Source organism: Microcoleus sp. CAWBG58, from assembly GCF_020883045.1.
In the GTDB taxonomy this organism is placed as follows: Bacteria; Cyanobacteriota; Cyanobacteriia; order Cyanobacteriales; family Microcoleaceae; genus Microcoleus.
Window position 1 is genome coordinate 57,672 of sequence record NZ_JAHRFA010000005.1, and the last position, 57,671, is coordinate 115,342.

At 43.9% G+C, this 57,671-nt stretch carries 52 protein-coding genes and 1 tRNA gene (1 of these 53 only partly in view); 28 read left to right on the top strand and 25 right to left on the bottom strand.

What is annotated here, in order from left to right; all coding sequences use genetic code 11:
* Positions 1-171: 171 nt before the first annotated feature.
* Positions 172-1,587, bottom strand: a complete 1,416-nt coding sequence (locus QZ918_RS03030) for an MBOAT family O-acyltransferase (RefSeq protein ID WP_293330887.1) — start codon at positions 1,585-1,587, stop codon at positions 172-174.
* A gap of 826 nt (positions 1,588-2,413) precedes the next feature.
* Here QZ918_RS03030 and QZ918_RS33230 point away from each other — a divergent pair.
* Positions 2,414-5,335, top strand: a complete 2,922-nt coding sequence (locus tag QZ918_RS33230) for an ATP-dependent Clp protease ATP-binding subunit (protein ID WP_293330890.1) — start codon at positions 2,414-2,416, stop codon at positions 5,333-5,335.
* Between the two features lie 459 nt (positions 5,336-5,794).
* Positions 5,795-6,037 carry a DUF433 domain-containing protein gene (locus QZ918_RS03040; RefSeq protein WP_293330893.1) on the top strand — a complete coding sequence of 81 codons (243 nt, stop codon included), beginning with the start codon at positions 5,795-5,797 and terminating at the stop codon, positions 6,035-6,037.
* Between the two features lie 98 nt (positions 6,038-6,135).
* Here the strand turns inward: QZ918_RS03040 and QZ918_RS03045 are convergent, their stop codons facing one another.
* A complete protein-coding gene (locus tag QZ918_RS03045; protein WP_293330896.1) occupies positions 6,136-6,363 on the bottom strand; it encodes a photosystem II protein, Psb35-related in 228 nt (75 codons plus the stop codon).
* Positions 6,364-6,822: 459 nt separating this feature from the next.
* Between QZ918_RS03045 and treS the strand changes: the two genes are divergently transcribed.
* Positions 6,823-10,212 (top strand): maltose alpha-D-glucosyltransferase, encoded by a 3,390-nt coding sequence (gene treS / locus QZ918_RS03050; RefSeq protein WP_293330899.1) that lies wholly within the window; start codon positions 6,823-6,825, stop codon positions 10,210-10,212.
* Between the two features lie 186 nt (positions 10,213-10,398).
* Here the strand turns inward: treS and QZ918_RS03055 are convergent, their stop codons facing one another.
* Together QZ918_RS03055 and QZ918_RS03060 are read right to left on the bottom strand one after the other, a co-directional pair.
* Positions 10,399-10,719 (bottom strand): 2Fe-2S iron-sulfur cluster-binding protein, encoded by a 321-nt coding sequence (locus tag QZ918_RS03055; protein WP_293157012.1) that lies wholly within the window; start codon positions 10,717-10,719, stop codon positions 10,399-10,401.
* A 189-nt stretch (positions 10,720-10,908) separates the two neighbouring features.
* A complete protein-coding gene (locus QZ918_RS03060; RefSeq protein WP_293330902.1) occupies positions 10,909-11,556 on the bottom strand; it encodes an RNA polymerase sigma factor in 648 nt (215 codons plus the stop codon).
* A 222-nt stretch (positions 11,557-11,778) separates the two neighbouring features.
* Between QZ918_RS03060 and QZ918_RS03065 the strand changes: the two genes are divergently transcribed.
* Positions 11,779-12,507: a DUF5131 family protein gene (locus tag QZ918_RS03065; protein WP_293211638.1), complete on the top strand. Its 729-nt coding sequence runs from the start codon at positions 11,779-11,781 to the stop codon at positions 12,505-12,507.
* A gap of 64 nt (positions 12,508-12,571) precedes the next feature.
* Here QZ918_RS03065 and tcmP read toward each other — a convergent pair whose 3' ends face one another.
* The 4 genes from tcmP to QZ918_RS03085 all read right to left on the bottom strand — a co-directional run bounded on the left by tcmP (position 12,572) and on the right by QZ918_RS03085 (position 18,888).
* A complete protein-coding gene (gene tcmP, locus QZ918_RS03070) occupies positions 12,572-13,861 on the bottom strand; it encodes a three-Cys-motif partner protein TcmP (RefSeq protein ID WP_293330905.1) in 1,290 nt (429 codons plus the stop codon).
* 87 nt (positions 13,862-13,948) lie between these two features.
* On the bottom strand, positions 13,949-17,626 hold the full coding sequence (locus QZ918_RS03075; protein ID WP_293330908.1) for a hydantoinase B/oxoprolinase family protein: 3,678 nt from the start codon (positions 17,624-17,626) through the stop codon (positions 13,949-13,951).
* A gap of 187 nt (positions 17,627-17,813) precedes the next feature.
* Positions 17,814-17,960 carry a hypothetical protein gene (locus QZ918_RS03080; RefSeq protein ID WP_293330911.1) on the bottom strand — a complete coding sequence of 49 codons (147 nt, stop codon included), beginning with the start codon at positions 17,958-17,960 and terminating at the stop codon, positions 17,814-17,816.
* A 7-nt stretch (positions 17,961-17,967) separates the two neighbouring features.
* Complete coding sequence (locus tag QZ918_RS03085) at positions 17,968-18,888, bottom strand: M20/M25/M40 family metallo-hydrolase (RefSeq protein WP_367275202.1); 921 nt, start codon at positions 18,886-18,888, stop codon at positions 17,968-17,970.
* A 22-nt stretch (positions 18,889-18,910) separates the two neighbouring features.
* Here QZ918_RS03085 and QZ918_RS03090 point away from each other — a divergent pair, with 22 nt between their 5' ends.
* Together QZ918_RS03090 and QZ918_RS03095 are read left to right on the top strand one after the other, a co-directional pair.
* Entirely contained in the window at positions 18,911-20,077 is a 1,167-nt protein-coding gene (locus QZ918_RS03090) for an AAA family ATPase (RefSeq protein WP_293331090.1), read from the top strand.
* Position 20,078: 1 nt separating this feature from the next.
* Positions 20,079-20,771, top strand: a complete 693-nt coding sequence (locus QZ918_RS03095; protein ID WP_293330913.1) for a phage tail protein — start codon at positions 20,079-20,081, stop codon at positions 20,769-20,771.
* A gap of 120 nt (positions 20,772-20,891) precedes the next feature.
* On the opposite strand, the gene QZ918_RS03100 is transcribed toward QZ918_RS03095, so the two are convergent.
* Positions 20,892-21,962, bottom strand: coding sequence for a DMT family transporter (locus QZ918_RS03100; protein WP_293330916.1), 1,071 nt, complete (start codon positions 21,960-21,962; stop codon positions 20,892-20,894).
* A 474-nt stretch (positions 21,963-22,436) separates the two neighbouring features.
* On the opposite strand from QZ918_RS03100, the gene sppA (QZ918_RS03105) reads away from it, so the two are divergent.
* From sppA (QZ918_RS03105) to QZ918_RS03115, 3 genes are all read left to right on the top strand, one after another.
* Positions 22,437-23,255, top strand: a complete 819-nt coding sequence (gene sppA, locus QZ918_RS03105; RefSeq protein WP_293330919.1) for a signal peptide peptidase SppA — start codon at positions 22,437-22,439, stop codon at positions 23,253-23,255.
* Between the two features lie 225 nt (positions 23,256-23,480).
* Positions 23,481-23,888, top strand: coding sequence for a chorismate mutase (aroH, locus tag QZ918_RS03110; protein WP_293330922.1), 408 nt, complete (start codon positions 23,481-23,483; stop codon positions 23,886-23,888).
* 230 nt (positions 23,889-24,118) lie between these two features.
* Entirely contained in the window at positions 24,119-24,502 is a 384-nt protein-coding gene (locus QZ918_RS03115) for a DUF433 domain-containing protein (RefSeq protein ID WP_293330925.1), read from the top strand.
* Between the two features lie 215 nt (positions 24,503-24,717).
* Here QZ918_RS03115 and crtR read toward each other — a convergent pair whose 3' ends face one another.
* On the bottom strand, positions 24,718-25,608 hold the full coding sequence (gene crtR / locus QZ918_RS03120; protein WP_293330928.1) for a beta-carotene hydroxylase: 891 nt from the start codon (positions 25,606-25,608) through the stop codon (positions 24,718-24,720).
* Positions 25,550-25,963 (bottom strand): hypothetical protein, encoded by a 414-nt coding sequence (locus QZ918_RS03125; RefSeq protein ID WP_293330931.1) that lies wholly within the window; start codon positions 25,961-25,963, stop codon positions 25,550-25,552. Before QZ918_RS03125 ends, crtR begins: the two co-directional genes overlap by 59 nt.
* Before the next feature lie 74 nt (positions 25,964-26,037).
* Between QZ918_RS03125 and pyk the strand changes: the two genes are divergently transcribed.
* Together pyk and QZ918_RS03135 are read left to right on the top strand one after the other, a co-directional pair.
* Positions 26,038-27,825, top strand: coding sequence for a pyruvate kinase (pyk, locus tag QZ918_RS03130; protein ID WP_293330934.1), 1,788 nt, complete (start codon positions 26,038-26,040; stop codon positions 27,823-27,825).
* 92 nt (positions 27,826-27,917) lie between these two features.
* Positions 27,918-27,989: transfer RNA gene (locus QZ918_RS03135), tRNA-Thr, on the top strand.
* Between the two features lie 150 nt (positions 27,990-28,139).
* On the opposite strand, the gene QZ918_RS03140 is transcribed toward QZ918_RS03135, so the two are convergent.
* From QZ918_RS03140 to QZ918_RS03175, 8 genes are all read right to left on the bottom strand, one after another.
* Complete coding sequence (locus QZ918_RS03140; RefSeq protein ID WP_293330937.1) at positions 28,140-28,679, bottom strand: hypothetical protein; 540 nt, start codon at positions 28,677-28,679, stop codon at positions 28,140-28,142.
* 1 nt (position 28,680) lies between these two features.
* A complete protein-coding gene (locus QZ918_RS03145; RefSeq protein WP_293330940.1) occupies positions 28,681-29,457 on the bottom strand; it encodes a hypothetical protein in 777 nt (258 codons plus the stop codon).
* Positions 29,458-29,464: 7 nt separating this feature from the next.
* Complete coding sequence (locus QZ918_RS03150; RefSeq protein ID WP_293330943.1) at positions 29,465-30,271, bottom strand: TIGR04255 family protein; 807 nt, start codon at positions 30,269-30,271, stop codon at positions 29,465-29,467.
* Positions 30,272-30,741: 470 nt separating this feature from the next.
* The gene (locus tag QZ918_RS03155) at positions 30,742-31,800 is read right to left on the bottom strand and encodes a potassium channel family protein (protein WP_293330946.1); all 1,059 of its coding nucleotides are present in this window, start codon (positions 31,798-31,800) and stop codon (positions 30,742-30,744) included.
* Between the two features lie 93 nt (positions 31,801-31,893).
* Positions 31,894-34,677, bottom strand: a complete 2,784-nt coding sequence (locus tag QZ918_RS03160) for an AAA-like domain-containing protein (protein WP_293330949.1) — start codon at positions 34,675-34,677, stop codon at positions 31,894-31,896.
* 19 nt (positions 34,678-34,696) lie between these two features.
* Positions 34,697-35,227, bottom strand: coding sequence for a type IV pilin-like G/H family protein (locus QZ918_RS03165; RefSeq protein WP_293149345.1), 531 nt, complete (start codon positions 35,225-35,227; stop codon positions 34,697-34,699).
* A 218-nt stretch (positions 35,228-35,445) separates the two neighbouring features.
* Positions 35,446-36,006, bottom strand: coding sequence for an SPFH domain-containing protein (locus QZ918_RS03170; protein WP_293149343.1), 561 nt, complete (start codon positions 36,004-36,006; stop codon positions 35,446-35,448).
* A 247-nt stretch (positions 36,007-36,253) separates the two neighbouring features.
* Positions 36,254-36,796, bottom strand: a complete 543-nt coding sequence (locus QZ918_RS03175; RefSeq protein WP_293330952.1) for an NfeD family protein — start codon at positions 36,794-36,796, stop codon at positions 36,254-36,256.
* A gap of 174 nt (positions 36,797-36,970) precedes the next feature.
* Here QZ918_RS03175 and QZ918_RS03180 point away from each other — a divergent pair, with 174 nt between their 5' ends.
* The 8 genes from QZ918_RS03180 (at position 36,971) to QZ918_RS03215 (ending at position 44,063) form a co-directional block, all read left to right on the top strand.
* A complete protein-coding gene (locus QZ918_RS03180; RefSeq protein ID WP_293330955.1) occupies positions 36,971-38,755 on the top strand; it encodes an AAA-like domain-containing protein in 1,785 nt (594 codons plus the stop codon).
* 519 nt (positions 38,756-39,274) lie between these two features.
* On the top strand, positions 39,275-39,871 hold the full coding sequence (locus QZ918_RS03185) for a hypothetical protein (RefSeq protein WP_293330958.1): 597 nt from the start codon (positions 39,275-39,277) through the stop codon (positions 39,869-39,871).
* A gap of 61 nt (positions 39,872-39,932) precedes the next feature.
* The gene (locus tag QZ918_RS03190) at positions 39,933-40,535 is read left to right on the top strand and encodes a type IV pilin-like G/H family protein (protein WP_293330961.1); all 603 of its coding nucleotides are present in this window, start codon (positions 39,933-39,935) and stop codon (positions 40,533-40,535) included.
* A 103-nt stretch (positions 40,536-40,638) separates the two neighbouring features.
* Positions 40,639-41,331, top strand: a complete 693-nt coding sequence (locus QZ918_RS03195) for a hypothetical protein (RefSeq protein ID WP_293330964.1) — start codon at positions 40,639-40,641, stop codon at positions 41,329-41,331.
* Between the two features lie 44 nt (positions 41,332-41,375).
* Complete coding sequence (locus QZ918_RS03200; RefSeq protein ID WP_293330967.1) at positions 41,376-42,236, top strand: type IV pilin-like G/H family protein; 861 nt, start codon at positions 41,376-41,378, stop codon at positions 42,234-42,236.
* A 23-nt stretch (positions 42,237-42,259) separates the two neighbouring features.
* Entirely contained in the window at positions 42,260-43,033 is a 774-nt protein-coding gene (locus tag QZ918_RS03205) for a sterol desaturase family protein (protein WP_293330970.1), read from the top strand.
* A gap of 158 nt (positions 43,034-43,191) precedes the next feature.
* Complete coding sequence (locus QZ918_RS03210) at positions 43,192-43,791, top strand: rhodanese-like domain-containing protein (protein WP_293330973.1); 600 nt, start codon at positions 43,192-43,194, stop codon at positions 43,789-43,791.
* A gap of 113 nt (positions 43,792-43,904) precedes the next feature.
* On the top strand, positions 43,905-44,063 hold the full coding sequence (locus QZ918_RS03215; protein ID WP_293149327.1) for a hypothetical protein: 159 nt from the start codon (positions 43,905-43,907) through the stop codon (positions 44,061-44,063).
* Here the strand turns inward: QZ918_RS03215 and QZ918_RS03220 are convergent.
* Complete coding sequence (locus QZ918_RS03220) at positions 44,060-44,428, bottom strand: Lin0512 family protein (protein ID WP_293149325.1); 369 nt, start codon at positions 44,426-44,428, stop codon at positions 44,060-44,062. The two genes, QZ918_RS03215 and QZ918_RS03220, sit on opposite strands and share 4 nt — an antisense overlap.
* 374 nt (positions 44,429-44,802) lie before the next feature.
* Between QZ918_RS03220 and QZ918_RS03225 the strand changes: the two genes are divergently transcribed.
* A complete protein-coding gene (locus QZ918_RS03225; protein WP_293330976.1) occupies positions 44,803-45,717 on the top strand; it encodes a branched-chain amino acid transaminase in 915 nt (304 codons plus the stop codon).
* A 239-nt stretch (positions 45,718-45,956) separates the two neighbouring features.
* Here the strand turns inward: QZ918_RS03225 and fghA are convergent, their stop codons facing one another.
* Together fghA and QZ918_RS03235 are read right to left on the bottom strand one after the other, a co-directional pair.
* Positions 45,957-46,835: an S-formylglutathione hydrolase gene (fghA, locus tag QZ918_RS03230; RefSeq protein WP_293330979.1), complete on the bottom strand. Its 879-nt coding sequence runs from the start codon at positions 46,833-46,835 to the stop codon at positions 45,957-45,959.
* 84 nt (positions 46,836-46,919) lie between these two features.
* A complete protein-coding gene (locus QZ918_RS03235) occupies positions 46,920-48,029 on the bottom strand; it encodes an S-(hydroxymethyl)glutathione dehydrogenase/class III alcohol dehydrogenase (protein WP_293330982.1) in 1,110 nt (369 codons plus the stop codon).
* Between the two features lie 78 nt (positions 48,030-48,107).
* Here QZ918_RS03235 and QZ918_RS03240 point away from each other — a divergent pair, with 78 nt between their 5' ends.
* The 5 genes from QZ918_RS03240 (at position 48,108) to QZ918_RS03260 (ending at position 52,336) form a co-directional block, all read left to right on the top strand.
* On the top strand, positions 48,108-48,791 hold the full coding sequence (locus QZ918_RS03240; RefSeq protein WP_293330985.1) for an SDR family oxidoreductase: 684 nt from the start codon (positions 48,108-48,110) through the stop codon (positions 48,789-48,791).
* Positions 48,792-48,936: 145 nt separating this feature from the next.
* Positions 48,937-49,986: a type 2 isopentenyl-diphosphate Delta-isomerase gene (gene fni / locus QZ918_RS03245; protein ID WP_293330988.1), complete on the top strand. Its 1,050-nt coding sequence runs from the start codon at positions 48,937-48,939 to the stop codon at positions 49,984-49,986.
* Positions 49,987-50,132: 146 nt separating this feature from the next.
* Positions 50,133-50,315: a hypothetical protein gene (locus QZ918_RS03250; RefSeq protein ID WP_293149313.1), complete on the top strand. Its 183-nt coding sequence runs from the start codon at positions 50,133-50,135 to the stop codon at positions 50,313-50,315.
* Between the two features lie 8 nt (positions 50,316-50,323).
* Positions 50,324-52,144: a signal peptide peptidase SppA gene (sppA, locus tag QZ918_RS03255; RefSeq protein ID WP_293330991.1), complete on the top strand. Its 1,821-nt coding sequence runs from the start codon at positions 50,324-50,326 to the stop codon at positions 52,142-52,144.
* 30 nt (positions 52,145-52,174) lie between these two features.
* Complete coding sequence (locus tag QZ918_RS03260; RefSeq protein ID WP_293330994.1) at positions 52,175-52,336, top strand: hypothetical protein; 162 nt, start codon at positions 52,175-52,177, stop codon at positions 52,334-52,336.
* Positions 52,337-52,414: 78 nt separating this feature from the next.
* On the opposite strand, the gene QZ918_RS03265 is transcribed toward QZ918_RS03260, so the two are convergent.
* On the bottom strand, positions 52,415-52,684 hold the full coding sequence (locus QZ918_RS03265) for a GlsB/YeaQ/YmgE family stress response membrane protein (RefSeq protein ID WP_293330997.1): 270 nt from the start codon (positions 52,682-52,684) through the stop codon (positions 52,415-52,417).
* Positions 52,685-53,146: 462 nt separating this feature from the next.
* Between QZ918_RS03265 and QZ918_RS03270 the strand changes: the two genes are divergently transcribed.
* Positions 53,147-54,334: a TPR domain-containing glycosyltransferase gene (locus QZ918_RS03270; RefSeq protein ID WP_293331000.1), complete on the top strand. Its 1,188-nt coding sequence runs from the start codon at positions 53,147-53,149 to the stop codon at positions 54,332-54,334.
* Between the two features lie 472 nt (positions 54,335-54,806).
* Positions 54,807-55,412 carry a calcium-binding protein gene (locus QZ918_RS03275; protein ID WP_293331003.1) on the top strand — a complete coding sequence of 202 codons (606 nt, stop codon included), beginning with the start codon at positions 54,807-54,809 and terminating at the stop codon, positions 55,410-55,412.
* A 109-nt stretch (positions 55,413-55,521) separates the two neighbouring features.
* Here the strand turns inward: QZ918_RS03275 and QZ918_RS03280 are convergent, their stop codons facing one another.
* The gene (locus QZ918_RS03280) at positions 55,522-56,235 is read right to left on the bottom strand and encodes a carbonic anhydrase (protein WP_293331006.1); all 714 of its coding nucleotides are present in this window, start codon (positions 56,233-56,235) and stop codon (positions 55,522-55,524) included.
* A 216-nt stretch (positions 56,236-56,451) separates the two neighbouring features.
* Here QZ918_RS03280 and QZ918_RS03285 point away from each other — a divergent pair, with 216 nt between their 5' ends.
* On the top strand, positions 56,452-57,267 hold the full coding sequence (locus tag QZ918_RS03285) for an MOSC domain-containing protein (protein ID WP_293331009.1): 816 nt from the start codon (positions 56,452-56,454) through the stop codon (positions 57,265-57,267).
* Positions 57,268-57,381: 114 nt separating this feature from the next.
* On the opposite strand, the gene QZ918_RS03290 is transcribed toward QZ918_RS03285, so the two are convergent.
* On the bottom strand, positions 57,382-57,671 hold the final stretch of the coding sequence (locus QZ918_RS03290) for an adenylate/guanylate cyclase domain-containing protein (protein WP_293331012.1). Its footprint extends 1,324 nt past the window's final position; the window shows 290 of its 1,614 coding nt (coding positions 1,325-1,614); its start codon lies beyond the right edge, outside the window; it ends in the stop codon at positions 57,382-57,384.

Sequence of the window (57,671 nt, forward strand, 5' to 3'; positions counted from 1 at the left end):
TTGTTATTTGTCATCATAAAGGAAGGAGAAAGAACGTAATAAGATAAAAAAAGTCTTTTTTGTGCTTTATATATAGCAGTTCTCAAAAAAGCCAGGTATGCCCTATTCCCTATTCCCTATTCCCTATTCCCTATTCCCATGAGTGAGAACTCGAAAGGCTATACTTGTTTGTTAGAAGTTAAAGTAAATAAAAGGCGGGACGGTACTGGGGCCTAACATTAAGATAGCATACACGAGCAGGGAAACTAAGACAACCCGAAAGAATAGGTTTTTTAATGACAATATTGTTTGCAATACTTGCGAAATGCGATCGCCCCACAGGTTGATTGCGCCAATGACTGCAATTACTAGATACAATTGCCAAAAGTTGAATTGAACAGTTGCAGCGGAAAAACGAAAAATCCCTTGGAAAAACCTCATTGCAGTTTCCCAGTTGGGCGTGCCGAAAAATACCCAGCTACAGGTAACAAAGGTAAAGGTTAACAACCAATTGCAAAATTTGGCAAATCTCGGAAAGGCATAGTCTAATTTGAAATGGATAGCTTGGGGAATATCTTTAGATAGATGGTTGACAATCAGTCCTAAACCGTGGATTGCTCCCCAGAAAATAAAGTTTAATCCTGCACCGTGCCAAAATCCGCCGATCGCCATTGTTATCAGTAAATTTACGTACTTCCGCAATTTGCCGTATTTATTACCACCTAAGGGAAAGTAAAGGTAATCCCTCAACCACTCGGAAAGACTGATGTGCCACCTTTTCCAAAATTCTTGCAAGCTGAGCGATCGGTATGGCATATTGAAATTGGCGATCGGTTTGAAACCCAGCAAGCAAGAGATACCGTTAGCTAAATCTGAGTAGCCGCTGAAATCTACGTAAATCAAACAAGAATAGGAAATTGCCGCCAGGATTAAATCTATGCTGCTGTACTGCTGGGGGACTTTGAATGGTAGTTGAGTGAAATTAAACAAAAAGCTCGCTAAAGTATATTTTTTAAAGAGTCCCGACAAAATCAAAACGATAACTTCTTCGATTTTATAGTCATATTTATTTGGTGAATTTAGCTGCGTATAAAATTCGTGAGGGCGGGAGATTGGGCCGGAGGCAATTTGGGGAAAGTAGGTAATGTAGGTGGCGTAGTCTATAAATTTAGGACAGGGAATTTTTTGTTGGTAGCAGTCGATTAAATGAGAAATTATTCTAAATGTGTAGAATGATATGCCAACGGGGGCGATTATTTGTAATATTTGAAAATTGGCGGGAATTTTGAGCTGGTTTAGTATCTCAAATAATGAGGTTACAAAGAAGTTGCAATATTTGAAAATGCCGAGATTGACAATGTTGACAACTATGCCGAAGATAAAGGCAAGTTTTGGCTGTTTGCTGCGATCGACTGCTCGGAGAATGATATAATTGTAGACTGTACTTAACATCAGGAGTCCGAGAAAGTCTAAGCTCCAGAAAGAATAAAATAATAAACTGGAAATTAGCAAGACAATTTTATACAAATTGACCTTGGGCTTTAAGGAGAGGATGGCGCTAAAAATAATTAGGAAAAATACTAAAAATTGGTAAGTAGGAAATAGCATAGATGTCAATAAAGTAAAAATTTTAGTACATCAATAAAGAGGTTTGTAGTGAGGACTTTAGTCCGCAGAAATTGATGCGGACTAAAGTCCTCACTACGAACGAAGACATAATCTGGAAATTAGCAAGACAATTTTATACAAATTGACCTTGGGCTTTAAGGAGAGGATGGCGCTAAAAATAATTAGGAAAAATACTAAAAATTGGTAAGTAGGAAATAGCATAGATGTCAATAAAGTAAAAATTTTAGTACATCAATAAAGAGGTTTGTAGTGAGGACTTTAGTCCGCAGAAATTGATGCGGACTAAAGTCCTCACTACGAACGAAGACATAATCTGGAAATTAGCAAGACAATTTTATACAAATTGACCTTGGGCTTTAAGGAGAGGATGGCGCTAAAAATAATTAGGAAAAATACTAAAAATTGGTAAGTAGGAAATAGCATAGATGTCAATAAAGTCTAATTTTTATCAATTCAATAAAAAGGTTGGTAGTGAGGACTTTAGTCCGCAAAAATTGATGCGGACTAAAGTCCTCACTACGAACGAAGACATAATTATGAGGTGGCAGCGCTGTGTCCGTACAGTATTATAGGTAATGGATAACCTGTATATTTTCATAAGTTCGATCCCCCGATCCGGTCGTACTACACAAATTTTTGCGGTGGATTGCGGGCTGTAAGCTTGTACAAGCAGTCAATTGTGTTGCAACTTCCGCGCTCGTTAACCGCACTCATAGATTCATAATCGTGTTTAAAGATTAAGATAGTTGTGAGACCATATATTAACGGATAACAACAGGAATCCCCTTGATTGCGAGGAACGAACGTGCAGCCAACAGACCCTAGCAAATTTACAGATGAAGCCTGGGAAGCCATAGTCAAATCCCAGGATGTAGCCCGCCGCTTTGCCAATCAGCAGCTAGAGGTTGAACATTTAGCGATCGCCATTCTAGAACAGCAAGCCCTAGCAAACAGCATTCTCAGCAAGGCCGGAGTCGATGTCCCCCGCTTGGCGCAGCAGTTAGATGCTTTTGCTAAACGACAGCCGAGAGTTGCCAATGCTGACCAACTATACCTCGGTCGCGGTTTAGAAGTGATGTTAGATGCTGCTGAGTCTGCCAGACAGGCTTGGCAAGATAATTTTATCGCCGTTGAACATTTATTAATAGGCTTGCTAGAAGATGAACGAGTTGGTAGGCGATTGCTGACTAGGGGCGACGGGCCGCCGGGCCGCCCCGGATACGATCGCAAACCGGCGCCCGGTACGATCGATCGCGCGAAACTCGAAGAAGCAATCAAATTAATTCGCGCTACTACCAAAGTCAAAGATCAAAAACAAAGCCAAAACCAAAGCCAAAGTCAAAACCAAAATTCTGACGCCAACTCCGACGCCCTCAGCAAATACGGGCGCGATTTGACAGAAGCTGCAAAAGCAGGCAAACTCGACCCAGTAATCGGCCGCGACGAGGAAATTCGCCGGGTAGTGCAAGTTCTTTCCCGCCGCCAGAAAAACAATCCGGTGTTAATTGGCGATCCCGGAGTCGGAAAAACTGCGATCGCCGAAGGTTTGGCCCAGCGCATTGTCAACGGCGATGTACCGGAATCTTTGAAAAATCGCCAACTATTCAGCCTCGATATGGGCAGTTTAATTGCTGGGGCAAAATTCCGGGGCGAATTTGAAGAACGGTTGCGATCGGTATTGCGAGAAGTTATCGATTCCGACGGGCAAATTGTCCTATTTATTGATGAATTGCACACGGTTGTGGGAACTGGTGGCGGCGGTAGTTCCGGTTCGGGAATGGATGCGGGAAATTTGTTGAAACCGATGTTAGCCCGAGGTGAATTGCGCTGTATCGGCGCTACAACTCTCGATGAATTCCGCAAGAATATTGAAAAAGATCCGGCACTGGAACGCCGCTTTCAACAAGTATTTGTCGGCGAACCGACTGTGGAAGATACTGTTTCAATTTTACGCGGATTGAAAGACCGTTACGAACGCCACCACGGGGTAAAAATTACCGATTCGGCGTTGGTAGCTGCTGCTACTTTGTCTTTTCGCTATATTTCCGATCGCTTTTTGCCGGATAAGGCGATCGACCTTGTAGACGAAGCGGCCGCCCATTTGAAAATGGAGATTACCTCCAAACCCGTGGAATTGGAAGGGATCGACCGCCGGGTGATGCAGTTGGAAATGGAAAAATTGTCGATCGAAGGTGAGGGAAAAGGTTCTCCCACCGCCACCATCAGCCCCCGCATCGAACGCATCAAAGCTGAGATTGACATTTTAAAAACCAAGCAAGAAAAACTATCTTCGCAGTGGTTGGGCGAAAAGCAGTTGTTGGATGCAATCAATAAATTGAAAGCCGAAGAAGACCAACTGCGAGTCCAAATCGAACAGGCAGAAAGAGCTTACGATCTGAATAAAGCGGCGCAGTTGAAATACGGTAAATTGGAGACTGCAGTGCGCGATCGCGAAGCCAAGGAAGCCGAACTTTTGAAACAGCAAGCTCAAGGTTCTTCGCTGCTGCGGGAAAAAGTTACCGAGGGCGATATTGCCGAAATTGTGGCGAAATGGACGGGAATTCCGGTCAATCGATTGTTAGAATCGGAACGCCAAAAATTGCTGCAATTGGAAAGCCATTTGCACAAGAAAGTTATCGGTCAAGAAGAGGCTGTAACGGCGGTTGCTGCCGCGATTCGGCGGGCGCGGGCGGGTATGAAAGATCCCGGTAGACCGATCGGCTCTTTCTTGTTCATGGGCCCCACAGGCGTCGGTAAAACCGAGTTGGCGCGGGCGTTGGCGGAGTTTTTGTTTGATAGCGATGATGCGATTATCCGCATCGATATGTCGGAATATATGGAGAAGCACAGCGTCTCCCGGTTAGTCGGAGCTCCCCCCGGATACGTCGGTTACGACGAAGGCGGACAACTTTCCGAAGCAGTGCGGAGACATCCTTATTCAGTGGTGCTGTTTGACGAAGTGGAAAAAGCGCACCCGGATGTATTTAACATTTTGCTGCAAGTGTTGGATGATGGCAGAATTACCGATTCTCAAGGCCGAGTGGTTGACTTTAAGAATACCGTTATTATAATGACCAGCAATATCGGCAGCGACCACATTTTAGAAGTGTTTGCTAAAAAAGGAAAAACCACCAAAAAACCCGCAAGTCGCAAGCAGGAACCAAAGGAGGTGTCAATTCCCAAGACTGATTATAAAGTTGCTGATGATGGTACTGTCGAGGTGTCAGCCCAGCGAGTCGATATCTCAGACAAGAGTGAAAAAGACAACAGTGAAAGTGAAGATTTACCGACTCAAGAACGGGAGACAGATCAAGAGTACGAACAAATGTTAAAACGGGTGATGACTGCTTTGCGATCGCACTTTCGGCCAGAATTTCTCAATCGAGTGGACGAGATCATTTTGTTCCACACTTTGAGCAAGACGGAACTGCGGCAAATTGTCAGCATTCAAGTCAAGCGAATCGAGCGGCTGTTGGCGGAACAAAAAATCACTTTGGAACTGTCCGATGCTGCGAAAAACCACATTACAGATGTTGGTTACGATCCAGTTTACGGCGCTCGTCCCCTGAAACGCGCCATCCAGCGGGAGTTGGAAAACCCGCTAGCTAACAAGATCCTCGAAAATGCGTTCATCGAAGGCGATACAATTGCGATCGACTGCGTAAATAACCATTTGCAGTTTCGCAAAAAAGACCCTCTCCCCGCGCTGGTAGGTAACAGTTTGTAGTTACATTTAGGAACAGGCTTTCTGGCCATTGGTGTTAACTTAACTTCCAAGGTACTCAGAGGCTGCTGTTTGGCGATTAAGACCAGATCCCCCCTAACCCCCCTTAGCAAGGGGGGGACAAGAATCTTCTCTTGCGTCAACCTCTACTCCCCTTTTTAAAAGTCTTCTCAAAGTCCCCCGACCTAAGGGGGATTTAGGGGGATCTAGCCTAGTCTATAAACGAGAGATACAACAGCTTTCTGGCTTAAGGGATAAGAATCTTCTCTTGCGTCAACCTCTACTCCCCTTTTTAAAAGTATTCTCAAAGTCCCCCGACCTAAGGGGGATTTAGGGGGATCTGGCCTAGTCTATAAACGAAAGATACAAAAGTTTTCTGGGTTAAGTTGACACCAATAACTTTCTGGCTTGTTCCACCAAAAAAATCTTCTTGTTTCCCAGAAAGCCTGGTAATTTAAAATTATGAAACAACCAAGTAGAATCACGCTAAATCCAGAAGTAATGGGTGGAAAACCCTGCATTCGCGGCTTGCGAGTCACTGTTGGCACAATAGTCGGACTGATGGCATCGGCACACTCACCGTCAGGCATTTTGCAGGCTTATCCCTACCTGGAAGAAGCAGATATATATGAAGCGCTTGCTTATGCAGCGTGGCGAGTTGAAGAAGTTGAAATTCCTCTCAAAATAGCGTTATTAAAAAATTAAAAACAGGCTTTCTGGCCTGTTCCACAAAAATTAATCTGCTTGTGGAACAGGCCAGAAAGCCTGTTATTCAAAATAGTTAAGCCTGCTGCTTAATATTACTAATTGCCCATCGTGCGGCTGGTGTAAGCATCCATGCTGTAGGCGGGAACGCGAACAGTGTAATCGATTTCTGTTCCAGTCACCGATTTTGCCAGTTGTTCAAAAGATTCATTGCTCCAATTGCGATCGTGAATGGGCTTAGACTGTTCTCCCAAAAAATATGCTTGAGTGCCAATTAAAGATGCTGCGACCCAACCGACGACCAAAAGAGCGATTACAATAGTCATTTTTGCTATTTCCTTAAACTTTTGTTGCTTTATGTAAATAAATGTAACAAAAGTTTACAAACAGCGTCAAGGCAGTGTATTGTCGTGCCAACCGTCCGGTAGGTAGTAAAAACCGTCCCTCCGACGGCTGCCGGAGAGGGTTCGAGGGGGAGAGAGGACACGGGGAAAGGATTTATATATAAGTATGTAGGGCGTGCACCGCCAAGCACGGGTCTGTAATACGGCGATCGAGATCCGAATTGTGAACTGTATCCGCAATAACAAATAAGATTGTTGATTTTATTTAGTTAAGATTTTATAAGTTTTGCGTTCATAAATTACGATTAAAACTCTACCACTGGCATGACGAATCGCGATAGAATTATGCGTTATGATTTATCAGTTTGGATTTTTCACTAACAAATCCAAATTACAAAATCCAAATTACAAAATCCAAATTACCATTCTCCCATAAAAATTATGCCAAACTCAATGTTAAATAACGATCCCTTGTGGTTCAAAGACGCCATCATTTACGAAGTACCAATTCGCGCTTTTGCAGACAGCAATGCCGACGGCATCGGCGACTTTCGGGGACTCACAGAAAAACTGGATTACCTGCAAAACTTGGGAGTAACAGCAATTTGGGTACTGCCATTTTTTCCCTCGCCGCTCCGAGACGACGGCTACGATACATCTCACTATACCACCGTCAACCCGATTTACGGTACATTAAACGACTTTAAAGAGCTTTTAGAAGCAGCGCACCAGCGCGGAATTCGAGTTATTATTGAGTTAATTGTCAACCACACTTCCGACCAGCACGCATGGTTTCAGCGAGCGCGGCGCGCCCCGAAAGGCAGTAATGAAAGAGATTTTTATGTGTGGAGCGATACGCCGGAAAAATATCAAGATGCTCGGATTATTTTTCAAGATTTTGAAACTTCTAATTGGGCTTGGGATGGGGTAGCAAAAGCTTATTACTGGCACCGTTTTTATTCTCACCAACCAGATTTAAATTACGACAATCCCGCCGTCCGCCAAGCCATCTTAGATGTGGTAGATTTTTGGTTGGAACTGGGAGTAGATGGACTGCGAATGGATGCCGTGCCTTATCTGTACGAGCGCGAAGGTACTAACTGCGAAAACCTGCCAGAAACTCATATATTCCTCAAGCATTTGCGAAAACACGTGGATGAGAAATTCCCGAACCGGATGCTGCTAGCTGAGGCGAATCAGTGGCCGGAGGATGCGGTTGAATATTACGCGGGTGGCGATGAATGTCATATGAACTTTCATTTCCCGCTGATGCCGCGTTTATTTATGGCTTTGCACATGGAAGATAGCTTCCCAATTAGCGATATTCTCCAGCAAACTCCGCAGATTCCTAATAATTGTCAGTGGGCATTGTTTTTGCGGAATCACGATGAATTGACGCTGGAAATGGTGAGCGATGAAGACCGAGATTATATGTATCGGGTTTACGCTCAAGATACTCAGGCGAGAATTAATTTGGGTATCCGCCGCCGCTTGGCTCCGCTGATGGGCAATAACCGCCGCCGCATTGAGTTGATGAATGCTTTGCTGCTGTCTCTTCCTGGTACGCCGGTGCTTTACTACGGCGATGAGATTGGGATGGGTGATAATATCTATTTGGGCGATCGCAACGGGGTGAGAACTCCGATGCAGTGGAGTAGCGATCGCAATGCCGGTTTCAGCCGCGCTAACCCGCAGCGACTGTACGCGCCGCCAATTGTTGACCCTGAATATCACTACGAATCTGTTAACATCGAAGCGCAGCGGGCGAATCCAAGTTCGCTCTGGTGGTGGATGAAACGCTTGATTGCTGTGCGCCAGCGCTTCCAAGCATTCGGCCGCGGCACTTGCGAGTTTCTGTACCCAGAAAACCGCAAAGTTTTAGCTTTTGTGCGTACTTATCAAGACGAACACATCCTCGTAGTCGCTAATTTGTCGCGCTTCGTGCAGACGGCAGAATTAGACCTTTCTCCGTTTAAAGGTGCTGTGCCGGTGGAGATTTTCGGGCGCGCTGAGTTTCCACCTGTTGGCGAATCACCTTACTTTTTGAGTTTGAGTCCTCACACATTTTACTGGTTTACTCTTACTCCTAAACCCGAAGAATTTTCGCTGCACGGTTTTAAGACAAACTTGCCTAGTTTGGCGGTAATCGGCAATTGGAAAACCGCTTTTGTAACAAGTCAATTAAGCGAGATGCTACTCTCTCTTTTACCAAACTATTTACGCAGCAATCGGTGGTTCATTGGGGCAGATAGAACGATTCAATCGTTGGAAATTAGTGAAATTGTTCCTATAGAATGTCAGAATAGTGCGGGGGAAGAATCTACAGTTTACATTCTGTTTTTGCTGTTGAATTATACAGAAGGTATGCCGGAAACTTACGTTTTGCCTGTAGGTTGGGAAGAAATTAAAGGCGATGCGGACGATCGCGCGATCGCGCGCCTGCACTTCCCTGAAAACAACGAAGTCGGGGTGCTATTTGATGCTGCTGGGGACAAAGGCCTGCTGACCGCGCTCCTGAGGGCGATCGGCAATTCTCGCAGTTACCAAGGTACAGCAGGTCAACTCCTAGGAATTGCCGATAAGATATTCAACTCAGACCAAGATTTATCGCAGCTAGAACCTCACCTGTTCAAAAAAGAACAAAGCAATACATCCGCAGCTTACGGCGATCGCTACGTGCTAAAAATATTGCGAAAAGTTGAAGAAGGAATTAACCCCGAATTAGAAATCGGACGCTTTTTAACCGATCGCAACCCAATCCAACACTACGCTCCAATTGCTGGAGCCTTGGAATATCACACAGCCGAAAAACAAGTAATTACAGTCGGAATACTACAAAAACTAATCCCCGATAGCAGAGATGCTTGGTCTTATACATTAGACACGCTGCGCGACTATTTTGAGCAAGTAATGACAGTAGAAGCCAAGCATTTAGGCGATAATTTATCTACAGCCCCCGAAAACTATTTACCCAGCGCTTTGACCGGACAAATGCGACAGTCAAACTCGCTAGTAGTGGATTTATCTCTAGAAATTCCCGCCTTAGCTCGCGAACTAATCGGCTCTTACTTAGCATCAGCCGAACTTTTAGGTCAGCGGACAGCGGAACTTCACCTCGCTTTAGCTTCAGACACAGAAAATCCGGCTTTTGCTCCAGAAAACTTCACCTCATTTTACCAGCGTTCGATCTACCAACACATGAGAAATATGGCAGGAAGAACTTTGCTGCTGCTGAAAAAGCGAATGTCAAAACTGCCGCCAGAAGCGCATAAACTAGCACAAAATCTCCTCAACCGCGAAGAGTTACTCATGGAACGTTTCAAGTCTATTTTGAACTTGAGAATCACGGCGGATCGAATTCGCTGTCACGGGGACTTCCATTTCGGACAAGTTCTTTATACAGGTAAAGACTTCGTAATTATTGATTTCGGAGGAGAACGGAATCGACCGTTAAGCGAGCGGCGGATGAAAAGATCGCCCCTGCGAGATGTGGCGGGAATGCTACAATCTTTCAATTATGCTGTTACTTTGGCACTGCGAAATGAAGTTGAAAGCGGTATGATCCGCCCTGAAAATCTTCCGGAGATGCAGCAGTGGGCGAACGTTTGGCACCGCTGGGTCAGCCTCACTTTTCTTAACAGCTATTTGGTAACAGCAGCCGATGCCAGTTTCTTGCCCAAATCGATACCGGAACTACAAGTTTTGCTGGATGCTTACATTTTGGAAAAAGGGGTTGCTGAGCTAGCCTACGAACTCAATTACCGCTTGGATTGGGCGGAAATTCCGCTGAAGCGGATTGTGGAATTGTTGAATGTCAATCGCAAGCCGTAGTTGATTTTTAAGTAGTAAGTAGGGTGCTTGTGGCGCACCTTACATTAACTCGTTTCCTCAAAGGTTTGTAGTGAGGACTTCAGTCCTTCTTATTGCGGACTGAAGTCCTCACTACAAACCAATCTTATTTGTCAGCTTTGTGGAATCGCTAGCGAGACTCTGGCAATATATAATACGCATCTGGCATTACTTAAAATAGAGAGCTGCTTCATATAAAACTTTTTCTTGATGAGTTAACAAAGTGCAGTCAGAAAGCGGGTAAGCGACACAGGTAACAGCGTAGCCAGCTTGCAATTCTGAGGGCTTCAAAAACTTTTGTTCGCTTTGGTCGATTTCACCGCTAAGTAGTTTGGCAACGCAAGCAGAACACTCTCCTTGCTTGCATCCATTCGGCAAGCGGATGCCGGCATCTTCTGCCATATCTAGGATATACTGGTCGTCCGGTACTGCGATCGTGCGATCGAGCGATCGCTCCTCATTCACCAGCCGAACTTGATAAACTGCCATTTTTTCCTCTGGACTAAAGTTGTAGGGTGCGTCAGACGCATTTCTAGGGTGATGATTCAAATTCTTGGATCTGACGCACCCTACTTATTATGTTAGTTGTAGGGTGCGTCAGACGCATTTCTCGGGTGATGATTCAAAGTCTTCGATCTGACGCACCCTACTAATTCTAGTAGACTAACTTTTGTATATCTAGACAAGTGCTTCTTGATAATCTAGATTTTCATCCAGATAAATAGCGCGAATATCCTGCGGCAAATTTGACTCTAAAGTTTGATATCCTTTTTGCAGCAAAGCCTTAACTTGAGCGGGTGAAATAGCTTCACCTTCAGCTTGCAAATAAGCTGCAATTCGAGTTTCGCTCCAGCGGAAAGTCTGGGCCATCAACACAACTAAACGGGGGAGTGGCGCCAACAATTCTAAGGCTTGTCTGACGTAACACCAGAGGGGAGGCGAAGCGGATTGCAAAGAGTAGTGAATCGACTCAACTGGGGGTAATTCGGCTTGATTGATGCAAACAGCGGTGACATTAATCAGCCAATTTTGGAGACTGAGATTGTCGCTATCCGGAGCTTGGGTTTCGCGGCGCAAATCGAGGCCTCGGAGCTCGTGATAGATGTGTTGCCAGGTGTGGGCGAACAGGTAATCGCCTTGTACGGGCGATCGCACGGAATGGCGGATCAGGGAGTGTACAATTTGACCGTAGCGGCAAAAAATCGCCGTGAAGAAGCGACCCTGATCGGGATGGTTTTGAAACAGGGTCAATAATTCCTGATCGCTGTGATGGAACAGGGATGTGACCACAGGGTGGTTGAGTTCGGAAAAAACAGGTGCTTGCACAATTGTTCTGTATAAGGTTTTAGGTATCAATGCTGTTGCAGCCCGATTCTACACTACGATCTACATTTGATGCAACTGCTGAAAAACTGTTTATATTTAAGTCAATTAATTATATAATGGAGTTGTAGGTGATGCTGCATTAATATCAATTGATACATATAAACTCTATGTATCCAGCGCACCTAAAAATATAATTAGTTATTTCAAGGATCGAGTGTTTGTATGTCTAGCATTAATACTGGTATAGAATGGTGCGATCGCACGTGGAATCCAACAACTGGCTGCGACAAAGTCAGTCCCGGCTGCACCCATTGTTATGCAGAAGCATTAACAAAAAGGTTTCACACTAATTTTCCTAACGGGTTTACTTTAACGGAATACCCAAAACGTTTGAACGAACCTAAGACTTGGCGAAAGCCTAGTCGCATTTTTGTTAACTCAATGAGCGATTTGTTCCACGAAGATGTTTCTATTGAGTTTCTGAAACAAGTTTTTGAGGTAATGCGTGAAACTCCTCACCACATTTATCAAATTCTTACGAAACGACACAAACGTTTACTAGAGTTAGCGCCTGAACTTGATTGGTCTGATAATATTTGGATGGGGGTGTCTGTTGAAAATCAAAACTATGTTAACAGGATTGATTGTTTGCGACAAGTACCTGCAAAGGTCAGATTTCTATCATGCGAACCACTTTTAGGGCCTTTGCAACTCGATCTAAGGGATATTCACTGGGTAATAGTTGGGGGAGAGTCGGGGCAAAAATACCGTCCAATGCAGGAAGAATGGGCGCAAAGTATTCGGGATCAATGTCAGGATGCTGGAGTCGCATTTTTCTTTAAGCAATGGGGAGGTAGAACACCTAAAGCTGCTGGGAGATTATTGGATGAGAAAATTTGGGATGAGATGCCAGAAGCATGGAAGAAACATCAAAAAAGATGGCTCAAATAACTACCCTTAATCCCTGTTGAGTAAAAAAAATAAATTTTCTTACAGATACTGTTGGATATTCGTATCATTTTTTAAGCCTAAAGTGGCTTTTTAATGTGTAAGGCTTTTTCTGCTTAGAAGGATTTTTGATTTCTATCAGTTGTTCTGTGTACAACCAATCTAAAACATCATTGTTGTAATGAGTTCGCTTTAAACGTCCTATGTCATTCATTTCTAATATTAGATGAGTAATTGCATCCTCAAAAGATATCCAATCATTAAGCTTGCCCAAACTTTTGATAGCTTGAGTTTTTATTTCAGCTAATCTTTTCTGCTGATCTGAATTCCATTCTTTTTCTAAGAATTTTTTAATTCCTGTGTGACTGTCCTTGAAAAATAGCAATCTTTCCTCCTCCCAAACGAAATCGTTCAAGAAACTTCCAAAAGCTTTTTTGGGGTGATTGCTACCTACTACAATACTATATTTTGGTCTGGGATCACTGTAGCTTTCTTTAATTTCAAAACTGGTTGCTCCTCTAAACCCTGCTTCTCTTTTCATTCTTTCCTTAAAATATTCCAGTGCCCATTTTTCAAATTGTTGAGGTTGATCTTTAAGTTCTAGCCACTTTGGTTTCCAATCTTGGTCTGAATTGACACCTAGGAGTTTAGTCAAGTTTTTGATATAAGTTTCAGCAGTTTTTTTCTCTTTTATGCTATCATATGCGGTTTTATGATGCCCCGCATGGCGAGCTACTGCACTGTTGTGAAATAGTATAAATAGCTCTCCTTTATTCTGACGGACATAATTTCCTATTTCATATATATGTTCAAAAGTAACTCCTTTGACAGCAAAAGTGTCAAGAAAAAATAAAGTAGGATAGCTGTTCAAATCATTCATCACCTCTGGAAAAGCCACCTCAAATTTTTGATTTTCATAAACTTTATAAAACAAATCTTTGCCGATATCTCGACAGTTTTCTTGAAGCTGTTGATTAGACGCCGCTTCAGCCTCTACAAAAAAGCATCTTAAGTTTACTCGTTTTTCTTGACCAAAAAGGTTAGCACATTTTAGAGCTATTAAGGGTGAACCATCTGTATTTTCAAAGTTATGTTGATACTTTGTCCAAAAATTAGAATTATTTACAAAATCTTCAATTCCAATTCCTTCTTTATATTTCCCGGTACCGGCAAAACCATCAACATAGTTGATATGATCGGATTGATAGTTTCCATCACCTCCAAGATTATAGCAAAATGCTTGTAGGTATTTAAGCAGTATCCGATGTTTAGATGCTGACCAGTCTCGTTTGCGTTCAAAAAAGTTTTCTGAATTTTCTGGTTCTTCTGAAAATAGAGATAATTGCTTTCCTTCCATTTTTTATATCCCTAGGTAAAATGCTATAATGAACATTAATGTAGCATAAAAGTTACGAGATGAAAAGAGTTAGAGCAAAGTTATGTTTTACTCGGACACTCCAAACCCCCCACCTCCGGGGGTTTCGATCGCAAAAACATCACCGCGATCCATCTCAACACTCGCGGTACTTCCCAATTCCTCCACATTTCCATCAAATCTTTCAACATAATTTCGCCCAACTTTCCCGGCTTCACCTCCTTGCAAACCGCAGGGAGAAATCACCCGCCGCCCCGATAAAATTCCCGCCGTCATCGCTTCCAGAAACCGCATCCGCCGCACTGTTCCATTTCCGCCGCGATGATTTCCATTTCCCCCGCTATTTTCGCGGATTGCAAAACTTTCTAACAACACCGGAAACCGCCATTCCAACACTTCTGGATCGGTTAAACGCGAATTAGTCATGTGAGTTTGCACCGCATCTGTGCCGTCGAAATTTGCACCAGCACCCGAACCGCCGCAGATTGTTTCATAATATTGATAGCGGTTATTTCCAAATGTGAAATTATTCATGGTGCCCTGAGAAGCTGCGATCGCACTTAGCGCACAATACAAAGCATCCGTAATATTCTGCGATGTCTCGACATTTCCCGCCACCACCGCCGCCGGATAGCGCGGATTCAGCATACAGCCAGCGGGATTGATGATTTCGAGAGGCTTCAAACAACCCGCATTCAGAGGGATATCGTCATCTACCAAAGTGCGGAAAACATACAACACAGCCGCTTTACACACCGCAGCGGGAGCATTAAAATTGTTAAATTGTTGGGAAGAAGTGCCAGTGAAATCGATTTTCGCACTGCGCGCCGACTTGTTAATTGTAATAGCTACCTTGATTTCTCCGCCGCTATCCATCGGATAAGTAAATTCGCCATCACTCAAAACCTCAATTACTCGGCGCACAGATTCTTCAGCATTATCTTGCACAAAACCCATATAAGCTTGTACTGTTTCCAAGCCGTAATGTTCTACCATCTTGACAAGTTCTGCTAAACCGCGATTGTTAGCTGCAATTTGGGCTTGCAAATCTGCGATATTTTGTGCGACATTGCGAACCGGAAAATCCCCGGCTGTCAGAATTTGTAGTAATTCTTGTTCTCGAAATTTGCCTTCGCTAACTAATTGAAAATTGTCAAATAATACGCCTTCTTCAGTTACAATTATACTGTTGGGAGGCATGGAACCGGGAGTGATGCCACCGATGTCGGCGTGGTGTCCCCGCGACGCCACATAAAATAAAGGAAGCGAGGAATTATGATTAAATACTGGAGTAATTACGGTGATATCTGGTAAGTGCGTGCCGCCATTGTAGGGATTGTTAGAAACATAAACATCGCCCGGTTTAATTTCATGAGCTTGGGCTAAGATTAAAGCTGCAACACTTTCGCTCATGGAACCGAGATGCACGGGAATGTGCGGTGCGTTGGCAACTAATTGCCCGTTTCCATCGAAGATTGCACAGGAAAAGTCGAGGCGTTCTTTGATGTTGACTGAGGAACTTGTATTTTGTAAAGTCACTCCCATTTGTTCGGCGATCGCGCGAAACAAGTTATTAAAAATTTCTAGTAAAACTGGATCTGATTTAACCGCAGATGAATGGGTTTTAACTGCATTCATCGGCGCGGATATGCGGTTCAAAATTAAGTCATTGTTTTCGGTAATTTCGCCTTCCCAACCCGGTTCTATGATATTAGTTCCAGTTGCTTCGACAATCATCGCCGGGCCCGTAATGCAATCGCCCGATCGCAAATCGTCTCTTTGATAAACAGGCGTTTCCCGCCACCCGCCAGCAAGATACATTTGCACTGTGGAAATTGGTGGCACAGGCAAGATGCCCGTGCCACCAGATGGGGAACTTGTAGAATTATCCAGTACATCCATGGTTTGTACAACTTCCACCGAAACTGCTTCTACAATTAGCGCTTTTTCCGGCATAATAAAACTGTAACGCTGTCGGTGCAATGATTCAAATTCAGCCTGCATTGCCTCAAGACTTTCAGCAAAATTAACAGCCAAAACCGAATCACTTCCCTGATATTTTAAATGCAGCTTGCGAATAACTAAAACCTCTGCTTCCTCTTCCTCTGCGCCCTCTGCGCCTCTGCGGTTCAATTCCCCCTTTCCCTCCGCTTCCAACTGCACTAAAATCTGACTTAACTGAGACAATAATTCTGGATTCAAAAGTTGCTCGATCGCCCTTTCGCGCATAGCCCGCACATCAGCCAAACCCATACCGTAGGCGGATAATACCCCCGCGTAGGGATGAATGAACACCCGTTTCATGCCCAAACAATCGGCGATCGCACAAGCGTGTTGGCCGCCCGCACCCCCAAAGCAGCACAAGGTATACTCCGAAACGTCATAACCGCGCTGAAGCGAGATTTTTTTGACCGCATTAGCCATCTTTTCCACCGCGATCGCCAAAAAACCCTCGGCCACCTGTTCCGGTGTCCTCTCGCCCCCAATTTCCCCTGCTAACTGCGTAAATTTTTGCTTGACTGCGTCAGGCGCGATCGGCAAATCTCCCGTCAATCCAAACACTTTCGGGAAAAAATCCGGTTGAATTTTGCCCAACATCACATTACAATCAGTCACCGTCAAAGGGCCGCCCTTCCGATAGCAAGCAGGGCCTGGATTTGCGCCCGCAGACTCCGGCCCGACGCGGTAGCGCGCGCCGTCAAAAAACACGATCGAACCGCCACCGGCTGCTACAGTGTGAATTGCCATCACGGGCGATCGCAATCTTACCCCGGCAATTTCTGTCTCGAATTCGCGTTCGTATTCACCGTTAAAATGGGCAACATCTGTCGAAGTTCCGCCCATATCAAAGGTGATGATTTTGTCAAAACCAGCCTTTTTACTCGTTTGAACCGCACCGACAATTCCCCCAGCCGGGCCGGATAAAATACTGTTTTTTCCTTGAAATTGGGCGGCGTCTACTAAGCCACCATTCGACTGCATGAACATTAATTGGGGGAATGGGGAATGGGGAATGGGGAATGGGGAGGACGAGGTAGGGGATAATTGGCTGGTTATTTGTTCGACATAGCGGCGTAAAATTGGAGATAAATAAGCATCGACAACCGCAGTATCTCCCCGATAAATTAGTTTCATTAAAGGGCTGACTTCGTGAGATAGTGATATTTGAGTAAAACCAATTTCTCTGGCTATTTGAGCAACTTGTTTTTCGTGTGCCGAATAGCGGTAGCCGTGCATAAAGACGATCGCACAACTGCGAATTCCGTCATCGTAGGCTTGCTGCAAAGCCGGAATAAAGTCATGATTGACAGCAATTAACTCTTCACCTCGGGCGCTGTAACGTTCTGCAACCTCAATAACGCGATCGTACAACATCTCGGGCAGCAGAATGTGGCGGGCGAAAATATTCGGGCGATTTTGATAGCCAATTCTCAGCGCGTCGCCAAAACCTTTAGTAATTAACAGAATAGTGCGATCGCCCTTACGTTCCAGTAAAGCATTTGTCGCCACCGTCGTACCCATTTTAATCGCTGCAATCTGATCCGCCGGTATCGATTCCCCCGCCCCAATCCCCAAAATATCGCGAATTCCTTGTACTGCTGCGTCAGTGTAGCGATCGGGATTTTCCGACAGCAGCTTGTGAATAACTAACCTACCGTCAGGCTTTTGGGCAACAATATCAGTAAAAGTGCCACCGCGATCGATCCAAAATTGCCACGAAGTGCGATCGGGAAAATCAGCATTCATATCTTTTTCCTAAATCTTGTTATTTGAATAAATCAAAAGTATTCAACCAAATCATCTAAAAGTCAATTCATAAAAATCACAACTTCAGATTCATAAAAATCAGATATTTTGCTCCCTCTCCTTCTTCTTTCTTCCTTCGCACCCTAGCGCTAACGCGCGGCTTCGCCTAAAGCGTCTTCGCGGTTCGTTAAAAACCAGTTTTTGCACCAATGTCAACCGGCGGGGATTTTGGGTGGGTGGGGGCGGGTTTATTTAACCTGTCTGTATCATTTAAGCCTGTTGGTGAACCCGCCCCTACAGCTAATTGAAAATGGTACAAAATCTCAGTTAACATAAAATTGCTATAAATCTCGAATAGCCTCAACCAGACCCCCACAAACACCCGCCAAAAAATCCAAATCCAAAGTCTCAATTTTATCGCTTGCTTGATGATAGTGCGGATTGCGCATATTAGCAGTATCCGTCACCATAATCGCCGGATAATCATTATCCCAAAAAGGAGCGTGATCGCTGCGGCGAGTATCGGGAACAACTAAACCTCGATTCGGCACGGGAAGCCACTCGCACAACTGACCGGATTTGCGAATTTTACGACTCAACTTAATCATATCTCGAACCGTCCGCAAATTGCCAATTAAAGCAATAAAATTCCCACAATTAGGATAAAAATATTTCAAACCCGCCGGATAGCTTTGAGAGTTGGGATTGGAATTGCAATAACCCAACATTTCCAAGGAAATCATCAACCGAATAGACTGTTGCTGTTGCTTTAATTTAGCTGCATGGTGCTTGCTTCCAAAACAGCCGTATTCTTCCATATCGAAAGCGACTAATTGCACCGGATATTTGAGGGGACGCGATGCAAACTCTGCCGCCAATTCCAGCAAAACAGCAACACCCGTAGCATTATCATCAGCCCCATCCGTACCGGGCACAGTATCGTAATGAGCACCTATAATAATCGGCAAATTTTCTTGCTTCCCCCCCTTAGCAAGGGGTGATTCTTCTTGCTTCCCCCCCTTGCTAAGGGGGGGATTGAGGGGGGGTAAATCCAAGATAAAATTGTAATGAATTCCCCCGCGCACCGCAAAATCGTCGGTTTCTACAGTGCCCCACTGTCCCAACTGTTCGCGAATGTATTGCTGCACATAGAAGTACCCTGCGGATGCCAAGTAAGGATTGCGATCGCGTACAATTTGAATTAGGTGGCCGTGCAGGCGTTCTTTTAGATCCATTTGCGATCGGAGATACAATGAGTACATTCAGATTATAGGAGATGAAATGATGATTAAAGAAATCAGAATCAAAAATTATAAGTCTATTCAAAAGCTGAAGCTAGAATTAGGACGAGTCACCGTACTGATTGGCGAAAATGGCTGCGGTAAGAGCAATATCTTGGAGGCGATCGCCCTGGCTTCGGCGGCTGCTAGTGATAAACTGGATAACGAGTTTCTTGCTGCACGGGGGATTCGGGTGACAGAACCTCGATTTATGCGATCGGCTTTTGAAAAAGATAATCTTACTAAAGATATCAGCATTGAATTAAGACAGAATGATCGAGAACAATTTAGTTGTATTTTACAAAATGATAATTCTCCCTATTCTCAGTGGATTAGTAAAAACTTTTTTGGTAATTCTGAAACTTCCGTAAAGAATGCTGTCATGCTGATTCTTCAAAAACATGGGGGAATAGACAAATTTACATCTGTCTTAGAAGAAAAAACAGAGTTGTCAGAACAAGAATGGTTGAGTTTCAAAAAAGATGCCGAATCATTCATTCCAATACTTGATTTAAATCAATTTATCATTTACTCTCCTGAAAACCAAGCATTGCGAACTTTTGAAAAAGAAGGGCAAATTCAACCGTTAGGCATTAATGGTGAAGGTTTGTTTAAACTTATAAATATTTTGAATGCAGATAACCAAGATAAACTCAATCAAATCAAAAAAAAGCTGCGATTGATAGATTGGTTTAAAGATTTTGAAATTCCTCAAAATCTATCAGCGATGCAAACTTCTCTCCAAATCACAGATAGGTACTTAGATACAGATTTAAGTTACTTTGACCAAAGAAGCTCGAATGAAGGATTTTTGTTTTTACTTTTTTACTTTACCTTGTTCATCAGCGAACTCACACCTAAATTCTTTGCAATTGATAACATTGACGCTTCTCTTAACCCCAGATTATGCCGCCGATTAATCGAAGAATTAGTGGAACTAGCAAAAAAGAATGATAAACAAGTCATCTTTACAACTCACAACCCAGCAGTTTTGGATGGTTTGGATTTAGATGATGATGAACAGCGGCTGTTTGTAATTTCCCGCAACCAATTAGGTTATACTAAAGCTAGACGTATTCTCAACCCCAAACCTTTGGATGGACAAGAACCTGTAGATTTATCAGAGGCATTTTTGAGAGGCTATATCGGCGGACTTCCTAAGAATTTTTAATATGATTATTTTTGGATTAATTACAGAGGGACTTACTGACCAAATTGTAATTGAGAATATTTTAGCTGGATTTTTTAATAGTCCCAATATAGAGGTAGAACCTCTTCAGCCAAAAATAAATAAAGACAATCAGAATAAGTCACAATTCGGCGGTTGGACTCTAGTGTTTGATTATTGTCATTCAAAAAAGTTTCAAGAATCATTTCGTTTTTTTGACTATATCATTATTCAAATAGATACTGATGTTTTGGTGGATTCAGAAAATTCTAATTATAATATTCCCAGTCGAGATGACAATGGTGATGAGTTGACTCCCCAGCAGTTGATAGAAAAAGTTATTGAAAAATTTAGACAAGTTATAGGTGAGGATTTTTACGATAAATATCAACAGAAAATCCTGTTTGCAATTTCTGTACATTCTATTGAGTGTTGGTTGCTCCCACTGTATTATACAGATAAGAAGAAAGCAAAAATCAAAAACTGTCTCAAGACGTTAAATAATGAGCTTTCCAAGAAACACAGGTTTACAATTGACAAGAATGCTAAAAATCCTGAATATTATCGAGAGATTGCCAAACAATATGCCAATCATAAATTTTTGATGCAGCATTATCAAGACAATCCCAGTCTAAAAACTTTTATAGAAGAGATTGAGAGTAGAAATATTCAAATTGTTGAAGAGGATGAGTGGTAACTATCTAGATTTTCATATCGTAGAATAGAAAATGATTTAAAAGTTAACAAATTCTGCCCATAGGAATTATCAATCGCATAAAATATAGAAGACGACACTGCCGTTTCGCTACCCAACTCCCTAAACTTCCGACTCCAATTCTGTAGCCCGAACTTGCACGGGAAATTCAACTGTATTTAAGTCCGACGACTCTAATAACTGCACTTCCTCTTCAGAATTGGCTGCACCATTCCGGCTTTTTCCCAATTTCTCGGCCAAAGTATCCCGCTGGTTAATCAAATAAATACTCACCAAAGTCAGCCCGACTCCCATCGATTGCAGCGGATTCAATACTTCGCCCAACAACAAATTCCCGAACAGCAAAGCAAAAATCGGAGTTAGAAACGTCAGAGAACTTAAACTCGTCAAACTGCCGCTTGATGCAAAGTAAAAGAATAAACCATAGGCGATCGCACTTCCGAACACTGTAGAATACCCTAAAGCCATCCAACCCGACAAATCGATATTCACAAACTGCCCCGACTCAGTAGCCGCCGAAATCGCCAACAACGGCAAACCGCCTAAAATCATGTGCCAGCCCGTCGCCACCACCGGATCGACATAACGGCAAACCCAGCGCACCAAAACCGTACCCACAGCCATCGACAAAGCCGCCAACAGCATCAACCATTCCCCGCCCTGAAACACACTTTCGATACCCGCAGAAACCTGCACATTTTCAGGATGAAACAGCCCCAAAATAAAGCCATCCGGCAACCCAATCAAACTGATGCCGATAACGCCAATTACCAATCCCAACCAGCCCCAAAAACCAATTTTTTCTTGAAACAGCCACAAACACAAAATCGCCACGGCTAGCGGTTGAGAATCAATCATCACTGAACCCAAACCCGCACCGGTTCTCGCCAAACCTTCGGCTAAAAAGCCTTGAAACAAAGTGCCGTCAACTAATGCAAACAGCGAAATCCACAGCCAAGCTTTCCAACCCTGCGGCTGCTGTTTTCCCATTAAAGCCGCCGCCAGCAACACCAACACGCCCGCAGGTACTAAACGCACGACTGCCACAAACAGCGGTGTCGTGTGCGGCATCACCCCTTTCATCGCTACCATCGCGGTTCCCCACAGGAAAAACGGCGCAATGAGCAACAGGGGGGCAAAGGGCAGTTTAGAATCGGTAAGTTTTAGCTGCATGGCGGAGGCTCCAAATAATTGATGAGAGTGGCGCTCTCGGGAATGATGTAGATTTGTTAAGCAATTTTTACAATTATATATCGAAGGTGGGTTAAGTGCGATCGCGCGGCCAGAAACCGGGTTTTTCACCCAGATATTTGCCTCAAACCCTGAATATCTGCAAAAAACCCGGTTTCTTGAGTCTCATCGCGCGGCCAGAAACCGGGTTTTTCACCCAGATATTTGCCTCAAACCCTGAATATCTGCAAAAAACCCGGTTTCTTGAGTGTCTTCCCTCTTCCCTCGGACTTCTTCCCTCGGACTTCTTCCCTCGGACTTCTTCCTGATGACTGACATCCGTTACATCCGTTACATCCGCTACATAATCCGTTGCCGAACTTCCCTCTTCCTTCTTCCTTCTTCCCTCTTCCTTCTTCCTTCAGATAAGGCACACTAGAAGTAAGATACAAAATTTCACATTGCCCGAAACTGCCCATGATTTGGCCATTCAAGCCCCGCTATCGCAAACAAATCGCCCGCATCGAAGTCACCGGAGGTATTGCCGGAGAAACCCGCAAACGATTTCTAGAAGCGCTCAAAACCGTTGAAGAGCGCAAATTTCCCGCCTTACTGCTGCGGATAGACAGCCCCGGCGGTACAGTCGGCGATTCCCAAGAAATTTACAGCGCCCTCAAGCGTTTGGGCGAAAAAATCAAAATAGTCGCTAGTTTTGGCAATATTTCAGCTTCCGGCGGAGTTTACATCGGCATGGGAGCTCAACATATTGTTGCCAATCCCGGTACAATTACCGGCAGCATTGGCGTGATTATCCGGGGTAACAATCTAGAAGGGCTGCTAGAAAAAGTCGGCGTTTCTTTTCAAGTGATTAAATCCGGGCCTTATAAAGATATCTTGGCATTCGATCGACAATTGACCGAGCCGGAACAGCAAATTCTGCAAGATTTGATCGACAGCAGCTACCAGCAATTTGTCGAAACCGTTGCCGAAGCCCGGAAACTCGACGTTGAAAACGTCAAAACTTTTGCCGACGGTCGCGTTTTTACCGGCCAGCAAGCCTTAGAATTGGGTTTGGTCGATCGACTCGGAACCGAAGAGGACGCTCGCCGCTGGACTGCCGAACTCGCAGGCCTCGATCCCGAAAAAACCGAATGCTGCACTCTAGAAAAACAAAAACCTTTCCTAAATCGCGTCTTGGGGAGTAGTCTGGATACATCCGGGCTTTCGGCTTACAAGAATTTGCTGGAATTCGAGCTGTCTACTAGCGGTTTACCGTTGTGGCTGTATCGCCCGTGATTAAATAGTCATTAGTCCTTAGTCATTAGTCATTAGTCCTTAGTCCTTAGTCCTTAGTCAGCACTCAGCAGTCAGCATTCAGCAGTCAGCATTCAGCAAATAACAACTAAAGATTGCCGATCGCAAATATATCGCAGCTAATAGCTCACAACAAACTAATAACTAATGACCAATGACTGATGACTAATGACCAATGACCAATGACTAATGACTTAATCATAAAAAATGGAGAATATTTGCGTGGATTGGCAAGTGCGGGCGATTCGCGGGGCAACAACTGCCAGCGATAATTCGGTAGAAGCAATTCGAGAAGCGGTGAGAGAACTGTTAGATGAATTAGAAACAAGAAATAATTTAGATCCGGAATTAATAATTAGTGTTACGTTTTCTGTTACCCGCGATTTGGATGCTGTCTTTCCGGCTGCGATCGCCCGCGAACGCTCCCGGTGGTGCAATGTTCCTTTATTGGACGTGCAGCAAATGCACGTCAAGGGTGCTTTAGAACGCTGCATCCGCTTTTTAATTCACATCAATTGGCCCGCACACCGCGAAATTTATCATCCCTATTTGCGCGGAGCTCAAAATTTGCGGCCCGATTGGAATTTAGCCGTTGCGGTTGCTGCAGAAAAATAAGAAAATCACTTTTTGATTCATTCAAGAGTAAACCCACCATGGCTGGTGGGTTTATTTTTAACTGAGTTATATCAAATCCGTTAACATCGTCCTGTATTTATCTCTCTCTTCCCTTTCTCTGTGTTCTCTGTGTTCTCTGCGGTTAAATCATTTCGATCCAACCGGAAACGATATTAGAAGAGGCAAATCTTTTGTGCCCTCCTTAGTAGAGGAGTAGAGGAGAATGTTTTATGAACAGAACAAATCTATTATCTCGGATTTCGACCGATCCGAATATATGTTTTGGCAAGCCCAGTATACGGGGACATCGCATCAGGGTTTCCCTGATTTTAGATTGCCTAGCTAGCGGAGCAACTATCGAATCAATTATTCAGCAGTATCCAAGTATAGAGCGAGATGATATTCTGGCTTGTATTGCCTACGGTGCTGAGGTAATCGATCAAAATAGCGAACATCAACATTTAGCAAGTCTCAAGCCAGATCGAGTGATTTATGCCGACTTTTCAGAAATGGCAAATGATACAGAATATCAAGCAGAAGCTTTGGTAATTTGTCAAGAATTTGAGGCGGTTGAGAGTAATTTGGGTCATGGCAGTTGCGATCGGCTGATTTGAAATAGGCTTCTCCAGCCGATATAGCGGTTATCAGAAAGATTCGCGGACGTTGTTGGGATGCGAGCCCTCTGAGTTTACTGGTTTTGCAAACTGTCTGTTATACCTCATCTTTTTGAGAAAGGCTATATATTTATTTTAGCTTACCTTTTCTGGTGGGGATTGGCTTAGATAAAAAACATAAAAAAACCGGCTTCTCGAAGAAACCGGATTTTTTGTCAATCAGTGGCTTTCTTGTGATGCAGCCTAATCCCTAAAAAGATGTCATATATAAAACTCCAAAAGTCCTTTTTACCTTCCAATATTCCCAGACTTTGAGGAGAACCCTTTTCATCTAACAGCGGCTTCACAGCTTCGTAGGCTGGCTTGTAATTGTACCAAGGAATTGAAGGCCACAAGTGATGGATCAAATGATAGTTCTGTCCCAAAATTAAAATATTCAGAATTGGACTAGGATATACTCTGGCATTTTTCCAGCGATCGCGCTCGTGAAACGGACGGTGCGGCAAATAATCAAAAAATAACCCCAAGGCTAATCCCACTACCAAAGCAGGAGAAAACCAAAAGTTCAGCACATAACCTAAATGGTCGTATTGAATTGAGAGATAAACCACTCCGATCACAAACAAACGGCTGAAAAACCATTCCCAAAGTTCGTATTTCCGCCACAGTTTGCGCTTAAAGAAGAAAATCTCGTGGTAAAAAAACCTCGCAGCAATTAACCACAGAGGCCCACCAGTAGAAACGTAATGGTCTGGATCGTTATCTGGGTCATTAACGTGGGCGTGATGCTGCATATGTACCCGCGTAAATACCGGGAAAGCAAAGCCCAACATCAGCGCGCTACCGTGTCCCAAAATAGCGTTAATTGTACGATCGCGGTGCGCCGCATAGTGAGACGCATCGTGAATCACGGTTCCAGCCATGTGCAACGCCAGCACGTTCAGGGAAAAACAACACCAATCCGGCCAGTCTCCGTACCAGTAACCCACAAAGGAAATCGCGATCGTCGCTAATGCACTCAAAAACAACAGCAGCGTCGGATTGAAGTCACCCGGAGGACTCAGAAACTCTTTCGGCACTGTCAGCGGCCGTCCTGCCTCCGACATCTTTGTTAACACTCCTTAATATTTCACACTTGCGTAGTATAAGATACAAGTCTGCCAATAGTAAAGTTTCGTGAAAAAACACAGTGCGATCGCCAGACACGATCCTCTGCATAACAAGCCAAGTATTGCTGCTGTGAAACGATCCCAATCCTCGATTAGCCACATAGCAAAGCAGCCAATTCAAATAAATGGGTATATCTGTATTTATGTCAACCCACAAAGCGGAAATAATTTCACAAAAGCCGATCGCACAGAAAAGATTATCGATCGGTAATAAACTCAGATATTCTAGAGAATGGTCAATTCCCGCTGTTTTGACCGTCGAGAAATTTTTAAGAATTAAGACGTGCGTCATTGCTTGTAGTAGTGAATAGCAAAAACTTAGCCGAAATTTAAACACTAAATCCTCCAGCCACCCCATCTCAATTCATGCAACCGCCAAAAGCCCTACGCCGAACAAAAATCGTCGCCACCATTGGCCCAGCTACTTCCGATCCGCAAGTCCTGCGAAACCTCATAGAAGCCGGTGCCACAACTTTGCGCCTCAACTTTTCCCACGGCACAGAAGAAGACCACCAGCGCAGCATTCGCTTAATCAGACAAACGTCCTTTGAACTCAACCAGCCAGTCGCCATCCTCCAAGACCTTCAAGGCCCGAAAATTCGTTTGGGGCGCTTTGAAACAGGCTCTATCGTTGTCAAAAATGGCGATCCTTTCATTCTCACAAGCCGTCCGGTACCAGGCACCGAACTCATTTCCTCCGTCACCTACGAACCCCTAGCAGACGAAGTTCCAGAAGGAGCGATGATTCTGCTAGACGACGGTAAAGTCGAAATGGTCGTTGAAAAAGTAGACCGCAATTCCCGTGAATTGTACTGTCGCGTTGTCGTTGGCGGCCCGCTTTCCAACAATAAAGGCGTGAATTTTCCGGGAGTTTACCTGTCAATTAAAGCGCTGACCGATAAAGACCGCAAAGATTTAATGTTCGGCCTCGACCAAGGCGTCGATTGGGTAGCCCTCAGCTTCGTGCGGAATCCCCAGGATATGCTCGAAATTAAAGAACTGATTGCCAGTGCGGGCAAGCAAGTACCGGTGATTGCTAAGATCGAAAAGCACGAGGCGATCGAACAAATGGAACAAATTCTCGCCCTTTGCAACGGCGTGATGGTCGCCCGGGGCGATTTGGGCGTGGAACTGCCCGCCGAAGACGTGCCGATTTTGCAAAAGCGCTTGATTGCGACTTCCAACCGCATGGGGATTCCGGTGATTACCGCTACCCAGATGCTCGACAGCATGGTCAGCAATCCCCGTCCTACCCGCGCCGAGATTTCCGACGTAGCCAACGCCATTCTCGACGGAACCGATGCGGTAATGCTTTCCAATGAAACCGCTGTCGGCAAATTTGCAGTCGAAGCGGTGGCGACGATGGCGAGAATTGCCGTCCGCATCGAGAGGGAAGGAATTAGGGGCAATATTAGAAATGTAGAAGATGTTGGTCGATCGATCACCAACGGCATCAGCCAAGCAGTCAGCCAAATCTCCGAACAGTTAAACGCAGCGGCCATCATGACGCTGACCAAAACCGGCGCTACAGCCCGCAACGTCTCGAAGTTCCGACCCAAAACACCGATTTTGGCCGTTACTCCCCACGTAGACGTAGCCCGACAACTGCAATTAGTATGGGGAGTCAAACCATTACTGGTGCTGGATTTGCCCTCAACAGGCCAGACATTTCAATCTGCCATTAATGTCGCTCAAGAAAAAGAGTTCCTGTGCGACGGAGATTTAGTAGTGATGACTGCCGGTACTCAGCAAGGGGTTGCCGGCTCGACGGATTTGATCAAAATTGAAGTAGTGACAGCAGTTTTAGGTAAAGGTACCGGTGTCGGTTTGGGAGCAGTGAGCGGCATGGCCAGAGTTGCTCGTACTGCTGCGGATGTAGCCAATTTCCACGCAGGAGACATTTTAGTAGTAGAACGCACCAGCGCCGAGTTTGTGGAGATGATTCGCAAAGCAGCCGGTGTGGTAACGGAGGAGGAAAGTTTGACTTCTCACGCGGCGATTATCGGCTTGCGTTTGGGCGTGCCGGTGATGGTGGGCGTAGAGAATGCCATGCGGGTAATTCGGGACGGCACGATGCTGACGCTGGATATGCAGCGTGGCTTGGTTTATTCCGGTGCCCGAGGTGGCTCACCAGACGGAGAACTTGCCGTTTAACAAGTTATGAGTTTTGGGTTGTGGAGTTTTTCATGAAATTCTACAGCTCATTGCTTTTTTGTTGAATTTGTGCTATAATTCATAATCGTCTTGCCGATGTAGCTCAGTGGTAGAGTAATCGATTCGTAATCGATCGGTCGCGGGTTCAAATCCCGCCATCGGCTTTGGGTTTTGTAAAGTGTCAAATTATTTGTCTGAATTGACAGATTGTTCTCCATCTTGAAAAATTAATATTATCACTTTGCGAGGGTTGAGCGTGAATGGATAAAGTGCGATCGCATGGTGATTAGCTTTCACTTTTATGGAGATATCTATCAGTCGTTAATTTCAAAAAAATCCTTAGATGCAAGTTCTGCTAACTTGGCACGTAAATCCTTGCGAATATTCTTCTTTTGCCTGTTAGTTAATTCATGAGGGGCTGATTCCTCGTCAAGCCCTGTGATACCAGAATGACCTTCAGCACCAGGGGAATAATCTCTAATACGCTTGCCATCGATTTCCTGAAACAGGTAAACCCAGATAACATTTAACAGGTTAGGATAGAGGTTTTCCCCAGAGTTAGCTTGAATTTGACAGATTTCATTAACTTTAAGGCGAAGAACTAATCTCCGAGGCGAGTTTGCCCCTAGGAATCTATAAGCTTGTTCAGGTGTTGTAAGAGAGTCAACCCAAACACTTAGGTGAGGTGGAACTGAGTTTTTATCGTTAGTTGACAGAGAAAATTCATCTTCCAATTGAATGGCTAAGATATTAGCCTTTTCTGTAAAATCTTTAGGTAGTCGAGCAAGTCGAAGGACGCAGTAAGCATCTGCGACTGGGGTTAAATTAGGTCCAGCCGAGTTCTTTTTAAACAACTTACTCAATAAAAAATGAAGCTTTTTCCAAGATATCAGTCGAAAAACCCTGTTCAAGTGTAGTATCTTCTCCCCAAACCTCTCCAGTCTTTCTATTACGATAGAAAAATTCTATTTCACCAGTCCCAAAGATTTCGCACTCTAAGTAGTGTTCAGATTCTGACCATGTGTACATGAAATTATCTTTGGAACCCGGACAAGCATCTGGCACTTCCAAGCATCGCCCTCTGGCTTCAAACAAACTTTTGAGTGCCTTCCACACAGACCAGGATAGATTGAGAACTCTTTCTGAAAAGTTTGCATCTCTTGCCTCTCTTACCTCATTTTTTAGTGAATCAAGATATAATCGAAGCCCCTGGCATCGTTGTCGCTGATGCTTTGTAGCCTCACTCTTTTTATCAATGGGCAAATAATTTGATAAATCAGTTATCCTAGGTGATAAAAATTTACCTCGTCGTTCTTGTGGAACAGATTGAGCCAAATTATACACAGCTATTTCATGGGTGGAATCTTTGACTTTCTCCTCATCAATATCCTTAATTTGGCCAGCATACATTATTGAACTGATGTCTCCCTGCATGGGACGATAAAGCGGATAATTTTTTCTAAGATCAGCATTTTGATCCTCAGCCCATATCTGTGCTAGTGAACGAGTTGATGTAGGCATTCGGACAGGAGTATTCGGATTTTTTCGTTGCCTATCAGTAAGTAAAGTAGTTGAGGGAATTGCTTGCTCTTCTCGTTCTTGTTTTTCCCATGAAGGTATAATCATAGTCATAGCTTCATTATCTCCGCTTCCAAATATTTGTCTGAATTCTTTGATCGGTTAAATCACTAAATGCCTGTACAATCCATTCATGTGCCTCGTTAAACCAACTTTCCATTGAATCCATAGAATTGTAATTTCCAATTCCACGCACAGTTAATTGAAATAAAAGAGTTAGATGGTTGTCAACAACTGCATTCCTGATCGATATATGTAATCTCCCAAATTCTTCGGGCAAGTCAAAAGTGGTATCCCAATCAATACCTTGAGGTTTTGGAAGAAATCGAGTTCGATCTGTTTGCCATTTAAAGTCAGGGAAAATGTTACCTATATCCTCCAGAGTTTGCCATGCTTCTCCTTGTGAAATTTGATTAACATAACTTAGTTCATATTGATGAATCTGAACTTGACCCAATTCAGCCTCTTCTATAAATAAATTGAAGCTGTTTAAATGATCTTGAAACCCTTTAATAAGACTTTCATATCTAGGATACTCACTATTTAAACTGGCTTTTCTCCAGTTATAAATCAATCGATCGCGTTGAATTTGAATAACCCTCGTATCATCAGAACTAATAAACCATACCCTGGGCAAAGGAGGAATATCACTCAGTGTCAATTGAGTTTCAATAATTTGATTATTAAAAACTTCTACCTTTGGTGCTAGTGGGACAACGTCGTTGCAAAACGGGTAGTCAGGTTGAAACCTCTGCCATAATAAGCCAATATGGGGACTAAGTAAAGCTTCGAGAGAGTTAAACAGAACACTACATACCACCTCAGTAACAGGTGGTTGGTCATAAGATGGTAATTGTTTGGCGTTCATGCTGACTGTCACGCTATACTCCTATACTTATTACCACGTATCCGCTCAATAATCCGGGGTAAATCGCTCAACGATGCACTTCAAATGACGTAAAATCGTTCTTGATTTGGTAATGTACCCTGAATTATTGAGCGGATACGTTACCAGTATAAACTACGTTATAAATTTATACTTTAATTTCAGTGTAACTCAGAGTGAACCTAGTTACTAGATTATTAAGAAAACTTTGACTCTGATCTGGATCTTTTTATCGATACAATCGTCTTCCACTCTCACCACATAGCGCGCAATCGCCTCCCGCAACCCTGTTCCCCAGAGGAAAATAGATTCACATATAGAACTTCTCCCAAGAGCGATCGCACCTCCCAACCCCGCTAACTTCTGCAACCAGCGTCGGCGTTAACTCATTCGCCGGCCGAAAGCGCCCTAAAATAAGACTTGCATTCCGAACGATCAAACTCGACATTGTATTAATTTGGAGGGCGCGGGATGCGAAAACTTAGGGGACTGAGAATTTGATTGAGGGCGCGCAATTGTTCGGCGGTGCCCAAACAAATTAGCATATCTCCTCCTTCGATCGCAGTTTCTCCAGTTGGCCCGACAATCAAAGTCCCAACCGCCCGTCGAATTGCTAACACTAACGCCCCGGATTGCGATCGCAATTTGGCATTTCTCAAAGTTTCTCCGACGTAGACACAACTATTCGGATCTACCAGAAATTCTTCCATGTAAAAAGAACTATCAGTACCCGTCAATACGCCGTCTAAAAAATCCATCACCTGAGGGCGCAAAGCAGCCGCTGCCATCCGTTTGCCGCCCGTAATGTAGGGGGATACGACGGCATCGGCGCCGCCCCGCTGTAACTTCTTTACGGCTTCTTCTGTGGTGGCGCGGGCGATCGCCCGTACCTTCGGATTCAGAGTTTTCGCCGACAGCACAGTGTACAAATTCTCAGCATCCGACGGCAAAGCTGCTACTATGCAAATTGCGCGATCGATCCCCACATTCAACAAAATTTCATCAAGTGTTGCGTCTCCCTGCACCGCCGTGTACCCCAGCCCCAAAGCTGCCTGAACCGACTGTAGCGCCGAATCTACCACCACAAAAGGAATATTTTCTGCCTGAAATTCCAAGGCAATTTGTCGCCCCGTGCGCCCAAAACCGCAGAGAATGTAATGTTCGATCAAAGAATCCACCAAACGCCGCTGTTGCCTAATTCTTGCTCCTTCTTGAAAATATCCTTGAATCAGCGCTTCTGTAAAGCGGTTGACAATAAAACCAATACCAATTACGCCCATCAAAATCAGGCACATGGTAAACATTCGCCCGCGTCTTCCGAGGGGATGAATTTCGCCGTAGCCCACAGTTGCTAACGTAAATACTGTCATGTAAGCGGCATCGAGCAGAGTCCATTTTTCGATCTGCCAATACCAGAGAGTACCCGTGCAGAAAATGCCGCCAAGGGCGATGACACCGCCCGTTAACTGTGTTTGCAAGCGCTGGTACTTTTGCTCTAGACTTGAATACACCGATCGCCCTGACCTATTATTTATTAGCTGCTACTTAATTTAAGCATATCAAGACTTACACAAAAATCCGATTCATAAGAGTAAATCTAAAATCTAAAATCTACTGTCTGAGCGACTTTCAATCCCGTCGCAGAGGTGGCGATTGCTGGAATTGGCGATCGCATTTGTCTGAAAATAATTGCGGGCGACATTGCAGCCCCGCACCAACAAATCATCAATATTCAGATTCCACAGTATCACCGTACCATCAGCACTCGCACTAGCGATCGCCTTACCATCAGGACTAAAAATCGCACTCCAAACAGCAGCCGTATTACCTGTTAAAGTGTGTAGGGGCAGTGCCCCCGTGCCTGCCCTGCCATCAATTTTCCAGAGTCTCAACATTTTATCTTTGCTTGCAGATAGTAACATTTGACCGTCGGGACTAAAAGTGACATTTGTGACTTGACTGGGATGTTTTAAGATACTCAGGAGTTTACCATCTTTGCTCCAGATTGTCGCATTTGAACCAGTACCTGCGATTGCGAGCATTGTGCCATCAAAACTAAAACTTGTACTCATAATTGTATCCTTCTCTACCTTTAAATTTGCCAGTAAATTACCTGCAATGCTAACTTCCTTAGCCTGCTGCGAAGACAAGTTTGCCAAAATATTTGTCAAATCCGCAAGTTTAACTGTTCCATCAGAACAAACTGAAGCAAGTATTTTTCCGTCACGGCTGCAACTAACGTTTGTTACAAAACATTTATCTTGGATCGGCCTCACTATTTTGCGATCGTTCAAGTTTTGCAGGAGCGCATTTCCCTCATTAATTACTAAGGCAATTATTCTGTCGTTTTGGGTAAAGCTAACACCAGTCACTTTGCCGCTATCTACTTTAAAAGTTTGAATCAACTTGCCGTCCACTTGCCAAAGTTTAACTGTATTATCCTCGCCAACTGATGCCAGCCTCTGACTGTCTGGACTAAAAGTCACATTGATAATTCGATCGGTGTGACCATTCAAAACAGCTTTTAACTTCCCGTTTCTGTGCCAAATTTTAAGAGTGCGATCGTCGCTAACTGTTAACAGCATTTGACTGTCTGGGCTAAAAGTAATCGAGATTAATTTAGTAGTTGAACCGGGAAAAATTAGGCGTTTATTAAAACTGTAAACTGCTTGCTCCAGAGCCGTTAAAACCCGGACTTGGATATCTGATGCAACTCCCAGCGAGCGCTGCATTTCTCTGACTGCTTTAATGCTTTCGATTAAAGCTTCCGATTTCTTGCCCGCTGCAAATAGAGTTTCGGAAAACAAACTGAGAGTCAGGATTTTGTTATTTCTTTCCTCAATTGACGGTTTGATCCAAAAAGCAGCAATTAAGATAGAAATCATGAATATTGAACTTACCGTAAAAATTTGTACTTTCAGTCGTTCTTCACGCCAGAGTTTAATTTGAGTAAGTTTTCTAAGTTTTTGCTCGGCGGATAGTTTTTCTAATAACTGATTTTCCCGGCGCAATAGCTCTATTTCTGCTTGAGTTTGCTGTTCGCGATCGCGCAATTGGGCAAATTCCGCCTCTTGGCTAGCAGCTAAAAATTGATAATCTTGGCTACTCAAACTTTTACCAGCAGCCCATTCTCGCGCATCTTGCAATGCTTGACCGCGCAATAATCGAGATTCATCTTGACAATCTGAGGCAATCCATGCTGTTAGTGATTCGGCGTATGGCCGCAAATCTCCTAGTGCTTTTTCTACCCAATTTTGGTTGAATATCGATGCATAAATGCGGTTGTTTACCGTTAATTTTCCGCCTCGTTTGACTACTAATCCGCTGAGTCGCAATTCAGTTTGTTCGGGAGAGTCATCAGCGCTGATTCCCCCTGCAAGGGCGGGCACGGGGGCACCGCCCCTACAGTCGGGGGGTTCTGAGAGTGCCAATATTTTTTGATATAATCCTAATAACCTACTAGCGCGGTGCTGATTGCTGAGAAGGCGATCGCGAATTGTCTTCAAATGCACTGGCTCATCAGCAGCTTCCCAATTATCAATAATCTGAGATTGTACTATTTCCCCAATCAACAATCGGTTCGTAGTGAGGACTTTAGTCCTTCTTGCTAATTCCTGCCCTTGAACTATCAGCTTACACAGTTTTTGAGTCAGAAACGGCTGTCCTCCAGTCCACTCCAAAATCTCTTGTAAAACTTCTTGATAATTGTCAAATTTACCCTCAAACCCCTTGACTAAAGACCCAGATTCGTGTAATTTAAAACCCTGAAGTTCAATAGCTCGACCAATATTAAACGGTGTGCGAGTGGCATCGCTAATTAAATCCGACGGCGTAGCAACTCCCAGCAAAGCAAATGTCAACCGCTGGTATTCTGACTTGTGAGCGCGTTTGTTATAGCAAGAACGAATCAAGGCAAAAAAATCATCCAGCGATTCTTTGAAACTGAGAACGCTATCAATTTCATCAATAAAAATGACAATATTTTGAGTGATTTTAACCAGCAGCAACTCCTCAATTAACTCTCCTAAACGCTGCACGGGCGGCATCAACTCTCTCTCCCGCCACCAAGCCATAAACTCGGCTGCATCAAACAGGTTGAAACTGCACAAAAGCTTGTAAGCGACGCCCCCGTACCACTTATCGAGGGAGACTTGCTGGCTGCCAATGTCCGAAAGGTCGATCGTAGCACAAGCAATGCGATCGGCCGAGAGCTTTTGTACGGTACGCACCAGCAAACTAGATTTACCCATTTGTCGGGAATTGAGCACGTAACAAAACTCTCCCGCTTTCAGGGCTTGATAAAGTTCCGAGTCAGCTTGTCGCACTACATAAGTAGGCGCATCTTGCGGGAGACTGCCGCCGATTTGGTATTGGTAATCGACTGTCATGAGTTTGCCTTTAGTTAGATTATTTTGTCACTTCTGTTGTGCCTTCACCGCAAGCAATTTTACCATTTTCATAGGTGGGTTCCGCTGGTTTAAATGTACTGCGATTATCAGCTTTGCACAATATGGATATTGTTTTGATTTCATCTTTAGCAGCATTGGGAACAACTTCTTTAGCAGGCACTACAAAGACACCGCCGACAGAACTTTTAAGTTCTGGCTGCTTGGATACTCCATAACTAAATGCTGCTTTCTTAGTGGCGCGAACTGAATATTTGTAATTTGTTGTCTCGGTTTTAATGCCAATTGCTAAAGCATCAACAGAAGGGCTAAAAACACTTTTTTCTGCATAATAAGACTGCTGGTTTTTGTTCATTATGCTGACAATTCTTTTCGCTTCCGATTGCTTATTTTTAGTAGTAACACCCAGAAAAATTGGCAAAATAATCATGTTAGCCACTCCAACACAGATTATAAGGAATAAGAATCTGCATAAGAATCTGCAACCGCCATAAGCTCCCTTATCAACAATAGATTCTTGATTCTTAGTCATGGTTTTGTCTCCTTAAATGGTAAATACAAGGCGAATTAATACCAATTTTAAACGAAATAACAGTATTCTTGTCCCCCCCCTTGGCAAAGGGGGGCTAGGGGGGGGCTTCGAGTGTTGCACGATTTTAGAAAAATGGTATAAATTCAGCGAGGCAGAGCCAAAGCATCTGCGTTACCAGGCAGAGCATGGTAACGAGGAAAAGAAGGTAATACTAATCCCTAAGCTCGCAGCTTTTGTGCTTCTTTTCTATCTAGGGATGTTGGCTGAATCACTTTAGTACCGATCGCAAAATCGCGCAATTCCACCCTCGTAAACTTCACACCCCAAGGATCGGTGGTTGTATCCAACTCCTCCACTAAAGCATTATTGAGTAAATTGCGAGCCGTGTAAAGTTCCTCTACAGTTAATTTAGCAATGTGAGTCCGAATCGAAAGAATCAGCATATTGAACATGGCTTCCTTGAGATTCTGCACCTTGTAGGAAGCTTTTTCTAAGTCAATTACTCGCCAGTAGACAATAAATTCAACGGTGACGGAAACGCGATCGCCAGTTGTGCATTGTTGCGGTGGCAGTCTTAAAATTTGCTCGCGCAGAGTTTGTTTGTAGGCGACTGTTTCGACAAAGGGAATCAGAAATGTCAAACCCGGTTCGAGTTTTTTGCGATCGTACTTTCCGAAAATCTCAACTAAGGCTTCATCTCCTTGACGCACAATTTTAACGCTGCTGGCTAAGGATACACCTGCGATCGCAAAAAACACGGTCAAAAAATACTGATACATCGTGAATCTCCTAAACAGTTGACAGTTGACAGTTGACAGCGTTAATCAGTTGACAGTTGACAGTTGACAGTTGACAGCGAGGTCAATTTCAACATTTGAAAGATGAAATGAAGGTCGCTGCAAAGGTTTATACAACCAAGTTAAATACTTCCTTTATTTCTTAGTCGGCGCAGGCGGACTTTGTTTGACAAGAAGCGATTTCAAGATCGTGCAATCAATCAAGGAAGTAACAAGCCCGGATTTAGTATTAGCTATTGACGTGAATTAATTGGTCAGGTACAACAATCAACGTATTTCCTTCGCGGCGCAAAACGTAAACTTTTTGTTTGGGCGCGATTCCTTGGGAATCTTCATTGCGCGCTTTCCAAGAAGCACCTTCATAAATCACCATTCCGGTTTCTCCCGGGAAAATTTCCGAGATAGTTGTCGCTTCGGTTGCTTCGGGAATCACAAACTTTTTGCGAACAATGAAAATCGGTCGAATCCATATACTCAAGGCGAGAGAGATTCCCATCCAGTAGAATATCTGCCAGTCAAAATCTTCATACATTACGTTCGCCCAACTGAACTGAAATGCGATTGAGCCTCTCCACAAAACAAAAGATGAAATTAAAGCAGCAACCCCCATCATCAGCACGTAAAATCTGTATCTTTGGGGCTGAGTTTTTTGGATAAATAAATCGATCGCACTCAGCACAATTCCGACTGTCAACCAAAACATCGGCGGTGTGAATGCAAAAGGCGATCGATTAGTGGCTGATGCCAGCGACCAAATTAGGATAGAATACACAATACTTTTACCTCCTTTTGATGCGATCCAACCTTGTTATTTCTCATCTAATCAGGTGCCTATTTGAGTTCGCGAGTGAGTTATTTGAAAATTCATCGACTTTTCATCGACTTTTTATCGACTTTGGGACGGTTAGCATTTATGATGGTTTCAGTGTCTCGATTGTGATAAACAATGCCGCGATCGCTCAGGCTGCGTCTCCAGTCCATTCCCGCAGTTAAATCCTGCCTCCTCCGCAACGGCTTTCCCAGTCAGAAAATTTTGGCTGAGGATTTAGGGATAGCCCAATCTACTGTCAGTCACTTCCTGAATGGCAAACCTGTGGATTATGCCAATTTCATCGAAATTTGTCGCGGATTGGGGCAGGAATGGCGCGATATAGCCGATTTTGAGCTGGAATCGCCGCCCGATCGCGTTTTGTCAAAATCTGCAAAAATTGCGATCCTCTTCGAGGGCTTCGCTAACGCCCAATCCACTCCAAACCTCCCCCTGGTTCAGCAATTACACCAAGCTTTAACTGCCGCCAGCCACGAAGTATTTTTAGTTAACAAAAACAGCAGCAAAGATAACTCATATTTAAAGGTTTGCGATTATTTGCTGTTGCTGATTTCCGCAGAATCTGCTGCTAGCGAAATGATAATAGAACAAGTACAGCTAGCGAAAGAATTGCACAATTCAACTCCTCACAAACCAGCAATTTTACCGATTTGTATTGAATTAAATACACCATTTTCTTTCGATCTGCTGCACTATTTAGCAGACATCCCGATTTGGCATTGGCGATGTACGGGCGACTCATCAAATTTAATTTCGGAAATTGCGATCGTAATTAAAGAAGGCCGCACATCTTTAAATCCAGACTGTGAATTAGCTGTAAATTTCAGCAAAATTACTAACACAAAACAGTCAATAATTCAACCGTTGCCAGCAGCAGCGCCCGAATTGCCGGGAGGACAAGTAGATTTAGCTTCTCGTTTTTATGTCGATCGCCCTCCGATCGAATCCCGCTGTTATGAAACCATCGGCCAACCGGGAGCCCTGATTCGGATTAAAGCACCGAGACAGATGGGCAAAACTTCTTTAATGGCGAGGATTTTGCGTCATGCCCAAGAGCAAGGTTCTCGCACGGTGGCGCTGAGTTTTCAGCTAGCAAATAGGAGAGTTTTCGCTAATTCAGATACATTTTTGCAGTGGTTTTGTGCTAGCGTCGGTCAAGAGTTGGGAATGCTGGAACAGTTGCCGAAGTGTTGGGAATTAGCCGATCTAATTGGCAGCAATCAGTGTTGCAAGGCTTTCTTTGAACAGTATTTGCTGTCGGAATCGTCACCGCCTTTGACTTTGGGCTTGGATGAGTGCGATCGCCTGTTTGAATCGCCGGAAATTGCCGATGATTTTTTTGGATTGTTGCGCGCTTTGCACGAAGAAGCCAAGCGGCGAGATATCTGGAAAAAGTTTCGCTTAATTGTGGTGCATTCTACGGAAGTATATATTCCGCTGGATGTGAATAAATCGCCGTTTAATGTGGGATTGCCGATCGAACTTCCAGAGTTTACTTTGCAGCAAGTGCAAGATTTGGCAAAGTGGCACGGATTGAATTGGAGTGAGGCGGAAGTTGCAGAATTGATGGGGTTAGTCGGCGGAAATCCTTATTTAGTGCGGCTGGGGATGTATCATATTTCGCGTCAAGATGTGACTTTAGATCGGTTAGTGCAAGAATCTGCAACTGAAGCGGGAATTTACAGCGATCATTTGCGCAGGCATTTGTGGAATTTAGAGAAATATGCGGAATTAATGGAGGCGATGAGAGAGGTGGCGAGTGTTTCCCAGCCAGTGCGATTGAAGTCTGAATTGGGGTTTAAGTTAAATAGTATGGGGCTGGTGAAGTTGGATGGAAATAATTGTATTCCCAGGTGTCGCTTGTATGGGGAATATTTTGGCGATCGATTAACCCTGCAATAATTGCACAGAAACCGGGTTTCTGAGGAAAAATATCGGTTGAGATGCAAAGTCTTGGCCAGAAACCCGGTTTCTAACCCTGCGATAAGCCCAGAGAAACCGGGTTTCTGACGAAAAATATCGGTTGAGATGCAAAGTCTCGGCCAGAAACCCGGTTTCTAACCCCGCGATAATTCCCAAGAAACCGGGTTTCTGACGAAAAATCTAGGTTGAGATGCAAAGTCTCGGCCAGAAACCCGGTTTCTACCACAGGTGTGTGTTGCGTAACTTCCAGAAAAGTCGATGAGAAGTCGATGAGATCTCACTCATGTTCTCAAATAGTCACCTGATTTAATAGAGACATCGAGCGAAAAAGATGAGACTATGAGAAACTTACACCGTCTTGAATTCACCGCTGACAGAAAAGCTCCCAAAGCCAACACACCGAATATTTTTTCTGTGATAGTAAGCCTACTTGTTTCTGGGTTCACTATATTTTTTACAATTTCTTGTTTGCCAGTTTTGCCAAAAATTTATTTGCCAATGTTGCGGCTAGAATTGGGCTTTTTAATTTTATTTGCTACTTTCATAGTTTGGAAGTTGCTACGAGATATTAAAAACCTGTGGCGAAATTACAGCAGACTAGCTTTAGGTCGGACATCGATCCTTTTTTATAGTTTATTGTTTCTGATGATTGGTAGTTTATTGTTTCTGATGATTGGAGTGAACCAGGCTTTATACCACCATAATCCAGCGAATAACTTTAATGCTTATGTCAAACACCGAGAAGAAATCGTCGCTCTAATTCATTCAGGGCAATTAAAAGGAGAGAAACAAAGTTCAACAGACAATTATAATCGGGGAATAGAAATTAGTTTGCCTGAAAAACTTAAAGGGCTGTCGCGGGGAGGAAAAGTCAGGGCGATCGCAAACGGCGGAGTGCTGGAAGTTATCTTTATTCATACCTATATTGGATTCGGAGACGGAACTCGCTATTTAATCTATCGCTCAGACAACGATGAACGGAAAATTTCCTTACTTGAACGGAAAATTTCCTTACTTCCTGTCAAACAAAATCCTCCTTTCGTGGACCTCAAAAAATTAAAAAATCGATGGTTTTCTTTGGAGGTGTCATACTGACAAAAACTTAATATGCTTACTCGTCTGAAAACCGCTCATGTAAAACATTTGGAGAACAACTATGCAACTCAAAGAAAAGCCTGAACTAAACCAAATCAACCAAGAATCGGAATTTTGGGCAAAAACTTATCAACTTCATCGGTATGGAAAAAAACGTGAATCTGTAACCATAACTTTACTGAAAATAATTTTTATTTATTTTCCTTTGGTTGCGATACTTCTTACGATACTTGCTGCGACCGCCCTCTCTTTTTATGCTTGTGGTGGCGGGCATAATAACGCGCGGAAATCAGAAGGTAAACAATATGTTGCCTCAATGAACCGCGCCCAACAAGCTTATTTCGCAGAGAAAAGTACATTTTTTAATTCCGTTGATGCCCTAGATCTCGGCATTAAAACTCAGACAACTAACTATAATTATTCAACTCATGCTACCAAAAATGCTGCATTTAGTTATGCACTATCCCTCAGCGAAAGAAAGAATCTTACTAGCTATGTCGGGGCAGTATTTTTAGTACCTGTTTCCCCAGCAGCTAAAAATGAAAAGACTACTGTATCTATTCTGTGTCAAGCAGATTCGCCTGGGAATATCCAACCAGCTAATCCGATCCTTCAGAATGATGTTCCTGTCTGCGCTGCTGGTAGTAGTCAAGTGGTTAGGTAAATTAAGAGGCGCTATCTGACAGTCAAATATCGCAGATATCATCAGAGTAATCATCGTCTAAAAACCGTTCATGTAAAATATTAAATTAGGAGGGTTTCAAATCATGTCATATCTTGCAATATTAGCTACTCTATCTGTTTTATTCTGGCTTTTATTAAACCGGTGTTCTTGGCTAGCTTCCCTGGTAATTTCAGTGATTGTATTTTACTTAACAATATCAGCGACTAATTATTGCTTTCCTTTTTGGGAAATATATTTACCTCAAACGGGAGTAAGTCTTGCATTCATATTAGTTTTCATTGGCTTCCCGATCGCTATCTTGAATATAATAACTTTAACAAAAATAATTATGAGCATTAATCAGAAGCGAAAACAAAAGAAAAAATATATATTTATGTTAATTTTTGTTGCTTTAGGTCTTTGGTTTTTCGGATTTGGATTTATTCATAATGCACATCAAAGCATTCCTATTAATAACTTAAATCTTTATCTTAAGGATAGAGAATACATAGTGGGTATGATTAAAGCAAGAACATTACATGGTGAAAGAAGCTGCATTCAAAATTTTCAGCTAGATAAAAAGGAGTCTGAGCTATATGAGTGTCGAGAAGACATAGAGTTACCAGAGAAATATAAAGGACTTTCAAGAGGGGGTAAAGTTTATTTAAATAAAACTACCGAACAATTATTTATTAGGTTTACTCATAGCACTTATAACTTTGGGGATGGCAGCATACATATTGTTTACTCTAGTTTAGATAATGGTTTATCTAAACCAAGATGGGAGATCGAATAATCATCGTCTAAAAACAGTTCGTGTAAAACATTTGGAGAACAACTATGCAACTCAAAGAGAAGCCTGAACTCAATCAAATCAACGAACAATCGGAATTTTTGGCAAAAACTTATCAACCTTATCGACCCATCAAAGAACCTAAATCTGTCGCAAAAGTCGATCGCGCAAATTTACAACCCATCAAAGAACGTAAATCTGTCACAACAATCGATATACAGCCCAAAGAAAAGCTTGACCTAAATCAAATCAACCAAAAATTGGAAGTTTTGGTAAAAAATTATCGACAAGATTTGCCACCCATCAAAGAACCTAAATCTGTCGTCACAACCAATCGGCAAGATTTGCGATCGATAAATAACCGTAAATCTGTGGCAACAATTTATCAGCCATATTTGTCTCCCATACAAGAATATATATCTGGTGGACGAAATTCACGGATTATTGACTTTTTTGTGGTTGTGATAATTATTGGGATACTTGCTCAGATCGCCCTGCCTTCTTTTCTGGATTGTTCTCTTAAAGCGAGGCAGTCAGAAGGTAAGCAATATCTTAGCTCAATGAATCGCGCCCAACAAGCAAAATACGCCGATGATGGTGCATTTTCTAATTCCATTACTGCCTTGGGCATCGGCATTACAACTCAGATAACTAACTATAACTATTCGATCGATGCTACTAAAAATGCTGCATTTAGTTATGCACTACCCCTCAAGGAAAGAACGAATCTTACTAGCTATGTCGGCGCTGTATTTTTAGTACCTGTTTCCCCAGCAGCTAAAAATGAAAAGACTACTGTAGCTATTCTGTGTCAAGCAGATTCCCCTGGGAATACCCAACCGCCTAATCCGATCCTTCAGAATAATGTTCCTGTCTGCGCTGCTGGTAGTAGTGAAATTTCTAAGTAAATATCAACATTAATCAGAATCTCATGTCACCTGAAATCTTCAAAGGTTTCGTCATCTTAGCCTGCATCTTCATTCCCCTAGAAAAAATCTTTGCATTACACAATCAAAAAGTCTTTCGTCTCGGCTGGAAAACCGATGCTACCTATTTTTTTACAGGTCACTTTATTGGCCGATCGGGCGCTATTATTGTAGCTGTAACCTTGTCGCTGATGACCGATCTATTCAACCAGGAATTGCAAAGCAAAATAGCCTCTCAACCTATCTGGTTGCAGTTTGCAGAAGCAATTGTAATTTCCGATCTGGCATATTACATCGCTCACCGACTGCTGCATGAAGTACCCTGGCTGTGGCAATTTCATGCAGTCCATCACAGCATCGAACGCATGGACTGGTTGGCAGCAGTGCGGGTGCATCCCTGCGAGCAACTCTTTACTCAGATTTGCAAAATGATGCCTCTTTACTGGTTGGGATTTACTAAGGAAACTTTTGCGGTTTATGCTCTTTATTCGGCGGCGATCGCATTTCTAATTCATGCTAACATTACCATCAAATTTGGCCCGCTCAAATGGTTCGTCGCCACCCCGGAATTCCATCACTGGCATCACAGTCAAAGTCCAAAAATCCACAACAAGAATTTTGCCGTTCAGTTGCCACTGTTAGATTTGCTATTTGGAACCATGTATATGCCGTCGAAAAAAATGCCTCATAAATATGGTGTTTCTGATGCGGTACCTGCTGGATATGTCGGACAAATGTTCTATCCATTTTCAAGGATGATGCAAAATGCTCGATCGTAGATTGTAGGTTGGGTTGAGGCACGAAACCCAACTCCAATCCAAAATTCCAGTTTGCCACCCCGCAATATCATCTGAGTCTTTTATTCTCTCTTCTCTTCGCGTTCTTCGCGTCTTCGCGGTTTAATTATAAAAGGCATAAGTAACAAGGAGCATAACAAATGCTAGATGAAAATTCAAAATCCGGTATTAATCGCTATTCTCGCCTGTTGCAGGTAATTATGGGCTTAATATTAATTGGTCTCGGTTCTTTGAGTGGATTTGCCCTATACAATCACATGGATATTCCAACTTTTATCGCCAGTTTAAATACCAAACAAGTAACTGTTGCCGAATTGCAGCAAGGTAAGTTGAAATCGGTGATTTTGATAGATGTACGATCGCCCGAAGAATACGCCGAAGATCGGATCGCTGAAAGTCCGCTGGTTCCCCTAATTGATATTGAGATGGGGTTCGGCGCCAAGCAGGTTCAAGCCATTGTCAAAGCTCAGGTTAAAGACGATCGACCTCAGCCAATAGTTGTACTGTATTGTGCCAGAGGAGGGCGATCGATTAAAGCATACCAACAGTTGGCAAAAGTCGATCAATATTCCCAAGGCACTCCGGGAAAGGAGACTAATAAGATTCAGGATATTAGCCTAAATGTTGTTGTTCTTTCAGGCGGCATTAAAGCGTGGCGGCAAGCAGTACCCGCTCAAAAAGATGCCCAGATATTAGCCCCAATTACTTTATCTCAGAAAGCTGCTATCAAAAGTAATTAGGTTATAACTCACATCTTGCACCATTGTCAGCAACAGGCTGTCCGGCTGTTCCACAAAGAGTGAATTTCTTGTGGAACAGGCTGTCCGGCCTATTCATAAAAGCCTTATTGAGAATGGTGCAAGATCTCAGTTATAATAAATTAAGCTCAATTTATTTTGGTTTAGTAGGACGATTTCCGCAGCTACAACAACGAGCGATCGCACTATTTGCATTCTGTTGGCGATCGCATCCAGTCACCTTACCAGCAGTGGAAACTGGCACAATTAATTAATCTTCAGTTTCCACAAAAACACTCACAGCAGCCACGGCGATCAACATTTCATCATTTTTATCATTCAGAGAGGCGATCGCCCTTCCTGGCACAATCATCCCCCCTTGCTCGACAATCAGAGTCTTGCTACCAAAAGGCAGCACCGCCAACACATCATCCGGGCGCACTTGTTCCGGATAAGGAACCGCCACCTTTACCTCCACAATCATTTGATTGGGGTCAGTCAAACCCGCCACTTCCCAGACGCCTAGGAGAGCATTATTGGCGATCGCATTTCGTACAGCCCTAGCCGCCGCGACAGTCGGTTCCTGCCCGTGCTGGTCGATACCCATCCCCATTTCAATGATGAAACATTTACGTGCCACAGCTACCTCTTTGTTACTTTTTGTTTTTAGTCGATCGTGATATTCGATAAAACAATTATAACCAAAATAACCGCTATTTATATTTTTTTATCACTCTATTTAACAACAAGGTGTTCGCACCAATTTTAACAAAAAATGTAACTTAAGGGAACCTTCAAATTCTGATATTATAAGTAATAAGCCATCTAAAAGACGTAAGTTACAATTGTCAATCATCAACTGTCAGTTGTCACTTGTCAACCATTAAACCCACTCATCAAGGTCAACTGTCAACTGTCAACTGTCAATTGTCAACTGAATGAAGCATAACTTATGGTAATATAACCAAAATCACCATTCCTCGCGGACTGCCCAACTCATCGCCAGCTTGAATCATGGATAGTTTTCTCCCCATCGCCTACTTTCAAAACCAATTTCTCCCATTTACCGACGCCAAAATCTCCATCGCCACCCACGCCCTGCACTACGGAACCGGAGTTTTAGGCGGGTTGCGAGGAATTCCCGACCCCCAAAATGGCGATCGCATCTTACTATTTAGATTAGACCGCCACTGTCAAAGATTAAGTCAAAGTGCCAGCTTCCTCCACTGCGATATTCCCGCCGACAAAATCCAACAAATCATCATTGATTTTGTCAAAAAAAATCAGCCCAACAAATCTTTTTACATCCGTCCATTTATCTACACATCCAGTTTAGGAATAGCCCCCCGACTGCACAACGTCGAAACAGACTTCTTTGTCTACGGATTAGAACTCTCCGACTACTTGCCCAAAGAAGGAGTCAACTGTAGAATTAGCTCTTGGTACCGCCAAGAAGACCGCAGTTTGCCACTAAGAGGTAAAATTAGCGGCGCCTACATCACCTCAGCCTTAGCCAAAACCGAAGCAGTAGAATCCGGCTTCGATGAAGCTATCATGATGAATACTCAGGGAAAAGTCAGCGAAGCTTCAGGAATGAACATATTTGTCGCCAGAAACGGCAAATTAGTTACTCCCGGTTTCGATCAAGATATTCTCGAAGGAATCACCAGAGATAGCGTGATAACAATCGCCAGAGACTTAGGAATAGAAGTCACAGAAAGACCCGTTGACAAATCAGAACTGTTGATTGCAGACGAGATTTTTCTGTGCGGAACCGCCGCCAAAATTACGCCAATTAACCGAATAGAAAACTATCAATTGCCGAAAAACCGACCCATCACTGAAAAGATTTTGGAGAAACTGACGGGAATTATCGAAAATCGCGATAGCAAGTACAAAGAGTGGGTATTTGCGATCGATCTAAACTAATATTGTAGGGTGCGTCAGTTTAGCAATTATCAATCATCACTAAAAATCCCATTCTGACGCACCATTTATTCGAGGAGTGCGTCAGTTGTGAGATTGTTAATTTATTGCTGCAAAAATCTCTCTGACGCACTCTACTTCTACGAACCTTTAGGACTCAAGTCCTTACTACTCTTAGTCTGCGGAGGCAGACTTAGTGTGTGTAGTCGCGGTTTCAACCGCCGAGTCACTACAAACCTATTTTACTTGCACAAAGCAGCCGCATGATGGCGAATGTGATCCTCCATAAAACTAGCCACAAAATAATAGCTGTGATCGTAACCTTCCTGCATCCTTAAAGTCAGTGGCTGTCCCACTTTTGCACAAGCTGCTGCGAACACATCCGGCAACAATTGTCCGTCAGCTAGATACGAATCATCAGTACCGCAGTCAATCAAAATCGGACGCTTGTATTGCTGTTCCAGGACTAATTCGCTAGCATCCCAAGCCTTCCAACTCTCCCGATCGCCACCGAGGTAGTGTCCAAATATTTTTTGTCCCCAAGGGCTGCGGACGGGCGCGCAAATAGGCGCAAAAGCCGAAACTGAAAGATAGCGATTCCCTTCGGGATAGCTTCGCTTCACGCCATTTTTTAACGCGCAAATTAAAGCCCCGTGTCCGCCCATCGAATGACCGAAAATTCCCTGTTTTTCGCGTATCCCTGGAAAGTTTGCCGCGATTAAATTCGGCAACTCATCAACCACATAACTGTACATTCGATAGTGAGAATTCCAAGGTGTGGCTGTCGCATCCACATAAAAACCCGCGCCGCTTCCCAAATCCCAATTTTCGGCTTCCCCAGGAATGCCAGTATTGCGCGGGCTAGTGTCGGGCGCCACCAGGATTAACCCATATTTTGCTGCCCATTGCTGCGCCCCTGATTTTGCCATAAAGTTCTCTTCAGTGCAGGTTAATCCTGACAAGTAATAGAGGATTGGTACGGGTTGTGATTCGGCTTGTGGTGGCTGGTAGACAGTGAATTTCATTTCGCTGTTGCAGGCGGATGATTGATGGCTGTAAAAGCCGAGTTTGCCACCGAAACTTTTGTGTTCTTTGTGCAGTTTTAGGGATTCGGAGAGCATATTAATTCTTTTTCATTTGTGAATTAGATTTTTTTGAACCGCAGAGAGCGCAGAGTACACAGAGGGAGAGAGAAAGATTTTTGTTTAAAATGTTAAAACTGTGCGAATTACTTTGCCTTGGTGCATCAAATCGAAAGCTTCATTGATTTTGTCGATCGGCATTACCTGAGTTACCAAACTATCAATATCAATTTTACCATCCATGTACCAATCAACAATCTTCGGGACATCGGTTCTGCCCTTTGCGCCGCCAAATGCCGTGCCTTTCCACACCCTACCAGTTACTAATTGAAACGGGCGGGTGCTAATTTCTTGCCCTGCTCCCGCTACCCCAACAATCACGCTCACGCCCCAACCTTTGTGACAGCATTCCAAAGCTTGGCGCATCACATTAACGTTGCCGATACATTCAAAACTGTAATCAGCTCCGCCTTTGGTTAAATCTACTAAATAAGGAACTAAATCGCCCTCAACTTCGCGGGGATTCACGAAGTGAGTCATGCCGAATTTTTCCGCCATTGCTCGTTTGTGGGGATTCATATCTACGCCGACAATCATGTTGGCTCCCACCAGGCGCGCTGCTTGAATTACATTCAAACCCACGCCGCCCAAACCAAAAACTACTACATTAGAACCTGGTTCTACTTTGGCAGTATTGATGACAGCGCCGATGCCAGTTGTAACGCCGCAGCCAATCAAACAAACTTTGTCAAAGGGAGCGTCATCGCGAATTTTTGCTACGGCAATTTCTGGCAATACTGTATAATTAGCAAAGGTAGAAGTTCCCATGTAATGGAAAATTTTCTCGCCATTAATTGAAAATCTGCTCGTGCCATCGGGCATTACGCCTTGTCCTTGAGTGAGGCGAATTGCTTGACAGAGATTCGTTTTGCCGCTCAAACAATACGAGCAGTTGCGACATTCGGGAGTATAAAGTGGAATTACCCGATCGCCCTTTTTGACACTTGTGACTCCCGCCCCCACATCCGCAACAATCCCAGCTCCCTCGTGGCCGAGAATTGCCGGAAACAAACCCTCGGGATCGGCGCCGGAAAGAGTATAAGCATCAGTGTGACAAACACCCGTCGCTTTGATTTCCACCAGCACCTCACCAGCCTGCGGCCCATCAAGATCGACCGTTTCAACGGTCAAAGGTTGACCGGCACTGCGAGCAACTGCTGCTTTTACTTTCATGCTTTCTCCCTGGGATGATTTGTTAAATGCTCCGTCAATATGTATTCTATTACTTAATCTAAAAATTGCACCAATTCTATGACAAAATTAATTGTAATTACTGGAGTCAGTCGCGGTCTCGGTCTCGCCATGACCGAAAAGTTTATTGAATTGGGACACACAGTTTTAGGATGTGCGCGTTCTGCCGAAGCAGTGGAAAAACTCAAACAAAAATATAGCTCGCCTCATGATTTTACTTGTTTGGATGTCGCCAGCGACGAGCAAGTCAAAGCTTGGGCTACAGAAATTCTGGCAAAGCAGCAACCGCCAGATTTGCTGCTTAACAATGCAGCTATCACAAATTATTCCGCGCCGTTATGGAATGTCGGCAGCGAAGAATTTTCTCAGGTAATTGATGTTAATATTAAAGGTACAGCTAATGTAATTCGCCACTTTGTCCCGGCAATGATTGCGCGAAAAAGTGGTATAATTGTCAACTTTAGTTCGGGTTGGGGAAGGTCAACTTCGCCGGAAGTCGCACCCTATTGCGCTTCTAAGTGGGCGATCGAAGGATTGACGCGATCGCTCGCCCAAGAACTCCCGCGAGGCATGGCAGCGATTCCTTTGAATCCCGGCATAATTCACACCGATATGCTGGAAATCTCTTTCGGAGAACACGCGGCAAGTTACACGCCAGTCAAAGCATGGGTGCAAAAAGCAGTGCCTTTTTTGCTGAAATTGAAACCTTCGGATAATGGAATGCCGATGACCGTTCCGGGATAATATAGCAACAGAAAGCAGAATTTGCGAACATCTCTCTTTTCTACTCCTCTGCGCCCTCTGCGCTCTCTGCGGTTAATAAAAAATCTCAGAAATGAAATAAAATTGCTATATTCCTAACTCAAAACTCTCTCCCCAAATAGCCACTGTGAACTTGCCATTAACCTCGCCCTCGCAAACCGAAACCCGCAAAGCAGACCACCTCAGGATCTGTCTCGAAGAAGACGTACAATTTCGCGAAACTACCAGCGGACTGGAACACTACCGTTTTACTCACTGCTGTTTGCCAGAACTCGATCGCACCCAAATCGATCTCACCTCCACATTTCTCGGCAAAAAACTAGGCGCTCCCCTGCTAATTTCCTCAATGACAGGTGGCACAGAACTAGCGCAGACCATTAATTATCGCCTCGCCGATGTCGCTCAGGAATACAAACTGGCGATGGGAGTCGGTTCCCAGCGCATCATCGTAGAAAACCCTCAACTTGCTGCTACATTTGCCGTGCGCCGCCGCGCTCCCGATATTCTGCTATTTGCTAATATCGGAGCGGTTCAATTAAACTACAATTACGGTTTGGAAGAGTGTCAAAAAATTATCGATATTCTGGAAGCAGATGCCCTAATTTTGCACCTCAATCCGCTGCAAGAGTGCGTTCAAACTGAAGGCGATACTAACTTTAAAGGACTGCTCGAAAAAATTGCTAAATTGTGCGATAAATTACCAGTACCGGTGATTGCGAAAGAAGTAGGCAACGGTATTTCTGGAAAAATGGCACAGAAATTGCGATCGGCTGGGGTAAGCGCGATCGACATTGCCGGAGCCGGAGGCACTTCTTGGGCCAAAATAGAAGGAGAGCGAGCCAAAGACAGCAAGCAGCGCAGGTTGGGTGCCACCTTTGCCGACTGGGGAATTCCCACAGCCGAGTGCGTTGTCAGCACCCGCGCCGTAGCGCCGGATGTTCCCCTGATTGCCTCTGGAGGCTTGCAAAACGGCTTGGATGCAGCGAAAGCCCTCGCCCTCGGCGCGGATGTGGCGGGGCTGGCGCGGCCGTTTCTGCAAGCAGCCGCAGCATCGGAATCAGCAGCAGGTGTTCTAGCTGAGGTTTTAATTGCAGAAATCGCTACGGTGATGTTTTGTACTGGCTGCGCCAACCTCGACGAGTTAAAACATCCTGGGGTTTTGGAAAGGTTAAGATAAAAGTAAGTCAGTTGGCAGTAGTCAGTTGGCAGTTGGCAGTTGGCAGTTGGCAGTTGGCAGTAGTCAGTAGTTACTGATTATTGGAAGAGATTAAAAAATAAGAAATAAGAAATAACAACTGCCAATTACTAACTGCCAATTACCAAATGTTAATAATTACCAACTGTCAACTGTCAACTGTCAACTGTCAACTAAGAGGGCAGGCACGGGGCACTGCCCCTACCACACGTCAACTGTCAACTGTCAACTGTCAACTAAGAGGGCAGGCCCGCACCATCCACTGCCCCTACCACACGTCAACTGTCAACTGTCAACTGTCAACTGACTAATTATCTAAATGAAAGATTTCCTAAAATATACTTGTGCAAGTTTGCTGGGAACCTTCCTGGGATTGTTGCTGCTGGGCGGCATCGGATTGGGAGGACTGGTACTGCTAATTGCTCTGGCGGCATCGTCGTCTAAAGATTCAGGCCCGCAAGTTAAAGATAAGTCTGTATTGGTATTAGACCTTTCTTTAAATATCACCGATAGCAAACCGAGCCGCAGCACGAGCGCGGCGATTCAAGAAGCGCTTTCGGATGAATCCGGCGATGCTGTGACGCTGCGTACTGTTTTAGATGCGATCGAATCTGCGAAAAAAGACCCGAAAATCGTGGGGATGTATCTTGAAGGCAGTTCGGATTCTAGCAGCAGCGGGTTTGCTAATCTCAAAGAAGTTCGATCGGCATTACAGCGTTTCCGAGATGCCAAAAAACCCATTTTTGCTTACGAAATGGACTGGAGCGAGCGAGATTATTACCTCGGTTCCGTTGCAAATACAATTGCTATCAATCCTTACGGCTCCCTAGAAATCAACGGTTTTAGCAGTCAAGCCATGTTTTTGACCGGTGCTTTCGAGAAATACGGCTTGGGAGTCCAAGTCACTCGCGTCGGTAAATATAAGTCAGCCGTCGAACCGTTTTTGCTCAAAAAAATGAGCCCGGAAAATCGCCAGCAAACCCAAAAACTGCTCGGAGATATTTGGGGCGAATACCTCAAAACTGTCGGCCCGAGCCGCAAATTGACCGTTCCCCAACTGCAAGCAGTTGCAGATAATGGCGGAACTTTGATGGCTAACGAAGCTCTCAAAGGCAAGTTAGTGGATAAAGTTGTCTACTTTGATGAAATTGCAATAGAACTGAAAAAACTAACAGGAACCGATGCAGAAGATAAATCTTTCAAGCAAATAAGTTTGAAAAACTACGCAAGAGTTGCTGAGAGTAAAAACTCTACTCGCGCTCACAAGAAAAACCAGATTGCTGTCCTTTACGCTGAAGGTGAGATTGTAGACGGCGAAGGCGGCCCGACTCAAGTAGGGGGCGATCGCATCGCTGAAGAAATGCGTAAAATCCGAGAAGATGACGACATAAAAGCAGTAGTTTTGCGCGTCAACAGCCCTGGAGGCAGCGCGACGGCTGCGGAAGTCATCGGGCGCGAAGTCGCGCTGACGGGCAAAAAAAAGCCAGTTATCGTGTCGATGGGCAATTTAGCAGCTTCCGGCGGCTATTGGATTTCGATGGGTTCTAGCAAAATCTTTGCCGAAGCCAGTACGATTACTGGTTCCATCGGCGTTTTTGGGATGCTATTCAATGCCGAAAAGCTGGCTGCTAACAACGGCATAACTTGGGACGTGGTAAAAACCGCCCGTTTTGCGGATACTAACACGGTTTCCCGCCCCAAAAATCCTCAAGAATTGGCGAATATTCAGAGAATAGTCGATCGCATTTACGATCTATTTATCACCAAAGTCGCCGACTCCCGCAAACTGCCAAAAAACAAGGTGCAAGAAATTGCTCAAGGCAGAGTTTGGTCTGGTATCGCAGCCAAACAGTTGGGTTTAGTGGATGAAATTGGTGGCCTAGAAGATGCTGTTAGAGAAGCGGCTAAGCAAGCTAAACTAGGCGACGATTGGCAGTTAGAAGAATATCCAAAACGCCGCAGTTTGGAAGAGCGAATTTTGGAAAGAATATCCGGCGTTCATGTGTTAAAACCAGCCACCAAACTCGACCCGCTAACGGCCGAAGTTAAGAAAATGCAGGATGAATTGACTGTTATCAAGTCGATGAATGACCCGCAAGGGATTTACGTTCGCTTACCTTTCGACTTGCGGATTAATTAACTTTGTCGTAGCGGTTTCAACAGGTTCGTAGTGAGGACTTTAGTCCGCATCAATAGAAGAAGGACTAAAGTCCTCACTACGAACCAATCTTATTATGGCAGGTTCGTAGTGAGGACTTTAGTCCGCATCCGTCAGAGGACTAAAGTCCTCACTACGAACCAATCTTATTATGGCGGCAGCGGGCGTTATTGACTGAAAAACCCGGTTTCCTCAAGAAACCGGGTTTATGAATACCCCATAAGTCGATCGACTAGGAATTGGCAATATTTATTATGCAGCACGCTGAGTCAGCAATCCCCAGATGAAAAGTACCACGATCGCGCCGATGACTGCAAAAGCTATACTGGGTAGATTCAATACTCCGAAGGAAGCTCCCGCGCTTGTCCCGACAAAGGTTTGACCTAAATAACCTCCCACCAGCGCGCCGATAATTCCTAAAACTGTTGTGGCAATAAAACCGCCACCTTGATGTCCCGGGTAAATAGCTTTAGCGATCGCACCAGCAATCAGTCCTAAAACGATCCAAGCAATAATTCCCATTTGTTTTTCTCCTGAGTGTTTAACTTTCGTCTGCCTTGTCTTATGTTCTAAGAATAACAACTGATATCCCATCCTTTCCTCTACCGTAGGGATGAACCGATAGAGGTAGAATTTCTCATAAATCGTCCTAATTTCAGGCTCTTTAATATGTCAAAAGAGTTATTGAAGAAGGCACAACTAAGAATGCAGAACGTAGAGCGCACAACTAAGAACGAAGCCTTTAATTATCTAGGATAGAAGGCTTTATTTATTTAGGACAGAAGCAATCGACTACTCATATAAAGTGCAATTTCAGAACGTCCCAACCGTTGGGTGCGGTTGGTACAACCAAATTTTTCTAAGGAAGAAAGGTGCTTGTGCTCAAAGCCGAAGGGCAATAGGAAAAATTTTTCTGGGACTTTTTGTGTTTTACTGGTAAAAAAAATTACAATATTTTTGTCAAATTAGGAAAGTTGGCCCCCGATGAATCTGACACTGTGCACGATCGTCAAGAATGAAGAAGCAACACTATCGCGGACTTTGGACAGCGTGAAGGGTGTTGTTGACGAAATTGTTGTAGTGGATACCGGTTCGCGCGATCGCACCCGTGAAATAGCCCGAGAATCCGGGGCGAAGGTGTATGACTTTGAATGGTGCGACGACTTCGCAGCGGCGCGCAACGAGTCTCTGAAGCACGCCCAGGGCGACTGGATTTTGGTGTTGGATGCCGATGAGGTGCTGGTACCGGAGATTGTACCTCAGATCCAGCAGGCAATTAAGAGCGATCGACTCTTACTAATCAATCTCATCCGCCAAGAAATCGGTGCATCTCAATCACCCTATTCCCTAGTATCGCGTTTGTTTCGCAATCGCCCCGGCATCCGCTTTTCTCGCCCTTACCACGCCATGGTAGACGACAGCGTGGCTGAGATTTTGCAGCGCGAACCAGAATGGAAAATAGCTTCTCTCCCCGATGTGGCGATTTACCACTCTGGTTATCACAAAGATGCGATCGCAGCAAAAAGCAAATTCCAAAAAGCTCAAGCAGCAATGGAACGCTATATAGCTTATTATCCAAACGATGCTTATGCGTGCAGCAAATTAGGCGCGCTGTACGTAGAAAGCGGGCAAATCGGGCGGGGAATTAATTTATTAACTAGGGGATTGACTGCGGCGACAATTGATGAATCTATTATTTACGAACTCAACTATCATTTAGGCATTGCTTACCGCCAGCAACAGCAATTTGCCAAAGCCAAAGAACACTATCAACTAGCAATTAATACAGATGTGTTCCCGGCGCTTAAATTAGGTGCTTACAATAATTTGGGCAATTTGCTCAAAGATGAAGGAGATTTGCCAGCAGCAGAAAAAGCTTACAAAGCAGCTTTAAAAATAGATCCCAATTTTGCACCAGGTCACTACAATTTAGGACTGACCCTAAAAGCAACCGGAAATTTGGTAGATGCGATCGCCTATTACCGACAAGCCATCAAAATCGATCCCGAACACGCCGAAGCCCATCAAAACTTGGCAGTAGCGCTGCTGAAAATTGGCAAAATGCCCGAAAGTTTAGCAGAATTCAAAAGAGCGATCGCCCTTCACGAACAGCGCCGCCCCTTTGAAGCAGAACGCCTGCGCCGCGGACTCCAAGAAATGGGTTTGATGTAACTGAGATACTGTACCATTCTCAATCAGCCTTTCGCGGGCGGGTTCTCCAGCCCACCCACAATCAAAATACGATCTGAAAAATTAGCTCGCATCCGGTCATATAACCCTCATAAAAATGGTTGGTAGTGAGGACTAAAGTCGTTGAATGCTAAGGACTTGCATCCCTCACTACCAACTTTATCGATCGCGGTAATTGACCGGACATAATATTACTTAACTTATCGCAATAAAATCCGCATTGGCGCCCTACATATAGATTGTGCGTAAGTCCTATTCCAGAAACTTCTACACTTTTTGGTAGAGGGGGATACTACAACAATCGGGAAACATGAAAATTTTCTCATCAAATTTTCATCATCAACTCATTATTGTAGGTAAAAATGTAATTAAAGCTACAGATTAATTTCAAGTGCAAATAATCTTAGCTTGTATCCAATGAACTTACTTGTAACTTACTTGAGGGATCAAAAACATGGCCGTCAGAATTGGTAACGATAGTGACAACCGTTTGAGAGGAACATCTGGAGCAGACACTCTTCGAGGTAGAGGAGGAAATGATACTCTTGAGGGATTTGCAGGATTAGACTTGCTCTTGGGCGGCAAAAACGACGACAAATTATTTGGTGGTGCAAATGCGGATGTCCTCTCTGGAGACGGAGAGTTCACAGCAACTGATAATCTTGAAAAAGGCAACGATATTCAAATTGGCGGTAGTGGCACCGATACCCTCATTGCCTGGGGAGATGACATACTCGTAGGAGCAGGTCCAAACCAATACAACGCTCAGTTAATTACTGACTTGCAAAATGACCCCTTTTCTACTTTCATCCTAGGAGATGGAGAGATAGATACTTTCATCGCTACCAACAAAGATGAGATTGGCTATACTCTGACTATCGCAGACTACGAGGTGGGTATAGACAAGATTGATCTGAGTGCTTTTGGCGTATCTAGCGCTAGCGACTTCATTGAAATCCAAGATAAGGGAAGTTTCTTTGAACTCAAGACTCCTAAAGTCAACAATGCAGAAATTGTTCTGCGAATTAATGTCGATCCTACATTGCTAACCTACATTTAAGGTTGAGCTAAAAAAAAACACCAGAGAGTCTGCACAAGTCTAGCTTGTGCAGACTCTCTGGATTTTAATTTTATTCGACCTTTAGGCTGTATCAGATGTAACAATAAAATCAAGCAATTATCTCTACTTTGCCGCTATCCAAATCGTAGCGCCCTCCAACAACTTTAAGCTTGCCCGCTTTAACAGCTTCAGCCAAAATAGGCGAAGCTAATTTTAAATTATTTACATTCATTTTCACATTAGCTCTGACTGCATTATCCCAGGCATCGCCCAATTGATTTTTTGTAGCATCAACGGCTGGTTTAATCGCCTCCACCAAAGTGCTAATGTGACCCGGAACCGGTTTGCCATCTAAAGCCGCTTTCACAGCACCGCAGCGTTCGTGACCCAGAATTACTAATAGCGGCACCCCTAATTCTAGTGTGGCATATTCAATATTGCCGAGAACCACATCGTCGAGAAAATTTCCCGCTACTCGGATATCAAATAAATCCCCCAATCCTTGGTCAAAAATAATTTCCGGTGTTACCCGCGAATCAGAACAAGCAAGGATGGTTGCAAACGGATGTTGACCCTGTGCTACTTCCACAATTCGCGATCGGCTTTGGTCGGGAAATGTCCGTTTTTGGTCAATATACCGCTGATTCCCGTTCATCAATTTCTTGAGTGCGGCGTCAGGAGTGATGTTTGAGACTACTCCTTCTGCATAGGCCGGTTCAGTTTTGAACAGCCCTGGGGCCATGGTTGCCACCAGCGCCCCTGCACTTGACATCCAGATCGCACTCCGCCTCGACATCTTACCTATTTCTTTTGAGTCGGTCATTGCTTGCAACTCGGTTAATTATTTTATATTTATTAGTATAATATTTGCCATCAGCCCAGCAAAATTTCTTTACTTTTTCTTTACAAGTACCTGCTAAATATAAACTAATAAAAAAATCGCCCCTTGTAATTTCATGGAATTAACTGCGGTCATCATTCTGCCTGCGGAGGATGCTATAATGTATCTAAAACAACAATTATTTATCAATGAATCACAATGTCTTACGTCGCCAGCATTCATATTTATCCGGTCAAGTCCCTTGATGGCATAGCTGTCAGTCAAGCCCCTATTCTTGCTAGCGGAGCTCTAGCAGGCGATCGCTCTTTTGCCATCTGCGATCGAGCAGGAGAATTTGTTAACGCTAAGCGCAACAGCGGAGTACATTTTCTGCGCCTATCATTTGACATAAAAAAGAGAATCGCCGGTCTGAAAATTCAAGACACCGAACAAGAAATATTTTTTCATGTAGATAGAGAACGCCCCGCCATAGAATCTTGGTTGAGCAACTACTTCGGTTTCCCCGTCAAGTTAATTGAAAACTTGCTCGCAGGCTTTCCCGATGATACCGCAGCACCCGGGCCAAGCATTATCAGTACCGCAACAATAGCCGAAGTAGCATCTTGGTTTCCGAGAGTTTGCGTTAACGAAATGCGACATCGCTTGCGAGCTAATATTGAAATAGGAGATGTCCCGGCTTTTTGGGAAGATCGACTTTTCGGAGCAGCCGATGAAGTTGTCAGGTTTAAAATAGGGCCAGTAATATTTGAAGGTATTAATCCCGGTCAGCCCTGTCTGCAATCTCACCGAAATTCTGCTGCTAAAGAAGCTTATCCAAACTTGAAAACCATGTTAGCAGCCAAGCAGAATCAAATCATGCCTGAATTGCAAAAAAAAGGTCATTTCAATCACTTTAGTCGGCTACTGGTTAACACGCGAGTGCCACTTCAAGCAGCCGGAACAATAGTACACATAGGAGATGAAGTTCAAATCCTCAGCGTCAGCAAATCCGTATTTAATACCATTTCTGATTAATTAAAAAAATTAGGAGGACTTGCATCCCTCACTAATAACTCAATCCTTTTGACTTAAAGGTCGCATTACCAATCACCAATCACCAATTACCAATCACCAATCACCAATCACCAATTACCTTAGATTTCGGTTGGTACTATAAACCACGATCGGTCTGTCAATTCCTTTAAAGCGGAAATCTCCCATCGGCTCAAAACTTTGGGGCAATCGCAGCAACGTGTAAGTAGCTTCGCTCACCACGCATTCCCCAGGCTGACAAATTCCCTCCATCCGAGCAGCCAGATTAATAGTCGAACCCAACACAGTATAATCAACTCTTTTAGAACTGCCGACATCACCAATTATTGCCTTGCCGCTGTTAATAGAAATCCGCAATTGCAGCGGTTCGCCCAAACTCTTATTTG

What these genes read in the sequence shown, in the direction of transcription:
- fghA (WP_293330979.1), bottom strand. Translation starts at nt 46,835, where the DNA reads ATGCTCTCCGAATCCCTAAAACTGCACAAAGAACACAAAAGTTTCGGT.
- QZ918_RS03240 (WP_293330985.1), top strand. Translation starts at nt 48,108, where the DNA reads ATGACAAAATTAATTGTAATTACTGGAGTCAGTCGCGGTCTCGGTCTC.
- QZ918_RS03285 (WP_293331009.1), top strand. Translation starts at nt 56,452, where the DNA reads ATGTCTTACGTCGCCAGCATTCATATTTATCCGGTCAAGTCCCTTGAT.
- sppA (WP_293330991.1), top strand. Translation starts at nt 50,324, where the DNA reads ATGAAAGATTTCCTAAAATATACTTGTGCAAGTTTGCTGGGAACCTTC.
- QZ918_RS03205 (WP_293330970.1), top strand. Translation starts at nt 42,260, where the DNA reads ATGTCACCTGAAATCTTCAAAGGTTTCGTCATCTTAGCCTGCATCTTC.
- QZ918_RS03080 (WP_293330911.1), bottom strand. Translation starts at nt 17,960, where the DNA reads ATGTTAACTGAGATTTTGTACCATTTTCAATTAGCTGTAGGGGCGGGT.
- QZ918_RS03210 (WP_293330973.1), top strand. Translation starts at nt 43,192, where the DNA reads ATGCTAGATGAAAATTCAAAATCCGGTATTAATCGCTATTCTCGCCTG.
- sppA (WP_293330919.1), top strand. Translation starts at nt 22,437, where the DNA reads ATGATTTGGCCATTCAAGCCCCGCTATCGCAAACAAATCGCCCGCATC.
- QZ918_RS03190 (WP_293330961.1), top strand. Translation starts at nt 39,933, where the DNA reads ATGCAACTCAAAGAAAAGCCTGAACTAAACCAAATCAACCAAGAATCG.
- QZ918_RS03040 (WP_293330893.1), top strand. Translation starts at nt 5,795, where the DNA reads ATGAAACAACCAAGTAGAATCACGCTAAATCCAGAAGTAATGGGTGGA.
- QZ918_RS03235 (WP_293330982.1), bottom strand. Translation starts at nt 48,029, where the DNA reads ATGAAAGTAAAAGCAGCAGTTGCTCGCAGTGCCGGTCAACCTTTGACC.
- QZ918_RS03150 (WP_293330943.1), bottom strand. Translation starts at nt 30,271, where the DNA reads ATGAACGCCAAACAATTACCATCTTATGACCAACCACCTGTTACTGAG.
- QZ918_RS03045 (WP_293330896.1), bottom strand. Translation starts at nt 6,363, where the DNA reads ATGACTATTGTAATCGCTCTTTTGGTCGTCGGTTGGGTCGCAGCATCT.
- treS (WP_293330899.1), top strand. Translation starts at nt 6,823, where the DNA reads ATGCCAAACTCAATGTTAAATAACGATCCCTTGTGGTTCAAAGACGCC.
- QZ918_RS03200 (WP_293330967.1), top strand. Translation starts at nt 41,376, where the DNA reads ATGCAACTCAAAGAGAAGCCTGAACTCAATCAAATCAACGAACAATCG.
- pyk (WP_293330934.1), top strand. Translation starts at nt 26,038, where the DNA reads ATGCAACCGCCAAAAGCCCTACGCCGAACAAAAATCGTCGCCACCATT.
- QZ918_RS03280 (WP_293331006.1), bottom strand. Translation starts at nt 56,235, where the DNA reads ATGACCGACTCAAAAGAAATAGGTAAGATGTCGAGGCGGAGTGCGATC.
- QZ918_RS03065 (WP_293211638.1), top strand. Translation starts at nt 11,779, where the DNA reads ATGTCTAGCATTAATACTGGTATAGAATGGTGCGATCGCACGTGGAAT.
- crtR (WP_293330928.1), bottom strand. Translation starts at nt 25,608, where the DNA reads ATGTCGGAGGCAGGACGGCCGCTGACAGTGCCGAAAGAGTTTCTGAGT.
- QZ918_RS03100 (WP_293330916.1), bottom strand. Translation starts at nt 21,962, where the DNA reads ATGCAGCTAAAACTTACCGATTCTAAACTGCCCTTTGCCCCCCTGTTG.
- QZ918_RS03115 (WP_293330925.1), top strand. Translation starts at nt 24,119, where the DNA reads ATGAACAGAACAAATCTATTATCTCGGATTTCGACCGATCCGAATATA.
- QZ918_RS03250 (WP_293149313.1), top strand. Translation starts at nt 50,133, where the DNA reads ATGTTAATAATTACCAACTGTCAACTGTCAACTGTCAACTGTCAACTA.
- QZ918_RS03195 (WP_293330964.1), top strand. Translation starts at nt 40,639, where the DNA reads ATGTCATATCTTGCAATATTAGCTACTCTATCTGTTTTATTCTGGCTT.
- QZ918_RS03165 (WP_293149345.1), bottom strand. Translation starts at nt 35,227, where the DNA reads ATGACTAAGAATCAAGAATCTATTGTTGATAAGGGAGCTTATGGCGGT.
- aroH (WP_293330922.1), top strand. Translation starts at nt 23,481, where the DNA reads ATGGAGAATATTTGCGTGGATTGGCAAGTGCGGGCGATTCGCGGGGCA.
- QZ918_RS03275 (WP_293331003.1), top strand. Translation starts at nt 54,807, where the DNA reads ATGGCCGTCAGAATTGGTAACGATAGTGACAACCGTTTGAGAGGAACA.
- QZ918_RS03075 (WP_293330908.1), bottom strand. Translation starts at nt 17,626, where the DNA reads ATGAATGCTGATTTTCCCGATCGCACTTCGTGGCAATTTTGGATCGAT.
- QZ918_RS03185 (WP_293330958.1), top strand. Translation starts at nt 39,275, where the DNA reads ATGTTGCGGCTAGAATTGGGCTTTTTAATTTTATTTGCTACTTTCATA.
- QZ918_RS03125 (WP_293330931.1), bottom strand. Translation starts at nt 25,963, where the DNA reads ATGACGCACGTCTTAATTCTTAAAAATTTCTCGACGGTCAAAACAGCG.
- QZ918_RS03030 (WP_293330887.1), bottom strand. Translation starts at nt 1,587, where the DNA reads ATGCTATTTCCTACTTACCAATTTTTAGTATTTTTCCTAATTATTTTT.
- QZ918_RS03225 (WP_293330976.1), top strand. Translation starts at nt 44,803, where the DNA reads ATGGATAGTTTTCTCCCCATCGCCTACTTTCAAAACCAATTTCTCCCA.
- QZ918_RS03265 (WP_293330997.1), bottom strand. Translation starts at nt 52,684, where the DNA reads ATGGGAATTATTGCTTGGATCGTTTTAGGACTGATTGCTGGTGCGATC.
- QZ918_RS03085 (WP_367275202.1), bottom strand. Translation starts at nt 18,888, where the DNA reads ATGTACTCATTGTATCTCCGATCGCAAATGGATCTAAAAGAACGCCTG.
- QZ918_RS03095 (WP_293330913.1), top strand. Translation starts at nt 20,079, where the DNA reads ATGATTATTTTTGGATTAATTACAGAGGGACTTACTGACCAAATTGTA.
- QZ918_RS03055 (WP_293157012.1), bottom strand. Translation starts at nt 10,719, where the DNA reads ATGGCAGTTTATCAAGTTCGGCTGGTGAATGAGGAGCGATCGCTCGAT.
- QZ918_RS03270 (WP_293331000.1), top strand. Translation starts at nt 53,147, where the DNA reads ATGAATCTGACACTGTGCACGATCGTCAAGAATGAAGAAGCAACACTA.
- QZ918_RS03145 (WP_293330940.1), bottom strand. Translation starts at nt 29,457, where the DNA reads ATGACTATGATTATACCTTCATGGGAAAAACAAGAACGAGAAGAGCAA.
- QZ918_RS03160 (WP_293330949.1), bottom strand. Translation starts at nt 34,677, where the DNA reads ATGACAGTCGATTACCAATACCAAATCGGCGGCAGTCTCCCGCAAGAT.
- QZ918_RS03215 (WP_293149327.1), top strand. Translation starts at nt 43,905, where the DNA reads ATGGTGCAAGATCTCAGTTATAATAAATTAAGCTCAATTTATTTTGGT.
- QZ918_RS03170 (WP_293149343.1), bottom strand. Translation starts at nt 36,006, where the DNA reads ATGTATCAGTATTTTTTGACCGTGTTTTTTGCGATCGCAGGTGTATCC.
- QZ918_RS03090 (WP_293331090.1), top strand. Translation starts at nt 18,911, where the DNA reads ATGATTAAAGAAATCAGAATCAAAAATTATAAGTCTATTCAAAAGCTG.
- QZ918_RS03180 (WP_293330955.1), top strand. Translation starts at nt 36,971, where the DNA reads ATGCCGCGATCGCTCAGGCTGCGTCTCCAGTCCATTCCCGCAGTTAAA.
- tcmP (WP_293330905.1), bottom strand. Translation starts at nt 13,861, where the DNA reads ATGGAAGGAAAGCAATTATCTCTATTTTCAGAAGAACCAGAAAATTCA.